Origin of the sequence: Mammaliicoccus sp. H-M34 (genome assembly GCF_022386495.1) — a bacterium.
Taxonomy (GTDB): Bacteria; Bacillota; Bacilli; order Staphylococcales; family Staphylococcaceae; genus Mammaliicoccus; species Mammaliicoccus fleurettii.
Genome location: NZ_JAJNIK010000004.1, coordinates 230,685 through 288,355, shown reverse-complemented (window position 1 = coordinate 288,355; position 57,671 = coordinate 230,685). Strand labels below are relative to the sequence as shown.

At 32.4% G+C, this 57,671-nt stretch carries 68 protein-coding genes and 1 riboswitch (2 of these 69 cut by a window edge); of the genes, 7 read left to right on the top strand and 61 right to left on the bottom strand.

The annotated features are described in order from the left end of the window. The 16 genes from LQ608_RS07855 to LQ608_RS07780 form a co-directional block, all read right to left on the bottom strand. Positions 1-829 carry the 5' portion of a Tex family protein gene (locus LQ608_RS07855; protein WP_239751106.1) on the bottom strand. The gene continues 1,325 nt to the left of window position 1, outside the view, so the window shows 829 of its 2,154 coding nt (coding positions 1-829); it begins with the start codon at positions 827-829; the stop codon falls past the left edge of the window. A 139-nt stretch (positions 830-968) separates the two neighbouring features. Further along, positions 969-1,739: an RNA polymerase sigma factor SigB gene (gene sigB, locus LQ608_RS07850; protein WP_078357979.1), complete on the bottom strand. Its 771-nt coding sequence runs from the start codon at positions 1,737-1,739 to the stop codon at positions 969-971. Further along, positions 1,714-2,190 (bottom strand): anti-sigma B factor RsbW, encoded by a 477-nt coding sequence (gene rsbW, locus LQ608_RS07845; protein ID WP_078358053.1) that lies wholly within the window; start codon positions 2,188-2,190, stop codon positions 1,714-1,716. Before rsbW ends, sigB begins: the two co-directional genes overlap by 26 nt. Positions 2,191-2,194: 4 nt before the next feature. After that, positions 2,195-2,518 (bottom strand): anti-sigma factor antagonist, encoded by a 324-nt coding sequence (locus LQ608_RS07840; RefSeq protein WP_078357980.1) that lies wholly within the window; start codon positions 2,516-2,518, stop codon positions 2,195-2,197. Positions 2,519-2,592: 74 nt separating this feature from the next. After that, positions 2,593-3,597 carry a SpoIIE family protein phosphatase gene (locus LQ608_RS07835; protein WP_239751104.1) on the bottom strand — a complete coding sequence of 335 codons (1,005 nt, stop codon included), beginning with the start codon at positions 3,595-3,597 and terminating at the stop codon, positions 2,593-2,595. Between the two features lie 71 nt (positions 3,598-3,668). Then, positions 3,669-4,040, bottom strand: coding sequence for a type II toxin-antitoxin system PemK/MazF family toxin (locus LQ608_RS07830; protein WP_078357982.1), 372 nt, complete (start codon positions 4,038-4,040; stop codon positions 3,669-3,671). Further along, positions 4,041-4,208 carry a type II toxin-antitoxin system antitoxin MazE gene (gene mazE, locus LQ608_RS07825; RefSeq protein WP_048540868.1) on the bottom strand — a complete coding sequence of 56 codons (168 nt, stop codon included), beginning with the start codon at positions 4,206-4,208 and terminating at the stop codon, positions 4,041-4,043. An 85-nt stretch (positions 4,209-4,293) separates the two neighbouring features. Continuing rightward, entirely contained in the window at positions 4,294-5,442 is a 1,149-nt protein-coding gene (alr, locus tag LQ608_RS07820) for an alanine racemase (RefSeq protein ID WP_239751102.1), read from the bottom strand. Positions 5,443-5,489: 47 nt separating this feature from the next. Beyond that, positions 5,490-5,858 carry a holo-ACP synthase gene (gene acpS, locus LQ608_RS07815; protein ID WP_239751099.1) on the bottom strand — a complete coding sequence of 123 codons (369 nt, stop codon included), beginning with the start codon at positions 5,856-5,858 and terminating at the stop codon, positions 5,490-5,492. 17 nt (positions 5,859-5,875) lie between these two features. Beyond that, entirely contained in the window at positions 5,876-6,352 is a 477-nt protein-coding gene (locus tag LQ608_RS07810) for a PH domain-containing protein (protein WP_239751098.1), read from the bottom strand. Then, positions 6,342-7,859 carry a PH domain-containing protein gene (locus LQ608_RS07805; RefSeq protein ID WP_239751096.1) on the bottom strand — a complete coding sequence of 506 codons (1,518 nt, stop codon included), beginning with the start codon at positions 7,857-7,859 and terminating at the stop codon, positions 6,342-6,344. The genes LQ608_RS07810 and LQ608_RS07805 overlap by 11 nt, the downstream gene beginning before the upstream one ends. Next, positions 7,849-8,328, bottom strand: a complete 480-nt coding sequence (locus tag LQ608_RS07800; RefSeq protein WP_239751095.1) for a PH domain-containing protein — start codon at positions 8,326-8,328, stop codon at positions 7,849-7,851. The genes LQ608_RS07805 and LQ608_RS07800 overlap by 11 nt, the downstream gene beginning before the upstream one ends. Positions 8,329-8,414: 86 nt before the next feature. Then, the gene (gene cshA / locus LQ608_RS07795; protein WP_078357988.1) at positions 8,415-9,938 is read right to left on the bottom strand and encodes a degradosome RNA helicase CshA; all 1,524 of its coding nucleotides are present in this window, start codon (positions 9,936-9,938) and stop codon (positions 8,415-8,417) included. A gap of 173 nt (positions 9,939-10,111) precedes the next feature. Then, the gene (locus LQ608_RS07790) at positions 10,112-10,792 is read right to left on the bottom strand and encodes an alpha/beta hydrolase (RefSeq protein ID WP_239751093.1); all 681 of its coding nucleotides are present in this window, start codon (positions 10,790-10,792) and stop codon (positions 10,112-10,114) included. Then, entirely contained in the window at positions 10,789-12,141 is a 1,353-nt protein-coding gene (locus LQ608_RS07785) for a UDP-N-acetylmuramoyl-tripeptide--D-alanyl-D-alanine ligase (RefSeq protein WP_239751117.1), read from the bottom strand. Before LQ608_RS07785 ends, LQ608_RS07790 begins: the two co-directional genes overlap by 4 nt. Before the next feature lie 8 nt (positions 12,142-12,149). Continuing rightward, complete coding sequence (locus LQ608_RS07780) at positions 12,150-13,223, bottom strand: D-alanine--D-alanine ligase (protein WP_239734699.1); 1,074 nt, start codon at positions 13,221-13,223, stop codon at positions 12,150-12,152. A gap of 180 nt (positions 13,224-13,403) precedes the next feature. Between LQ608_RS07780 and LQ608_RS07775 the strand changes: the two genes are divergently transcribed. Then, positions 13,404-14,606 (top strand): FtsW/RodA/SpoVE family cell cycle protein, encoded by a 1,203-nt coding sequence (locus tag LQ608_RS07775; RefSeq protein ID WP_239751091.1) that lies wholly within the window; start codon positions 13,404-13,406, stop codon positions 14,604-14,606. A gap of 53 nt (positions 14,607-14,659) precedes the next feature. Here LQ608_RS07775 and LQ608_RS07770 read toward each other — a convergent pair whose 3' ends face one another. Both LQ608_RS07770 and LQ608_RS07765 read right to left on the bottom strand, forming a co-directional pair. Beyond that, positions 14,660-14,794: an Lmo0850 family protein gene (locus LQ608_RS07770; protein ID WP_237687731.1), complete on the bottom strand. Its 135-nt coding sequence runs from the start codon at positions 14,792-14,794 to the stop codon at positions 14,660-14,662. Between the two features lie 139 nt (positions 14,795-14,933). Next, positions 14,934-15,137, bottom strand: a complete 204-nt coding sequence (locus LQ608_RS07765; RefSeq protein ID WP_078357993.1) for a copper ion binding protein — start codon at positions 15,135-15,137, stop codon at positions 14,934-14,936. A gap of 151 nt (positions 15,138-15,288) precedes the next feature. Between LQ608_RS07765 and cls the strand changes: the two genes are divergently transcribed. Beyond that, a complete protein-coding gene (gene cls / locus LQ608_RS07760) occupies positions 15,289-16,770 on the top strand; it encodes a cardiolipin synthase (RefSeq protein ID WP_239751090.1) in 1,482 nt (493 codons plus the stop codon). A gap of 61 nt (positions 16,771-16,831) precedes the next feature. After that, positions 16,832-17,494 (top strand): HD domain-containing protein, encoded by a 663-nt coding sequence (locus LQ608_RS07755; RefSeq protein WP_239751088.1) that lies wholly within the window; start codon positions 16,832-16,834, stop codon positions 17,492-17,494. Between the two features lie 61 nt (positions 17,495-17,555). Here LQ608_RS07755 and yidC read toward each other — a convergent pair whose 3' ends face one another. From yidC to LQ608_RS07725, 6 genes are all read right to left on the bottom strand, one after another. Then, the gene (gene yidC / locus LQ608_RS07750) at positions 17,556-18,425 is read right to left on the bottom strand and encodes a membrane protein insertase YidC (protein ID WP_078357996.1); all 870 of its coding nucleotides are present in this window, start codon (positions 18,423-18,425) and stop codon (positions 17,556-17,558) included. A gap of 81 nt (positions 18,426-18,506) precedes the next feature. Continuing rightward, positions 18,507-19,148, bottom strand: a complete 642-nt coding sequence (thiE, locus tag LQ608_RS07745) for a thiamine phosphate synthase (protein ID WP_239751085.1) — start codon at positions 19,146-19,148, stop codon at positions 18,507-18,509. Then, positions 19,149-19,940: a hydroxyethylthiazole kinase gene (gene thiM / locus LQ608_RS07740; protein WP_239751084.1), complete on the bottom strand. Its 792-nt coding sequence runs from the start codon at positions 19,938-19,940 to the stop codon at positions 19,149-19,151. Further along, positions 19,933-20,745 carry a bifunctional hydroxymethylpyrimidine kinase/phosphomethylpyrimidine kinase gene (thiD, locus tag LQ608_RS07735; protein ID WP_239751083.1) on the bottom strand — a complete coding sequence of 271 codons (813 nt, stop codon included), beginning with the start codon at positions 20,743-20,745 and terminating at the stop codon, positions 19,933-19,935. The genes thiM and thiD overlap by 8 nt, the downstream gene beginning before the upstream one ends. A 112-nt stretch (positions 20,746-20,857) precedes the next feature. Next, positions 20,858-20,955: riboswitch (TPP riboswitch) on the bottom strand. Between the two features lie 123 nt (positions 20,956-21,078). Beyond that, complete coding sequence (locus LQ608_RS07730; protein WP_239751082.1) at positions 21,079-21,975, bottom strand: LysM peptidoglycan-binding domain-containing protein; 897 nt, start codon at positions 21,973-21,975, stop codon at positions 21,079-21,081. Positions 21,976-22,351: 376 nt separating this feature from the next. Then, the gene (locus tag LQ608_RS07725; protein WP_239751080.1) at positions 22,352-22,930 is read right to left on the bottom strand and encodes a single-stranded DNA-binding protein; all 579 of its coding nucleotides are present in this window, start codon (positions 22,928-22,930) and stop codon (positions 22,352-22,354) included. 181 nt (positions 22,931-23,111) lie between these two features. Between LQ608_RS07725 and LQ608_RS07720 the strand changes: the two genes are divergently transcribed. Further along, positions 23,112-23,549 carry a YwpF-like family protein gene (locus tag LQ608_RS07720; RefSeq protein ID WP_078358002.1) on the top strand — a complete coding sequence of 146 codons (438 nt, stop codon included), beginning with the start codon at positions 23,112-23,114 and terminating at the stop codon, positions 23,547-23,549. Between the two features lie 38 nt (positions 23,550-23,587). Here the strand turns inward: LQ608_RS07720 and fabZ are convergent, their stop codons facing one another. From fabZ to LQ608_RS07570, 30 genes are all read right to left on the bottom strand, one after another. Further along, positions 23,588-24,025 (bottom strand): 3-hydroxyacyl-ACP dehydratase FabZ, encoded by a 438-nt coding sequence (gene fabZ / locus LQ608_RS07715; RefSeq protein ID WP_078358003.1) that lies wholly within the window; start codon positions 24,023-24,025, stop codon positions 23,588-23,590. After that, positions 24,025-24,309 (bottom strand): DNA-directed RNA polymerase subunit beta, encoded by a 285-nt coding sequence (locus LQ608_RS07710; RefSeq protein ID WP_239751078.1) that lies wholly within the window; start codon positions 24,307-24,309, stop codon positions 24,025-24,027. Before LQ608_RS07710 ends, fabZ begins: the two co-directional genes overlap by 1 nt. A gap of 1 nt (position 24,310) precedes the next feature. Beyond that, complete coding sequence (gene murA, locus LQ608_RS07705) at positions 24,311-25,606, bottom strand: UDP-N-acetylglucosamine 1-carboxyvinyltransferase (RefSeq protein WP_078358005.1); 1,296 nt, start codon at positions 25,604-25,606, stop codon at positions 24,311-24,313. A 151-nt stretch (positions 25,607-25,757) separates the two neighbouring features. Further along, positions 25,758-25,988 carry a DUF1146 family protein gene (locus LQ608_RS07700; RefSeq protein ID WP_078358006.1) on the bottom strand — a complete coding sequence of 77 codons (231 nt, stop codon included), beginning with the start codon at positions 25,986-25,988 and terminating at the stop codon, positions 25,758-25,760. Positions 25,989-26,053: 65 nt separating this feature from the next. Further along, positions 26,054-26,458, bottom strand: coding sequence for a F0F1 ATP synthase subunit epsilon (locus LQ608_RS07695; protein WP_078358007.1), 405 nt, complete (start codon positions 26,456-26,458; stop codon positions 26,054-26,056). A 22-nt stretch (positions 26,459-26,480) separates the two neighbouring features. Beyond that, the gene (atpD, locus tag LQ608_RS07690; RefSeq protein ID WP_078358008.1) at positions 26,481-27,896 is read right to left on the bottom strand and encodes a F0F1 ATP synthase subunit beta; all 1,416 of its coding nucleotides are present in this window, start codon (positions 27,894-27,896) and stop codon (positions 26,481-26,483) included. A gap of 18 nt (positions 27,897-27,914) precedes the next feature. Beyond that, on the bottom strand, positions 27,915-28,784 hold the full coding sequence (gene atpG, locus LQ608_RS07685) for an ATP synthase F1 subunit gamma (RefSeq protein ID WP_239751077.1): 870 nt from the start codon (positions 28,782-28,784) through the stop codon (positions 27,915-27,917). Positions 28,785-28,815: 31 nt separating this feature from the next. After that, complete coding sequence (gene atpA / locus LQ608_RS07680; RefSeq protein WP_239751075.1) at positions 28,816-30,330, bottom strand: F0F1 ATP synthase subunit alpha; 1,515 nt, start codon at positions 30,328-30,330, stop codon at positions 28,816-28,818. A gap of 18 nt (positions 30,331-30,348) precedes the next feature. Then, positions 30,349-30,888: a F0F1 ATP synthase subunit delta gene (locus LQ608_RS07675; RefSeq protein ID WP_239751073.1), complete on the bottom strand. Its 540-nt coding sequence runs from the start codon at positions 30,886-30,888 to the stop codon at positions 30,349-30,351. Next, entirely contained in the window at positions 30,888-31,412 is a 525-nt protein-coding gene (locus LQ608_RS07670) for a F0F1 ATP synthase subunit B (RefSeq protein WP_078358012.1), read from the bottom strand. Before LQ608_RS07670 ends, LQ608_RS07675 begins: the two co-directional genes overlap by 1 nt. Positions 31,413-31,511: 99 nt before the next feature. Next, on the bottom strand, positions 31,512-31,730 hold the full coding sequence (gene atpE, locus LQ608_RS07665; protein ID WP_078358013.1) for a F0F1 ATP synthase subunit C: 219 nt from the start codon (positions 31,728-31,730) through the stop codon (positions 31,512-31,514). Between the two features lie 53 nt (positions 31,731-31,783). Next, on the bottom strand, positions 31,784-32,506 hold the full coding sequence (atpB, locus tag LQ608_RS07660) for a F0F1 ATP synthase subunit A (protein ID WP_078358014.1): 723 nt from the start codon (positions 32,504-32,506) through the stop codon (positions 31,784-31,786). A gap of 30 nt (positions 32,507-32,536) precedes the next feature. Then, positions 32,537-32,887 (bottom strand): ATP synthase subunit I, encoded by a 351-nt coding sequence (locus LQ608_RS07655; RefSeq protein WP_078358015.1) that lies wholly within the window; start codon positions 32,885-32,887, stop codon positions 32,537-32,539. Between the two features lie 162 nt (positions 32,888-33,049). Beyond that, entirely contained in the window at positions 33,050-34,186 is a 1,137-nt protein-coding gene (gene wecB, locus LQ608_RS07650) for a non-hydrolyzing UDP-N-acetylglucosamine 2-epimerase (protein WP_239751071.1), read from the bottom strand. A gap of 21 nt (positions 34,187-34,207) precedes the next feature. Beyond that, on the bottom strand, positions 34,208-34,837 hold the full coding sequence (gene upp / locus LQ608_RS07645; protein ID WP_078358017.1) for a uracil phosphoribosyltransferase: 630 nt from the start codon (positions 34,835-34,837) through the stop codon (positions 34,208-34,210). Positions 34,838-34,859: 22 nt separating this feature from the next. Further along, positions 34,860-36,101, bottom strand: coding sequence for a serine hydroxymethyltransferase (locus LQ608_RS07640; protein ID WP_239751069.1), 1,242 nt, complete (start codon positions 36,099-36,101; stop codon positions 34,860-34,862). A gap of 24 nt (positions 36,102-36,125) precedes the next feature. Continuing rightward, the gene (locus LQ608_RS07635) at positions 36,126-36,647 is read right to left on the bottom strand and encodes a TIGR01440 family protein (protein ID WP_078358054.1); all 522 of its coding nucleotides are present in this window, start codon (positions 36,645-36,647) and stop codon (positions 36,126-36,128) included. Next, entirely contained in the window at positions 36,647-37,084 is a 438-nt protein-coding gene (gene rpiB / locus LQ608_RS07630; protein WP_078358019.1) for a ribose 5-phosphate isomerase B, read from the bottom strand. The genes LQ608_RS07635 and rpiB overlap by 1 nt, the downstream gene beginning before the upstream one ends. An 86-nt stretch (positions 37,085-37,170) precedes the next feature. Then, positions 37,171-37,587 carry a low molecular weight protein arginine phosphatase gene (locus LQ608_RS07625; RefSeq protein WP_078358020.1) on the bottom strand — a complete coding sequence of 139 codons (417 nt, stop codon included), beginning with the start codon at positions 37,585-37,587 and terminating at the stop codon, positions 37,171-37,173. Continuing rightward, positions 37,584-38,630, bottom strand: coding sequence for an L-threonylcarbamoyladenylate synthase (locus LQ608_RS07620; protein ID WP_078358021.1), 1,047 nt, complete (start codon positions 38,628-38,630; stop codon positions 37,584-37,586). Before LQ608_RS07620 ends, LQ608_RS07625 begins: the two co-directional genes overlap by 4 nt. 91 nt (positions 38,631-38,721) lie before the next feature. After that, on the bottom strand, positions 38,722-39,576 hold the full coding sequence (prmC, locus tag LQ608_RS07615; RefSeq protein ID WP_239751067.1) for a peptide chain release factor N(5)-glutamine methyltransferase: 855 nt from the start codon (positions 39,574-39,576) through the stop codon (positions 38,722-38,724). Continuing rightward, positions 39,563-40,639 carry a peptide chain release factor 1 gene (gene prfA, locus LQ608_RS07610; protein WP_239751066.1) on the bottom strand — a complete coding sequence of 359 codons (1,077 nt, stop codon included), beginning with the start codon at positions 40,637-40,639 and terminating at the stop codon, positions 39,563-39,565. The genes prmC and prfA overlap by 14 nt, the downstream gene beginning before the upstream one ends. Next, positions 40,632-41,231, bottom strand: a complete 600-nt coding sequence (locus LQ608_RS07605) for a thymidine kinase (protein WP_107509023.1) — start codon at positions 41,229-41,231, stop codon at positions 40,632-40,634. The genes prfA and LQ608_RS07605 overlap by 8 nt, the downstream gene beginning before the upstream one ends. A 118-nt stretch (positions 41,232-41,349) precedes the next feature. Next, positions 41,350-41,604, bottom strand: a complete 255-nt coding sequence (locus LQ608_RS07600) for a type B 50S ribosomal protein L31 (protein ID WP_078358025.1) — start codon at positions 41,602-41,604, stop codon at positions 41,350-41,352. Between the two features lie 109 nt (positions 41,605-41,713). Next, on the bottom strand, positions 41,714-43,030 hold the full coding sequence (gene rho, locus LQ608_RS07595; RefSeq protein WP_078358026.1) for a transcription termination factor Rho: 1,317 nt from the start codon (positions 43,028-43,030) through the stop codon (positions 41,714-41,716). Positions 43,031-43,296: 266 nt separating this feature from the next. After that, a complete protein-coding gene (locus LQ608_RS07590) occupies positions 43,297-44,724 on the bottom strand; it encodes an aldehyde dehydrogenase family protein (RefSeq protein ID WP_239751065.1) in 1,428 nt (475 codons plus the stop codon). A gap of 166 nt (positions 44,725-44,890) precedes the next feature. Then, positions 44,891-45,220, bottom strand: a complete 330-nt coding sequence (locus LQ608_RS07585) for a winged helix-turn-helix transcriptional regulator (protein WP_078358028.1) — start codon at positions 45,218-45,220, stop codon at positions 44,891-44,893. 72 nt (positions 45,221-45,292) lie between these two features. After that, positions 45,293-46,549: a UDP-N-acetylglucosamine 1-carboxyvinyltransferase gene (locus tag LQ608_RS07580; RefSeq protein WP_078358029.1), complete on the bottom strand. Its 1,257-nt coding sequence runs from the start codon at positions 46,547-46,549 to the stop codon at positions 45,293-45,295. A 295-nt stretch (positions 46,550-46,844) separates the two neighbouring features. Continuing rightward, positions 46,845-47,702 carry a class IIb fructose-bisphosphate aldolase FdaB gene (fdaB, locus tag LQ608_RS07575; RefSeq protein ID WP_078358030.1) on the bottom strand — a complete coding sequence of 286 codons (858 nt, stop codon included), beginning with the start codon at positions 47,700-47,702 and terminating at the stop codon, positions 46,845-46,847. 85 nt (positions 47,703-47,787) lie between these two features. Next, on the bottom strand, positions 47,788-48,141 hold the full coding sequence (locus tag LQ608_RS07570) for a response regulator (RefSeq protein ID WP_107509022.1): 354 nt from the start codon (positions 48,139-48,141) through the stop codon (positions 47,788-47,790). Between the two features lie 60 nt (positions 48,142-48,201). Between LQ608_RS07570 and LQ608_RS07565 the strand changes: the two genes are divergently transcribed. Beyond that, complete coding sequence (locus LQ608_RS07565; RefSeq protein WP_239751063.1) at positions 48,202-48,726, top strand: DUF2529 family protein; 525 nt, start codon at positions 48,202-48,204, stop codon at positions 48,724-48,726. 57 nt (positions 48,727-48,783) lie between these two features. On the opposite strand, the gene LQ608_RS07560 is transcribed toward LQ608_RS07565, so the two are convergent. The 3 genes from LQ608_RS07560 to LQ608_RS07550 all read right to left on the bottom strand — a co-directional run bounded on the left by LQ608_RS07560 (position 48,784) and on the right by LQ608_RS07550 (position 52,018). Beyond that, positions 48,784-50,385: a CTP synthase gene (locus LQ608_RS07560; RefSeq protein WP_078358033.1), complete on the bottom strand. Its 1,602-nt coding sequence runs from the start codon at positions 50,383-50,385 to the stop codon at positions 48,784-48,786. A 156-nt stretch (positions 50,386-50,541) separates the two neighbouring features. Further along, the gene (gene rpoE, locus LQ608_RS07555) at positions 50,542-51,054 is read right to left on the bottom strand and encodes a DNA-directed RNA polymerase subunit delta (RefSeq protein ID WP_239751061.1); all 513 of its coding nucleotides are present in this window, start codon (positions 51,052-51,054) and stop codon (positions 50,542-50,544) included. Positions 51,055-51,157: 103 nt separating this feature from the next. Then, on the bottom strand, positions 51,158-52,018 hold the full coding sequence (locus tag LQ608_RS07550; protein ID WP_481817131.1) for a GNAT family N-acetyltransferase: 861 nt from the start codon (positions 52,016-52,018) through the stop codon (positions 51,158-51,160). Between the two features lie 152 nt (positions 52,019-52,170). Here LQ608_RS07550 and LQ608_RS07545 point away from each other — a divergent pair, with 152 nt between their 5' ends. Then, on the top strand, positions 52,171-53,775 hold the full coding sequence (locus LQ608_RS07545) for a BCCT family transporter (protein ID WP_239751058.1): 1,605 nt from the start codon (positions 52,171-52,173) through the stop codon (positions 53,773-53,775). Between the two features lie 400 nt (positions 53,776-54,175). Here LQ608_RS07545 and LQ608_RS07540 read toward each other — a convergent pair whose 3' ends face one another. Genes LQ608_RS07540 through LQ608_RS07525 form a run of 4 tightly spaced genes read right to left on the bottom strand, consistent with a single transcriptional unit; the run spans position 54,176 to position 56,892 of the window. Beyond that, complete coding sequence (locus tag LQ608_RS07540) at positions 54,176-54,712, bottom strand: YqaA family protein (protein WP_239751056.1); 537 nt, start codon at positions 54,710-54,712, stop codon at positions 54,176-54,178. Further along, entirely contained in the window at positions 54,706-55,335 is a 630-nt protein-coding gene (locus LQ608_RS07535; RefSeq protein ID WP_239751054.1) for a lysophospholipid acyltransferase family protein, read from the bottom strand. The genes LQ608_RS07540 and LQ608_RS07535 overlap by 7 nt, the downstream gene beginning before the upstream one ends. Positions 55,336-55,348: 13 nt before the next feature. After that, entirely contained in the window at positions 55,349-56,287 is a 939-nt protein-coding gene (locus LQ608_RS07530; protein ID WP_078358039.1) for a phosphatidate cytidylyltransferase, read from the bottom strand. Continuing rightward, complete coding sequence (locus LQ608_RS07525) at positions 56,287-56,892, bottom strand: CDP-alcohol phosphatidyltransferase family protein (RefSeq protein WP_239751053.1); 606 nt, start codon at positions 56,890-56,892, stop codon at positions 56,287-56,289. Before LQ608_RS07525 ends, LQ608_RS07530 begins: the two co-directional genes overlap by 1 nt. Before the next feature lie 147 nt (positions 56,893-57,039). On the opposite strand from LQ608_RS07525, the gene coaW reads away from it, so the two are divergent. Continuing rightward, a protein-coding gene (gene coaW, locus LQ608_RS07520) for a type II pantothenate kinase (RefSeq protein WP_239751051.1) crosses the window boundary here: on the top strand, positions 57,040-57,671 show its 5' portion. Its footprint extends 166 nt past the window's final position; 632 of the gene's 798 nt are visible here — the first part of the coding sequence; its start codon is at positions 57,040-57,042; its stop codon lies off the right edge, out of view.

Sequence of the window (57,671 nt, the reverse complement as noted above, 5' to 3'; positions counted from 1 at the left end):
GAAGGATTAATCTTTTCAAACTATCTTCAATTGCTTCAGTAATAATTTCAACGTGTTTATGATTATTTTTAATGTATTGAGATACTAAATATCTTTTTAATGTTTCATGATCAATTTCAAAAGTTACTTTTAAAACACCTTCAGATTCACCACGATTTATAGCTAACACTCTATGCGGTACTATTTTTTTTAGTGGTTCTTCGTATGCATAATACATTTCAAAGACATTTTTTTCATCTTCAGCTTTCTTTTTCTTTTCAGTAACCAGTTTACCTTGTTTCTCTATATTATTTAAAATATATTTTCGATATTTAGGTTCATCTGATATGATTTCAGCAATAATATCTTGCGCACCTTTTATAGCATCTTCAGCAGTTTCAACTTCCTCAGTTAAATATTTAGATGCTTCATCTGATAAAAGTTCTTCTGAGTTACCTTCAATTATCCAATTCGCTAATGGTTCAAGACCTTTACGTTTAGCTTCTGTTGCCCTTGTTTTTTTCTTTTTCTTAAATGGGCGATATAAGTCTTCAATTCTTTGTAACTTAGTTTGATTAAGGATGTCATTTTTCAAATCATCAGTAAGTAAGCCTTGCTCATCTATTAATCGAATAACTTCTTCTTTTCTTTTATGTAAGTTAACTGCATAAGTATATTCATTTTCAATAAGTTTGATTTCTACTTCATCTAATCCACCAGTTAACTCTTTTCTATATCTTGCAATAAAAGGCACTGTATTTTTATCTTCTAGCAATTCTAGTACAGTTTTAATTTGTTTTTCTGTAAAAGAATGATTATTTTTTATAATGTCTATTAATTCTTGATTCATAATTGCCTCCTAAAAATGATTATATTCTATTTTAACATAAATCTAATAAATGCTTTATCTTGTGTAAATCTTCTTTCACAGCCTTTTAGTAAATAACAAAGAACACCTTAAATCGCATTATATCGATTAAGGTGCTCTCCTATTTCATTGCTGCTTCTTTTAATTTTTTTATTGCTGTTCTTTGTAGTCTAGAAACGTGCATCTGGCTGAGACCGATTTTTTCACCAGTTTCTTTTTGACTCAAGCCCGTAATAAAGGTGTATTGGATAATTTCTCTTTCTCTTTCAGTTAAGATTGGAAGGATTTTTTCTAATATCATCCTTTTTTCTGTTAAGTCATAACCATCTTCAGATTCGCCCATTATATCTAATAAAGTAACAGTCGAACCGTCTTTGTCCGCTTCAATTGAATGGTCAACACTTAACGCGTTATAGCTTTGTCCCATTTCCATTGCTTCTAATACATCTTCTTCTGTTACTTCTATCCTATTAGCAATTTCTATAATTTTAGGTGATCTTCCTAATTCATTCGTCAGTTCTTCATTAGCTTTTTTTATTTTAGGACCGATTTCTTTAATACGCCTCGGTACATGTACACTCCATGTTTTATCTCTTAAATACCTTTTGATTTCACCAATTACTGTTGGTACTAAAAAAGCTTCAAACTTTCTCTCGAAAGATACATCAAACCTTTTAATAGCTCCTAACAAGCCTACCATACCAACTTGTACTAAATCTTCATGGTGAGCTTGTCCTTTAGAATATTTATATGCTAGAGATTCTACTAATTTTTGATAATGTAACACAAGTTTTTCTTGCGCTTCACTATTATCGTTTTCTTGGTAATCAGCAATCCACGCGTTAATATCTTTTGGAGAAACGTCTTTATAAGCTTTGGACTCTTCCGTCATTTGTTTGCACCTGCTCTTTAGATAAATACTTTGTCATACTTATTGTAACACCAGCATCTTTTTGAACGCTTACTTCGTCCATCAATGATTCAATAAGAAATAGTCCTAAACCACCTTGTCTCAAGAAATTAATATTATCGCTTTCTTGATAAGGTCCAAGTACTTTTTTAGCTTCTTCATAATTAAAGCTTTTTCCTGAATCAGATACAATGATTTCTATTTTATCTTCGAACACAAGATATCCTATTAGTATTTCACCTTCAACTTTATCACTATACGCGTGTTTAACAGCATTTGTTACTGCTTCAGATACAGCGATTTTTGAATCTTCAATATCTTCGTATGAAGCGCCAGCTCGATTGAATACGCCTGACAAAGTTAATCTGACCAAACCTACGTATTCCGGAGCAGCAGGAAATCTCATCTCTATATAATCATAGTTAGATGTCATCATCTTATACCTCCGTTCCTTTGTTGACATGCATTAATTCTTTAAGACCCGTAATATCAAATAATCTCTCAATTCTTTCTGATACACCAAGCACATATAGTGACTTATCGTGTTCATTGAGTGATTTTAATGTGCCAACAAATAAACCTAAGCCAGTAGAATCCATATAACTTACGTTTTCCAAGTTAACATGTATATCGTGTGTTCCTTTTTGTCTAATTGGTTGTAAAACTTCTTGTAGTTCAGGCGCAGTATAAACATCTAGTTCTCCGCCAACCTTTATTTCATAGTAGTTTTCATGCTCAGTAGTTTCAATGTTAAGATTCATTCCTTGATACACCCCTAAATATATTAGACTTTCATCATTTATGTTTACCCGATTAAATATTTTTTAATCTTGCATTATTTAACACGCTTTACAATTAATATCGTTAAATCATCTCTCTTATTTGGATTTTGAAGTTTAACGAGTTCTTCATATAGAATTTGCACTATATCTTGTGGATGAAGTTGTTTATACTCATTGATCATTTTAAGTAAATCATTTGTTTTAACAAACTCATTTTGTTGATTTCTCAACTCTGTTACACCATCAGTAAATACGATAATCATATCTTGTAGTTCTATTTTTATTTCACTTTGTTTATATCTAGTATGTTTATGAACACCCAGTACGATACCACGTTCTGTCATTTCTTCAAATTCACCAGTTTGACTTCTATATATATAACCTGGTTCATGACCTGCTGAACTATAATAGAGCATATTATTTATTTCTTCATATAGACCATAGAACATCGTTACAAACATGTTTTGATTGACGTTCTTTTCCACAACACGGTTTAAACGTTTAAGTCCATCACTCGGAAGTTGAGAATGTCCATAAGAATCCATTCCAAATTTAATCATACTCATAGCTAATGCTGCAGGAATACCTTTACCGATTACATCGGCTACAGCAAAGCTCATCGTACCATCGTTATGATCAATTAAATTAAAATAATCTCCACTTACTTTTTGTGCAGGCACAGAAATAGCCCCTATTTGTATACTATCAAATTGAGGTATTTGTGGTTTAAGCATAGTTTGTTGCAAACTTGAAGCAACTTCCATTTCTTTGTCATGTATTTTTATTTTATTTAATAATTTTTTATAGTCACGATATGTAAAACCATAGCCTATCATTACTTCTAGAAGAACATCAAATGAACTCATGATTTGTGACTTACTTAAACTTTGTTCTTTTTCTATGATCTCAATATGTAGTTGTACAATTTCTTCTGGTGAAACATTATCTTCAATAGCTTCTGTCGAATAAGTTTGACAAGCGGATAAAATGTCATCATTACTAGTCTTAACATAATCGACTAATAATTTTTGATACTGTTGCTTCTTCTGTTCTGACACAAAGTCACCTCGTTTCAAATAGACTAAAAAAGCTTTAGGCTAATCCTAAAGCGGAGAATGTTTTAAATTCATTATGTATTACCTAATGCATCAAATCTTTGTTGCAAAGTAAGGTTGAGGCTGATGGCTATAGCTGTATCAACCTCTTTCATCTTTGCATCAGATAAATATGTTAGTTTTTCTTTTAATCGTTTCTTATCAATAGTTCTGATTTGTTCAAGCAAAATAACTGAATCTCTATCTAGTTTATATTTCGCTGCTTCAATTTCTACATGTGTAGGTATTTTAGCTTTATTTATCTTACCAGTAATTGCTGCTACAATGACAGTCGGACTATATCTGTTACCCGTATCATTCTGGATAATTACGACTGGTCTTGTTCCCCCTTGTTCAGAACCAGTAACTGGTGAAAGATCTGCGAGATATACATCTCCTCTTCTCATTTATTCACCTTGTTGAGATGCTAAGTGCGATTCATTTGAATCACAAGCTTCACATTCACTATAGTAAGCTTCAGATGCAAGGGAGAGATTTAAGTCAGCCATAGAACGATATCCTTCTTTCAGTGTTTGTTCTAAACTTTGAGTACGATTTTGAGTTAAAGATGTCATAACAAATACCTCCAGATAAATTAAGTATGAATTTATGTTGATTAAGTTATTAATATCATAACAAATGTAACTCTATTTGACTATGCTATTTCAGTAATTCATTTGTAACTTCTTCATTTTCACCATCATGATAAATACGTGGCAACCTCTTTTTTAAGTTACAAAGCACTTCATAATTAATCGTTTCTAAAGCATCAGCAATCCTTTCAGCAGATTGTTCTGAATCAACATGATTATCCATTAAAATAACTTTATCGCCTGTTTTTATGTCATCAGGAATTTTAATCATTGTTTGATCCATACATACTCTACCAATTACGGGGCAGTTTACACCATTTACATTAACATAAGTATTTTGCATTTTTCTTAAATATCCATCAGCATATCCAATTGGAAGTGTAGCTACTTTAATGCGTTCTTCAGCAGTATAAGTAGTGCCATAACTCACTGTATCTCCAGGTTCAAGATATTTAGTTTGAACAATTTCAGTTACTAATTGAGCTGCTGGTTTCAATTTTAAGTTTGAAATTTCTTGAATATATTTAGATGGATAATAACCATATAAAGATATGCCAAACCTTACTGCTGTACAGATAGATGCATCATACCTAAGAGCACCTGCCGAATTTTGTGAATGAATATATTCTGGTGTTTTTGAAGATTGTACAAATTCTTCAAATAAGTCATATTGATTTTTCGAAAAATCATTTGGCTCATCTGCTGAAGCAAAATGTGTATAAACACCTTCAAATATTAATCGTTCATGTTGTTCTATTTTGTTGATAACAGATTGATAACTTTCAATATCTCTCAATCCAATTCTGCCCATACCTGTGTCTACTTTTATGTGCATCCATAACGGTTTATCAGCGTTATCATCAAGTGATTCAATTGCTTTATCTAACCATTCTTCAGTTGGAACAGTTAAGGCAACTCTATGTTGTACTGCTTTATTAATATCTTTTGTATTAATCACACCTAGTACTAATATTTTCGCTTTTATACCGTGCATTCTTAACTCAATAGCTTCATCTAAAGTAGCAACTGCAAAAAAATCGACACCTTCATTCATTAAATAAGATGCAATCGGCACACTACCTAAACCGTAACCATTTGCTTTAACGACTGCCATAATTTTCTTGTTTGGATGTAATCTACCTACAGCTTGATAATTTTCTAGTATTGCCTTTAAATCAACATTGATATAAGTTGGCCTATAATATTTTTCGGACAACAGCAAGGCACCTCCTCTTATAATAAGTGTATTTTATCATATAGATATTATTCTTGCTTATTATTATCTTTTTCGATAATAACAATTGCCTCAGCATAATTCTCAGTATGTGTGATAGATGCATGGACATGAAAACCATCACAGGTTATTTCAGGTTTCCCATTCTCATCAGGTAAACAGTTGATAGAATGAAAGCCGTACTTTTTACCAATACCGGTACCCATTGCTTTAGTAAAAGCTTCCTTTACAGCAAATCTGCCAGAAATAAATTCAACTTTCCTATTATCCAGGTTTATTTTATTAAAAATTTCTAGTTCATTGTCTGTTAAAATTTTATTAACCATTGTTGGTCGTTTATCATACCATTCTTTAATGCGTTTAATTTCAACTAAATCAATACCAACACCATGAATCATAATTTACACCTTCATTCTCACTGGTTAATGTCATTTTCAATTCTATTTTGGATAGCATATTTAATTTTATTCGCTTTATCCTTATTTAAATATTGAATCATTTCATTACCACCTGCTGTAGATAAGGTGATATTGGCCAAATTGTATTTTCTCATAATAAATCCTTCATACAAGTCGACATTTTGAATTCTACCCATCGGAATTGTTGTTTCTTTTATCATAAATATTCCAGATTTAATGTTAATTTCATCATCATTAATTTCGTAACGAAAATTTCTATACATATAGTAAGGTTGAATTATTAAGCCATAAATACTTATGAAAAAAATAATTGCTATTGGTATAGTCAAAAACCATTTAGAAACGTCTGTCCACAACAATTCAAAAATCACAAACATAACTATTAAAATAATTATAAATATAGAAATTGTAATGGATGATCCAATTCTTTCCACTGTCATTCCTTTTTTATCCATTCTATATCTAGGAAGCATGATCATTACCTCCTTTATATTTGTACCAATTGTAAATGTTTAATGCATCTTCTTTATTTATAAACCTTAATCCTTTAGACATCATGGCACTTCCATATGCTAAATGTATATTGAAATGAGCTATATCTTTTCTTTTAATTATAAGATTTTCATGCAATTCAAATGTCAAAACTTTGTCTCTATTTGCCCAAATTGTTGAATATTGAAATGGAGATGCATTCAAAATCACAATTGAATCATCGTATATTTTGAAACCTGACTTCATTGTAATAACACTTGCAAATAACACCATTATTAAAAATATTACTACTCCAATTATCCATGTATAAGACCATAAATATATTTGTATAGGAATAATAGCTATTGCCAAAATTACTGTCGGAACAAATACTCTTCTGCGTATACCTTGAGCAGGCAACCCTTGATTTACAGAATTAAATTGAAATTGTGGAATAATTTCTTCTAATAATTTATAAGCTTCTTGTTTCTTCATAAATGGAAGTATTGTAACTGTACCTATATCAGATTCTTCATTATTTTCAAAATGACCATCTGAAGTAATAATAGCAGAAATTTTAGTATATCCTATAGCACGTCTAAAAAGTGATTCTTCTTCTTGTAATGCTTGTATTCTTTTGATAGGAACAGTTCTTTTCTGAACTGTTAATAATCCATACTTAACAGTAAGTAATTCTCCATCAAATGTTAATTGATATTTATAGTTCTTAATGAACACAATAAGCGATCCTATAATATAACTCATCATAATAAACACGACTACTATCGAAATGATGACAAATGTTAAGTTCATTACTTGATTTATTAATGGGCTAATATAATCTTCAATATCAATAACTTGCGTAATAACCCCTGATAATGATCCTAGTGCTGCAAAGACAATTAAAATACCACCACTCGTAAAACTCATTTTCAATAATTCTTTTACTGATAACTGGAAAAATACAGCCTCTTCTTTATCGCTACTTTCAGAAATATTGTGTTCATGATGTTCAATATCTTCTTCTACTTGTAAATCTTGACTTGTTTCATTATTTTTAAGCTTATTCTTTCGAACTTTCAGATACTCAGACAATTCATCACTTTGTTTTTTTGTGATTGTATCTAGTTCTATACCATCACTAGGCGTTTTCACACTTAAATTAACGCCTCCTAACAATTGATGGACAATATTTTGAGAAGTATCAACTGATTGAATTCTTTCTATATTTAACTCTTTTCTGTTTTTCGAAAAGACACCCCAAGTCATAATTAATTGATCTTTTTCAATCCAATAACGAGTTTTATAAATTTTAATACCTTTAAATATGCTAATAATTAAAGAAAAAGCTAAAATAACTATTGGAAACGTGAGATCCCAAATATTATCAAAGCCGCGTGTTATAACTAGAAATACTGCAATGATTAATGGAAATATATTTTCTTTTAAACTTTGTAAAAAGCCACTAACATATGAGATTGGATGCAACTTCTGCGGATTAAACATCATCTGTCACCTCTTTAACTTTTGTCATGATATTTAACCTCGTTTTGTCTGCAGTTTGTCGATTAACCATTGGTAAGAATACTGAACTACCAGCTGTTACAACAACTACAAAATATATATTTAACATTCTTGAAATTGGCCCATGCTTAATTTTCACAAATTGGACTCTTCTATATGGTTGTACAGACCTCTTTTGATAATACAGACCTTTCTGTACTTCTATATATTGTTCACCTATTTCAAATGAGGTTCTTTTTAATCTAATAATAGGATTAATGAATCCAATTACAATCATCATAATAGCTAAAGTTGGAATTACATAAATAAGAAATGTCCACCACTCAAATTTATTCCATAAATACAAAAATACGCTTAACAATATTAGTATAGCTATTACATTAAAAATATGATGAATATACTCGTATTTTATAGACTGTTTTGGCATTTTATTATCGAGTACTTGTTTATACATATAATCTCCTCTATTGATCAATTTACGTGTATTATATCATAAAAAAAGTGTGTGTAACCTTAGAGATTACACACACTTTCGTAATTTTATTTTGAATGCTCAGCGAATGTTCTACCTGAGAATTGTTTTTTTGAACGAGGTTTATTTGGTTTAGTATTTTTACCTTTATTACGGTCAAAATTACTATTTTTGTCGTTACTACGACGTTTGTTATTTTTACCTTCAAATCTAGTTCTAGATTTACCACGAGAATTACCTCCACCGCGGTTACCTCTTTGACCAGATTTTTTAGATAATGGTTTTTCAAATGTTAATTGAACATCTGATTCGTTATTTGAAGTAATTAATTCTTGCAATAATGCAGCAACTAATTTTTGATCTCCATATACATTGATTAGCTCTTCAGCTATTTTTTCAATGCGTCCTTCGATTGGACTTTCAACCCAACCTTTAACTTTATCTTTAACATCTGATTCTTTAGCTTGCATTACTTCACCAGGTGTTGGTGGACGTAAAGAAGTCATTTGGCGTTTATTTGCTTTTTCAATTTGACGGATATAATCCATTTCAACTGGGTTAACAAATGTTATTGCAGCGCCTTTTTTACCTGCTCTACCTGTACGGCCAATACGGTGAGTATAGCTTTCAGTATCTTGAGGAATATCAAAGTTATAAACATGACTTACGCCTGAAATATCCAAACCACGTGCAGCAACATCAGTTGCAACTAAAATGTCAATTTTGTCATTTTTGAATTTCTTCAATACTTCTAAACGTTTAGCTTGTGTAATATCACCATGTAAACCTTCAGCACGATAGCCTTTAGAAATTAAAGCGCTAGTTAATTCATCAACACGGCGCTTAGTACGTCCAAACACGATTGCTAATTCTGGATTTTGAACATCTAATAAATTAGTAAATGTCTCGAATTTTTCTAATTCTTTTACGATAGTATAGTACTCATCGATTTGAGGATCTGATAATTCGTTAGACATTGTTTTAACGATTTTTGGACTCTTCATGAATTTTTGAACTAATTCTTGAATAGCTTTAGGCATTGTAGCTGAGAATAGTAATGTTTGACGGTTTTCAGATGGAAGTTTAGACATTATAAATCTCATATCATCTATAAAGCCCATGTTCATCATTTCGTCTGCTTCGTCTAATATTAACGTTGAAATAGATTCTGTTTTTAACGTCTTTCTATTTAAGTGGTCAATAACACGACCAGGTGTACCTACTACGATTTGAGGACCTTTTTTAAGTGATTTAATCTGTCTGTCTATTGGCATACCACCAAATACAGTAACAACACTTACATTTTGTCCTTTACTAAAACTACGTAATTGCTCCGCTACTTGGTTTGCTAATTCACGTGTTGGTGCAAGTATTAATGCTTGAACACCTTGTTTTTCTGCTACTTTATCTATTAATGGGATACCGAATGCACCAGTTTTTCCTGTTCCAGTTTGTGCTTGTCCTAGCACGTCCGTACCTTGTAATGTATGAGGAATACTTTCAATTTGTATTGGTGTTGGCTCAGTAAAGCCCATTCCGTCCAAAGCGTTTAAGGTAGCTTCAGAAATACCTAATTCTTTAAATTTTTGCAAAATAATTCTCCTTTTAGATAGTTAATTCTTCTCTTCTTTTTTATTCAACTTCTATATACTACCACCCTTTTAGCAATAGCGCAATGCAGTTAAATCGTCGTTTACATTTTATTTTCATAGTTTAAAACATAAAAAAACTGCACTAAAAAGGGATTTAGTACAGTTTTACATCATTATTTATTTTTAAATATAAATTTTTCAACTTCATAAAAAACTTTATAATTCACTTTTGATAAACAAATTTCATGTGGTCCTCTATCAATTTCAACTAATCTAGCATTTTTAATTCTTGATACAAGATCTCTAGATTTATCTATTGGAACTAACCCATCAACCGTTCCGTGTATAATGAGAGTCATAGCATCAATTTGTTCTGGTATATATAATGCACTTTGCTGTAATTTTTTAAATGCTAGAAAAGATTTATAATTTATTTTAATCGTTCTTAACAACATAAACTCTAATATTTTCAAATCAGCATGACGCATATTATTAATAAAGCGATAAGGTGATTTTACTAAATGTTGAATATTAATATTTTCATATGCAGGAGCGATTAAAATCAATTTATCTGGTTGTTCAATTTTAGCAAGCAGTCCTGCAATAACACCACCCATAGAAAAACCAATAACGATGACGACATCTGATTTCTCTCTAAGTATTTCATATGACTTTTGCGCTCTTTCATACCACATATCTTCATTTGTATCTTTTATTAATAAATTAAGACCATGCCCAGGATATTCAGGCGCTTCAAGTATAAATTCATAACGACTACTTAAGTATTCAATCAAAGGTAATAATTCGTATCTTCCCCCTGTATATCCATGTAAAAATAAAATACCTATTTTCATGTTAGTGAATTGATAATCGTTTCTAGTGACATACCTCTTGATCCTTTAAATAAAGTAACACTTTCTCCATTTAAATGTTCTTTTAAGTAGTCTGTAATTTTTTCTTTAGATTCAAAATGGTAATGATTTTGAATATACTCACTTGCAATATTGGATATATGAGCCGCTTCTTCTCCATAAGTAATTAATGTTTGAATATTCTTACCTTCTAAGTAATAGCCAACTTGTTGATGCATTTCTTTACTCATATCACCTAATTCTAGTACATCAGCTAATATTAATATTTTGTCATCTCGCTCCATATTGTGCAGTGTATCAATCGCTGCTTTCATACTTGTTGGACTTGCATTATAAGCATCATTAATTAGTAAACCATATTTTTCTGTTTCGATACGCTGCATTCTCATATCTGTCAAAACTAAATCATCTAAAGTACTTTGAATAATATCTTCGGTTACACCAAATTGTTTTGCAACTTGAATCGCATACGTAGCATTTTTAACATTATGCTCACCTAATATGCTTAAGTGGTACACCATATTGCTATTGTTCAATTGAAAGTTTATACCATTACTAGTTGATTGGTTAGTTTGTATAATCAGGTTATTATCGTCATTTGTCCCTACTGATACTTTAGTATTGTTAATTGAAGTAACGATTGATTTAAGTAATGGCTCATCTCCATCATAAATAAATAAACCATCATCTTTAAGTCCTTCAGTAATTTCAAATTTCGCTTTTGCAATACCTTCTCTTGATCCAAGATCTTGCATATGAGATTCGCCAATATTTGTCACAATTGCAACATCTGGTTCAGCTAAAAGTGTTAATTCTCTTATTTCACCAAAGCCACTCATACCCATTTCTAATATAGAAACTTCAGTATCTTCATCTAAATCCAAAATTGTAAGTGGGCATCCTATTTCATTATTGTAATTGCCTTGCGTTTTCTTTACTTTAAAAGATTTGTTTAGAACGCACTCGACCATATCTTTAGTTGTTGTTTTACCATTTGATCCTGTAATTGCAACAACTTTTGGATTAACATATCTTAAATATGACTTAGCCAAATCTTGTAATGCTACCAATGTATCCTCAACGAATATAATCGGTCCTTTAGGAGGATTAGGTATGTCTTTTTGCCAAAATGAAGCACCAGCACCATTTTCTAACGTTTGACTAACAAATCGATGGCCATCAACATTTTCACCTTTAAAGGGAATAAACAAATTTGATTTTTCAATTTTTCTAGAGTCAATACAAGTTCCTTGTACAACTTCATCTAAATAATCTTCTTGAATTTCACAATCTATCCATTCTTTTATTTTACGTAATTTAATATTCATTATGATTACCCTCAGTCAATTTTGTATTTAATATTTTTCTTGTTATCGTAACGTTCAATAGCAAGTTCAATTAACTTCGTTATAAGTTCTGTATAACTCAAATTCATATTTTCCCATAATAATGGATACATACTATATTGAGTAAATCCTGGCATTGCGTTCGTTTCATTAATATAAATTGTATTATCCTCAGTCAAGAAGAAATCTGCTCTCACTAGACCAGAACAATCTGTTGCTTTGAATGCTTCTACAGCCATATTTCTTAATGTAGTAGCTGTTTCTTCATCTATATCAGCTGGAATTTGAAGTTGTACCTTACCATCTTTATATTTTGATTTATAATCATAAAATTGTACATCTTTAATAACTTCTCCCGGTAAAGTCGTTTCTGGATAATCATTTCCTAATACAGCGACCTCTATTTCTCTTGCATCGACACCTTGTTCAATTACAAGCTTACGGTCAAATTGAAATGCTTCATCAATACCAGAAATGAGTTCTTCTTTATTTGTACATTTACTTATACCTACACTTGAACCTAAATTAGCAGGCTTTACAAAAACTGGATATTCAAGTTTATTTTGAATTAATTCAATTATATTATGTTCATACTTTTCATACTCACTTTTTAAGAAACTTACATATGGTAATTGTGGTAACCCTCTATGAGCAAATAAATGTTTCATTACTAATTTGTCCATTGAACTTGAAGCTGCAAGAACTCCATTTCCAACATAAGGTATATCTAGCACTTCAAATAGTCCTTGAATCGTACCATCTTCTCCGTTAGGACCATGTAATAGTGGAAATACAGCACTATACGCTTCACCATTATTACTTACTTCAAGTAATTTAGAAATTGGTGTTAGTTCAACGCATGTTAATTTTAATTGATCGATGTCAGTGATCTTTTCATTAATAGATTGTTCACTTTTAATCCAGTCACCATCATTCGTTATGTATATAATATCGATAATGTATTTAGATAAATCAACTGAATTAATAACATTTTGTGCTGTTAATATCGATACATCATGTTCAGCACTTTTCCCACCATATATAATACAAATATTTTTTTTAGACATAAAGACGCCTCCAAGTAGATTGTTAGCCTATATTTTATCATGTTTACTACCTTTGATGCACCTATCAACATTACTATTTTAAAAATAACCATTTTGAGAATAGCAAAATTGTACCACTTTATGTACAATCAAGTTATAATGATAATTATGAAATTTAGCGTTAATTAAAGGAGTCTTTTAATGGAAACTTCTACTCGAACATTAAATAAATCGTTCCTAGAGAGAATTGATTGGCGATTAATTACAATCATTCTTATACTTTTTGGGACAAGTTGTTTAATCATCAACTCAGCAATGTCTGGCGGACAATATGAAACAAACTTCCTACTTAAACAAATCTTATACTATGTACTTGGGTTTCTTTTAGCAATTGGCTTAATGTTTATTTCACCAAAGACTTTACGAAAGTATGTATGGATTATTTACATAATTGGAAACCTATCCTTAGTTGGTTTGTTAATATTACCAGAATCTAGTTTCACGCCTATCATAAATGGTGCAAAAAGTTGGTATAGACTTGGACCAATAAGTGTACAACCATCAGAATTTATGAAAATTATATTAATAATGGCACTGGCGAATGTCATTTATCAACATAATAGATTTACTTACAATAAATCTTTGACTAGAGATTTAAACTTATTAATGAAAATCGGTTTAACATCATTAATACCAATGGCGTTAATTCTATTTCAAAATGATTTAGGTACAACGCTCGTATTAATTGCAATTATTCTCGGTATCGTGATTGTTTCAGGTGTTACTTGGAGAATTCTTGCACCAGTATTTGTCGGTTTATTTGCTATTGGATCTAGTCTGATTTTGCTTATGATTTTTAAACCAAGTATTATCGAAAAAGTATCTGGTATAAAGACTTACCAACTGGGACGAATAAATTCTTGGTTAGACCCATATGCATATAGCTCAGGAGATGGTTATCATTTAACCGAGTCTTTAAAAGCTATAGGATCTGGACAAATATTTGGTAAAGGGCTAAATAACGGAGAAGTTTATATACCTGAAAATCATACTGACTTTATTTTTTCAGTTATTGGTGAAGAATTTGGATTTTTAGGAACAATGGTCGTCCTTATTATCTTTTTAGCATTATTTATTCACTTAATAAGACTGGCGACAATAACGAGCCATCCATTCAATGTAGTCTTTATAATTGGATATATATCATATGTATTGTTCCACGTTGTACAAAATATTGGTATGACTATTCAGTTATTACCAATTACAGGTATACCACTTCCATTTATTAGTTATGGTGGATCTGCTCTATGGTCTCTCATGGCGGGTGTAGGTATATTATTATCAATTTTTTATCACGAAAAAGATAAATATACAGTATCACAAGAAAATATTGAATCAGAATAAAACATTAAAAAAGCATCCTCAGCTGAGGATGCTTTTTTAAATTCACCATTATATTATTTTAGTTTGTTTGCAGCTACGTTAGGCAAACTACGCATTATTTCTATTCGTGACTTAGTTTCTGTTATGTTTACGCCTAATGATGATAAAAGTTTGACCACATTCTTTACCTTTGACTTAGGTTGATTCATGGGTACCACCTCTTATTCAATTTAATTACCTTAACTACATTCTACTCTAAAATAATCAATTTGACTATAGTTCATTCGGACTATATTGTTATATTTTCGTTTGAATTGTTATGTTTTTATAATAATTATGAAAATTTTATTAAACTACTTCGTAACCTGCATCAAAAATTGCATTTTCAATATTATCTATACTTGCTGGATCTTGATAAACTACTCTTACTTGATTATCATCTGGACTTGCAACGACTTCACTAACACCGACTAATTGTCCTACTGACTCTTCTACTGCTTGTTTGCAATGCGCACATGACATACCTTCAACGTTTATAATTTGTTCTTTCATGTTAACACTCCTATTTATATAAATTTTATTTAATTTTCTACCTTATTCTTTCAATTATATGCATATGTTTAATGACGGTCAAATACAACCTTTTCAATTTTATTTTAAATGTATTATACTAGGTTAAAGATAAAGAAACGGAGGCATTGGTATGGACTTTTTCTCGTATTTTTCATTTGATTTCTCCATCGTAGTATCAGTGCTACTTATTACGGCTTTTATTTTAAATGTCGTATTTGGATTTATTATTATCTTTTTAGAGCCAAGAGAAGCTGGCGCAATATGGGCTTGGCTATTAGTACTGCTATTCGTCCCTATACTCGGGTTTATACTTTACCTATTATTTGGAAGACAAATTCAGAAAAAAAGTATCTTCAATTTAGACGAAGAAGACAAAATTGGCCTCGAACACATTATTAACGAGCAAATTAAAGCAATAGATGAAAATAATTTCGAAATTGACAAACCTGAAATTTACAACTATAAACATCTTATTCATATGCTTTTATATAATAATTCAGCATTCTTAACAACTGATAATAAAGTTGAAATGTTCACTGATGGTCATGATAAGTTTGATTCTCTTATTGAAGACATTAAAAATGCTAAAGAATATATCCATATTCAATATTACATTTTCAAAAAAGATAATTTAGGTAAAAAAATCTTAAAAGAACTTGAAAAGAAATTACAAGAAGGTATAGAAGTTAAAATGTTATATGATGATATGGGCTCTCGTAAGTTAAACTTATCATCCTTTAAAAAGTTTAGAGAACTAGGTGGCGAAGTTGCTAGTTTCTTTCCATCAAAGTTACCTCTAATCAACTTCAGAATGAATAATCGTAACCATAGAAAAATTGTCGTAATCGATGGAAAAATTGGTTATGTTGGTGGATTTAATGTTGGTGATGAGTACTTAGGTCTAGATAAAAAGTTTGGATATTGGAGAGATACACATTTAAAACTTGAAGGCGACTCAGTTAATGCATTGCAATTAAGATTTATGATGGATTGGAACTCTCAATCTACTCGTGATAAAATGCTTTACGAATCTAGATACTTTCCTGATGTTGATTCTGGTGGAAAAGTTGGTATTCAGATTGCTTCAAGTGGTCCTGATGAAGAATGGGAACAAATTAAATACGGTTATTTAAAAATGATTTCAGAAGCTAAAAAACATATTTATATTCAAACACCTTATTTTATTCCAGACTTGTCATTTTTAGATGCCATTAAAATAGCATCTTTATCTGGAGTAGATGTAAATGTGATGATTCCAAATAAACCTGATCATCCTTTCGTATATTGGGCAACATACGCAAATGTAGGAGAACTTGTTAAAGCTGGAGTAAATGTTCATATTTATGAAAAAGGCTTTATACACACTAAAATGGTAGTTATAGACGATGAAGTCGTAAGCATTGGTACAGCAAATATGGATAATAGAAGTTTTGTCCTTAATTTTGAAGTAAATGCATTTATTTATGATCATGAAATTGCAAAAAATTCACGCATTGCTTATAAAAACGATATGAAACATTCATCATTACTTACTGTAGAAAAATATGACAACAGAAGTACTTGGATTAAGTTAAAAGAAGGTATCGCTAGACTACTGTCACCAATATTATAAAAATTATGCAGATAGAATCGATTATACATCCGTTTCTATCTGCTTTTTTAAGGAGAAAACGATGAATAAAGAAAAGATTATCTTAAATGCTGAAGCATATGTAAGACAACTACATCAACAAGATACTACTGGGCATGACTTCGAACATATTTTAAGAGTAAGATTTCACGCATTAGATATTGCACACTATGAAGATGCAGATACATTTGTTGTAGAGTTAGCTAGCCTATTACATGACTCTGTGGATAAAAAATTATTTAAAGATACTGATACAGCTTGGGAACAATTATACAAATGGATGAATGAAATGCAATTAAGTTCAGACATCCAAGACGAAATTGTTCATATACTTAAATTCATGAGTTTTAATGGTGGTAAAAACAATGGCAAATTAAAAAGTTTAGCTGGTAAAATTGTACAAGATGCAGATAGAATTGATGCTATTGGTGCAATTGGAATAGCGAGAACATTTCAATATGCAGGTCATTTTAAAGAACCAATGCATATCTCAACACAGAAACCTAGAAACTTAAATACTTTAAATTCAAGCCAGTACCATGATGAGCCAAATACGGCAATTAACCATTTCTATGAAAAATTATTATTATTGAAAGATATGATGAATACTGAAAGAGGAAAAGAAATTGCACAAGAACGACATTCGTATATGGAGAGCTTCTTAGAACAATTCTATAAAGAATGGGATGTTACAAAATCGTGGTAAATATCCATTCTATACAAAAAAGAGCCTAGGATATTTATGTCCTAAGCTCTTTTTTTAAAATTTATTTCTTTTTCTTTTTGTTAGAAACTAGTTTAGCTGGTTTCTTTTCTTTGTTTGCTTCTTGTTGATTTTTTTCATGTGCTTCGATAATAGGTTTCATTTCTTCTTCAACTTTATTGTTGTAGAACACGTTACCTAACCATGTTTGAACTACTAAGAATGCACCACCGACAGCCCAATATAAACCTAATGCTGAAGCTGAAATGTATGACATCCAGATAATCATAATTGGAGAAATGAACATCATCATTCTCATCATGTTTTTCTGTTCATCAGGAACATTGGCATATTTCATTGAAACAAATGCTTGTAGTGCATATATAATACCTGCAATAATTGTAATGAAAAGATCTGGTTGAGTTAAATTAAACCATAAGAAATGAGGATATTCTGTAATCCCGCCTTCTGTAGGGTATTTCAATACATAGAACAGACCCATAACAATTGGCATTTGAATGACAATTGGTAAACAACCCATATTCATTGGATTAATTCCGTGCTTTTTGTATAAAGCCATCATTTCTTGATTGGCTTCCATTTTTTCTTCTTGTGTACGAGCACGTTTAACTTTTTCTTGAATTGCTGTCATTTCAGGTTTTGCAAGTTTCATTTTTTCACGCATTAATTTTTGGTTTTTATACGTCTTCATCATAAATGGGAATAACGCAAAACGAACAATTAATGTAATAACGATAATAGCTAGACCATAGTTGTGATCCAAATTAGCACCAAGCCAATGAATAACGCTATCCATTGGTTTAACGAATGTATTATAAAAGAATCCATCCCTATTCTCAGGTTTAGAATAATCACAGCCAGCTAGCACAACCATTATACCGAATAATAATGGCCACAAAGCTTTTTTCTTCATTTTTCCACCTCTATTGATATACTCACATAAAGGTTATTCTATCATAGAATGATGACAACATAAATCAATATATTAATTTTATTAAAGAATTTTATATTGATTATGAAAGCCCTTCACAGTTTGTTCAATATTTTCACTTTTTGCAATTGCTGATATAACACTTACACCATTTGCTCCTGCATCTATTAAAGGTAAGACATCTGCCTCTGTAATACCACCTATTGCAACGATTGGAATTTCATTATCGATTTTTCTAATATTTTTTATAAGGTCATATCCACCTTCTTTACCTGCATCATCTTTAGAAACAGTAGAATGTATTGGACCTGTACCGATATAATCTACTTCAGAAATATCCGATTTCTCATATTCGTTGCTATTTGCGACACTTAATCCGATGATTTTCTCTTTAAACTTATCTATAAATTCTGATACATTGCGATCATCTTGACCAACGTGTATACCATCAGCGTTTAATTTCAAAGCTAAATCTACATCATCATTAATAATAAAAGGCACATTATATTTTTTACAAAGTTCAAATATATCTTTAGCTAATGTTTCTTTTTCAATTCCTTTTTTACTATTTGTTCCTTTTTCGCGAAACTGAAACATTGTGATGCCACCTATTAAAGCTTCTTCAACTACTTTATATAAATCTCTATCTGGTGTATCTTGACTGCCAGCGATAAAATATACTTTTAATTTATTTATATCAAACATTTATTTCACTACTTTCACTTTCTTTTTTTCTGCTACTATTTCTTCAGTTATGGCATTTAATTGGTCTATAAAAGCAATTTGAAATGTTCCTGGCAAATGAGCACCTGGTTGTTGGCTAGCTATTTCGCTTGCAACATTATAAGTAGATAGTGCTTCTTCTAGATGATCAATTTTTATAGTTTTTTCGTTTGATAAAAATGCAGCTACAACACCACCTAATAAACAACCTCCACCAGTAACTTTAGTTAACATTTCACTTCCATTATTCAATGCTATGATTTTATTATCACAAGCTATAACATCCACTTTTCCAGTTAATATAATAGGTAAATTTAATTGTTGATGAGCTTTTTTAGCAATTTTAATAGCATCTAATGAAGCATCACTATCTGTTCCTTTCATCCTTGTATCGTCTTCGATTAGTGCTAATATTTCTGAAGCATTACCTCTAATTACATCAACTACTTCATCATTTAATAAAGTATTACAAAAAGTTTTTCTTAGTTGTGATGCACCAACCGCTACTGGATCTAGAATGACTGGCACACCGTTTTCATGCATGATTTCTGCATATTCTTTCATATCATAAGCTTTATCTGTTGTGATTGTACCTATATTAATTAAGAATGCACCTGCAGCTTTTGAAAATTCTTGAGCTTCTTCTGGTTCTTCGCTCATTGCTGGACTAACACCTAGAGATATTAACCCATTCGCTGTAAAGTTCTTTACTACATCGTTTGTATAACACACAATTAGTGGACTGTTTTCTCTTATATTATTTAGTTTACTCATAATCTAATCCCTCTATTTTTTGATATGCAAAATGATTTACTGGTCCTCTTCCCTTACCTATTTCTGGTGTATATTGAATTGCTAAAGTTATAAATCTTTTAGCTACTTCGACTGCTTGTTCTATTGAATGACCTTTTGCTAACTCAGAAGTTATAACAGCACTGAATGTACATCCTGTGCCGTGTGTATGCTGTGTACTGAATCTTTCACTCTTCCAACTTCTCATTCCATCTTTCGTATATAAGTAATCAATCGCATCACCTTCAAGATGGCCACCTTTTATGACAACACCATTAGTCCCAATTTCATTTAAGAAAAAAGCACCAGCTTTCTTAATTTCATCTTCTGTTTGAATTTTATAGCCAGTTATATCTTCCGCTTCTGGAATATTTGGTGTAACAACTGTAGCAAGTGGCAATAATATTTCTTTAAGTTTATTTTTCCCTTTGTCATCCATCAAGGCATCACCACTTTTGGCAACCATTACTGGGTCAATAACATAAGGCTTACCTGACTGTTCAATAAATGGTTTAATGACATTCATCATCTCTTGAGAAGCTATCATACCTGTTTTAATTGCATGTGGCTGCTCATCATCGAAGACACTCTTCAACTGACTTTCAATTACTTCTACGGGCAAATGATAAACATCTTGAACGCCTAAAGTATTTTGAGAAACTATACTTGTTGCTACAGCCATACCATAAACCCCTGAAGCTTGAAAAGATTTCAAATCAGCCATTATACCCGCCCCACCCGTTGGATCAGTTCCAGCTATTGTTAATGCTATATTTGGTTTTTTCATAATACGCCACCTCAAATTTAATTTTCATATTTATAAAATTTATACTATTTGATTATTACTTAATAAAAAAAGACTTCTTTCGTTAAAAAGAAGTCAATTAAGTGTAGTATAATACGCTAATTGACCACTTCCCTACGTTGGCATTATCCAAATCAGGTGTTAAGGGACTGATAAAATCATCTCAGCCAACAGGCGCCCCTAGTAGTCATTCATCTATTCAGTTAATTAAAGATTATCAAATTGAAGAGATACGGTCAAATTAAAAAATCGCCTAGGATATTTCCTAGACGATTGGATTAATATATTAATTCACTTTTAATTAAAGTGTATGGCTTACCACCAGTTATTTTGAGAACGGAATGATAATGCAGCGTCAACAGAACCGTAACGTTGTTTCGCATAATTTAACATACCTTTAGTTTGTTGTTCAACTGAACCTGTTCCCCATGATTCTTTAGTTTGACCAAGACCTCTATATCCAGCTGGGTTAACAGCATTTGGATTACCGCTTGATTCTGGTAATACAATTGTATTCCACATAGCTTCAGTACCACCTGCAGCTAAGAATTGAGCTTTAGTTGATCCACCAGTGCTAGCTGTTGATGTTTGAGTAGTTCTTACTCTTTGAGCTGGCGCTTGGTAACTTTGTTGAGCTGGTGCTTTATATGCTTGTTGAGCTGGCGCTTTGTAAGATTGTACTGGCGCTTGGTAGCTTTGTTGTTGAGCTGGAGCTGCAACTTGTTCTTTAGTTTGTTGAACTGGCGCTTGTTGAGCTGCTGGAGCTTGTTGAGCTGCTGGAGCTTGAGCTGGCGCTTGTTGAGCTACTGGAGCTTGAGCTGGCACAGCTGATTGAGCTGGTGCTTGTAATGATAAAGTTTGTCCAACAATGATTAAGTCTGAAGATAAGTTGTTCCATGCTTTTAATTGAGATACAGTTACATCATATTTAGATGCAATTTTACCTAAAGTATCTCCTGAAACTACAGTATATTCTGTAGTTGATTCTGTAGCTGCTTTAGCTTCGTTAACTTTAATTACTTGATTAGGTAAGATTAAGTTAGATTTTAAACCGTTTTCTGCTTTAATAGCACTTACTGATGTACCATATTGTTGTGAAATACTATGTAAAGTATCACCAGATTTAACTGTATGAGTTGCTGCATCAGCTGTAGCTGTTACCCCTGTAGTAACTGCAATTGCCGCTGTTGAAACTGCTAATAATTTTTTCATGATTGAATGTTTCCTCCTGTAAGGTTTTCACTTTTTATATGATTTTTACTGTCTAAACTATACCATTATTTTTTATGTCATAGGTTACAGGTATATGAAAAAACAACACCTTATATTACAGTTAGATTACACGTATTTTTAAGTGGAATCTAGCACTATTTAAGTATAAAAGCTTTTGTTAAAGCGTTTATAAAGATTGAGTAAAATTAATTATCAGACAATTTGTCATCTATATGTAATTTATTAAACAATTAATGTAACATATGTATACTTGCTGCCCTACAGCAAGACAGCAAGTTCTGGAATTTAGAATCAAGAATTATATAAAATAAACAGAAAGGATTTTTGAATTCGAAAGCATAATTGAAGCATATTTCTATGAAGATGGAACTTTTGATTTAGATGATGTATTTTCATTGTTTTCGCTTTCTTCTACTTTTTTAATGACATTTACAACGCTACTATATTGATTGTATAATTCGTCATCTATATTACTGTCACTATATTCTTTTGCAGTATTTTCTGCTCTTAACTTTTCTTTGTTTACTTTAGAAGAAAGATCTTTAGAATAACTTTCAGCACTTTCACTTATTAAGTCACTTATCTCCTCTTTAGACTGTGGAATCACTGACTTACTTGATGCAGGCATGTTTAAAAATTTAATTGTCTCGCATATTATTTCTGTTATATATTGTTTCTTATCTTCTTTAATATATGCTCGAGACTGAATTTGGCCAGTTAAAGCAACAAGTTGCCCTTTCTTAGTATATTCGTGAATATTATAAGCAAGCTTACCGAAAGCCTTACAAACAATGAAATCAACCGCAATAGTACCTTCTTTTGTTTTATAGCCACGTTCAACAGCTAAACAGAAAGTAGATATCATGATATCTCCCTTTTTGAAATATGCAGGATCTTTTGTTAAACGCCCTACTAATACAGATTTATTTAACATATGCTCACCTCCTTATATTTATAATATAATGAGATGGATATTTTTCGTCAAAGTCCATAAGTATAAAAATTGAAAACTCTTTTTTCACTTTATTTATAGATTATTGTTATTTCACTTAAAAGTCCTTTATAATAGAAAGCAAAGTTAAACATTCGTAGATTTAACTATAAGGGGGATGTTTATGAAAACATTTAAAGCTGTACGCTTTCAAATTGTAAACGATGAACAAATTACGGAGTTTGAATTATTAGATGGTATTATCATTAATAAAGAAAACAGTGGAACTGGTTGGCTACTAGAAATATTAATATCAGATATCCATTATGATCAAATGAAAGATTATCACGATAATCAAACATTACTTGATACGCGAGTTGTAATTACAAGACCTTCTAATGATCCAGCATTATTTGATGCAACTATTAAATATATCGAACCTCTTGAAGAAAATATTTCAGTTGTATTTGAATGCCATATCTATACTTTAAGACAAGTCTATGCAGAAAGATTGCTAGAGCAACTTATTGACGAAGGGCTATCAGGTGATGAGCTTAAAACATCATTTAACAGATTAATGCAATCTAAGCCAAAATTAAAAGACGAAAAAAGCAATATATAAAAAAAAGAAAGAACAGATATCTGTTCTTTCTTTTTTTATTATTGATCTACAATAGCAAAGCTAATTTCACAGCTACATGCAATTTCTCCATCTACTGTAGCTTTAGCAGTACCTTTTCCTATTGGACCTTTAATTTTATTTATCTCTACTTCTAGTCTTAAAGTATCACCAGGTGTAACTTGTTTTTTAAAACGACATTTATCAATGCCTGCAAACATAGCTAATTTACCTTCATTTTCTTCTAAACGTAGCATTGCTACTGCTCCAGTTTGTGCTAGTGCTTCAACAATCAAAACACCTGGCATTACAGCATAATCAGGAAAATGTCCTTGGAAAAATGGTTCATTTCCTGCTACCTGTTTAATACCTACACAACGTTTACCATCTTCTAATTCTACTATTCTATCTAATAATAAAAATGGATAACGATGTGGAATTATTTTTTTAATTTCGTTAAAGTCATATATTGTCTCCATTATGAGCTCCTTCCAGTTAAATCAAAGATGTGTTGCCAAGTTTCAGGATTAAATACCCCAAATGGATTATGAAGTATACCATACCCAATCATAGTTCCAACAATAAATAACAAAATCATTAATACCAATAATATAAGTAATTTAATCCATAGTGGAATAACTCTATGCTCAACTTCCACTCCTTGAATTGTTTCTACTCTATTTTTTTGAAGTTTTTCTTTAAAATTTTTATATGGTGACTTTCTTTTTTTATCGTCAGACCTTGATGATTGTGTTTCAGCCATACTAAACCCTCGCTTTATCGTTTAACTTCCCTTGATCATTAATACGTTCTACGTCCGCACCTAATGCTTTAAGTTTACCATGAAAGTCAACATAACCTCTATCTAAATGTTTAAGTTCTGTAACATTTGTATAACCATCAGATACTAATCCTGCAAGTATTAAAGATGCTCCAGCTCTTAAATCAGTGGCTTTAACTTCAGCCCCTTGTAATTTGCTGTTTCCAGTAACCATTGCACTTCTACCATTTATGAATATATCAGCATTCATGCGTTTAAATTCTTCAACATGCATAAATCTATTTTCAAATACTGTTTCAGTTACTTTACTCGTTCCATTAGCAGTTAATAATAATGCCATTATTTGTGACTGCATATCTGTAGGAAAACCTGGATGAGGCATCGTTTTAATATCAATCGCTTTAATTTCTCCTGGAACTTGGATATTTAATCCATCTTCAATGTCTGTAATTTGAACACCAGCTTCTTCTAATTTAGAAACTAAACTTGTCATATGTTCTCTAATTGCACCAATTACGTTCACATTACCTCTAGTAATTGCACTAGCTATCATAAACGTACCTGCTTCAATTCTATCTGGAATAATTGAATGTTCTGCCCCGTGTAATTGTTGTACTCCAGTGATTCTTATTGTATCAGTGCCTGCACCATGTACTTGTGCACCCATTTCATTTAAATAATTGGCTAAGTCTACAATTTCAGGCTCTCTAGCAACATTTTGAATTTCTGTTTTACCTTCCGCTAATACAGCTGCCATCATAATATTTTGAGTAGCACCAACACTAGGGAAGTCTAAATAGATTTTCGTACCTTTAAGTCCGTTAGGTGTCGTTGCTTCAATAAATCCATTATGAAGCTCAATTTCTGCACCTAATGCTTCGAAACCTTTTAAATGTTGTTCGATTGGTCTAGATCCAATTGCACAACCACCTGGTAATGCGACTCTAGCATGACCTTCTCTTGCTAACAATGGTCCCATTACTAATATACTTGCTCTCATTTTGCTTACATATTCATACGGTGCTTCAATTTTTAAAGTATTTGATGCATCAACTTTAACAGTATTTTTATCTGCTTCATATTCTACATCTGCATTTAAATGTGTTAAAACAGTATTTATTGTATCAACATCACTTAGCTTAGGTACATTAGTTAATACACTTTGACCAGTACTTGGTAAAAGTGTAGCTGTTAATATTGGTAGTACTGCGTTTTTTGCCCCTTCGACTACAACTGTGCCATTAAGACTCGCTCCGCCCTTTACGACGATTTTATCCATATATTTATCCTCCAAAAAAACTTTACTATAATTTATTTTACAAACGTATATATATATTAAATACACATTTTCCTTGATTCATAAACATCACCAAAACATTATACTACTTTTTTGTTCTTTTTTCATTTATTTATGTATTTTCTAGTAGTTATTAGAATAGTAATTTTAATTGTAGCGAATATTGGAGTATATCTAAAATAAAACGACTTACAGATGTGCCTAATAAAATCGATAAAATAATAATAAATGTTTGAGCTTGCGCAATATGATTTTTCTTAAAAATAAATTCTAGTCGAATGCCCTGTAGTGCCCAAAACGCAAGACAAACACAGATAACATGTAAAACGAGTCCTATTATACCTAATTGACCATAATATTCCATAACAAAATATCCCTTCTATAGTATAAAAAGGGCTGAGACATTAATTGTCTCAGCCTCTTAAAATATTATCTAAATTTAGCCACTTCAATTCGATTAATCGCACGATGAAGTGCACGTTCAGCACGTCTAAAGTCAACTTCGTCTCGATTACTATTCAATCGTTCTTCAGCACGTTCTTTAGAATTAATCGCACGGTCTTTATCTATTTCTTCGGCAGTTTCAGCCGATTGAACTAGAACTGTAACTTTATTGGTTCTTACTTCAACAAATCCTTCGGAAACAGCTAAATACTCTGTACCACTTGTTTTGTTTACTTTAACGTATCCAGTTTTTAATGCTGCAACAGTTGGAATATGTCCAGCCATTACACCCATCTCACCAGTTTCAGTATGTAAAACAACAAGTTCTACTTCTTTTGCTGAGTAAACAGATCCATTAGGAGTGACAACATCTAAGGTAAATGTATTCATTTTCCATTCCTCCTAATTATTATTAGACCTCTACACCCATGTTTTTAGCATTTTCAAGAACTGCTTCAATACCACCGACTAATCGGAAAGCATCTTCTGGGATATGGTCATATTGTCCCTCTAGTATTGCTTTGAAATCTTGTACAGTTTGGCTAACTGGTACATAAGATCCTTTTTGACCAGTAAATTGTTCAGCTACGTGGAAGTTTTGAGATAAGAAGAACTGAATTCGACGTGCACGTTCTACTGTTTTCTTATCATCATCAGATAACTCATCCATACCAAGGATAGCAATGATATCTTGTAATTCTCTATATTTTTGTAAAGTTTGTTGTACTCGACGCGCAACATCATAATGCTCATCTCCAACAATTTCAGGAGTTAATGCACGTGATGTTGATGCTAATGGGTCAACTGCAGGGTAGATACCCATTTCAGTTAATTTACGTTCTAAGTTCGTTGTTGCATCTAAGTGAGCGAAAGCAGTTGCTGGCGCTGGGTCAGTATAGTCATCGGCTGGTACGAATACCGCTTGGATAGATGTAACTGATCCTTTATTTGTAGATGTAATACGTTCTTGTAATTGTCCCATTTCAGTAGCTAATGTTGGCTGGTAACCAACTGCAGAAGGCATACGACCTAATAGCGCTGACACCTCTGAACCTGCTTGTGTAAAACGGAAGATATTATCGATGAATAACAATACGTCTTGTCCTTGTTCATCACGGAAATATTCTGCCATTGTTAAACCAGAAAGCGCAACTCTTGCACGGGCACCAGGTGGCTCGTTCATTTGACCGAATACCATTGCCGTTTTCTTAATAACGCCTGAATCACTCATTTCATAGTATAAATCGTTACCTTCACGAGTACGTTCACCAACACCCGCGAATACTGAAATACCACCATGTTCTTGAGCGATGTTATTGATTAATTCTTGAATAAGTACTGTTTTACCAACACCGGCACCACCGAATAAACCGATTTTACCACCTTTAATATAAGGTGCTAATAAGTCTACTACTTTAATACCTGTTTCAAGAATTTCTACTTTAGTAGATAAATCTTCAAATTTAGGAGCTAAACGATGAATTGGGTCACGACGCACACTTTCATCAATTTCTTCACCTAAATCAATTTTTTCACCTAATACATTGAAAACGCGACCTAACGTAGCATCACCAACAGGTACCGATATAGCTCTGCCTGTATCAGTAACTTCTTGTCCACGTTTAACACCGTCAGTTGACGCCATTGCTATAGAACGTACAACATCATCACCAAGGTGTAAAGCAACTTCTAATGCTAAATCAAAGCTTTTGCCATCAGGGCGGTCTACTTTAACTGTTAATGCATTATTAAGTTCTGGCAATTCACCATGTGGAAATCGAACGTCAATAACTGGCCCTGTAATTTGCGTTACTCGGCCTAATCCCATGTAAATTCCTCCTAATCATTATTCGAGTGCTGCTGCTCCACCGACAATTTCAGTAATTTGCTGAGTAATTGCAGCTTGTCGAGCTCTGTTATATTGTAATGATAAATCATCTATTAATTCTGAAGCGTTATCTGTTGCATTCTTCATAGCTGTCATTCTAGAGGCATGTTCACTAGCTTTTCCATCTAATAATGCACCATAGATTAAACTAATTGTATATTGCGGTAAGATAACTTTTAATATTGTCTCTTTATCTGGTTCAAATTCATAACCAGCCATCATACTTGAACCTTTTCCAGTATCTTCATCAGATAAAGGAAGGATTCTTTTCGATTTCACTTGTTGTTCAAGAACACTTACAAAATGACTATAGTAAACTGTTAACTCGTCATAGTATTCTTCTGTAAATAAATCTACAGCTTTTTCAGTTAATGCTTGAACATTTTTAAACGTTGGTTGGTCTGATAAGCCTACATATTCTTCAACTACGTTATATCCTCTAGCTTTAAAGAAATCTCGACCTACTCGACCTACAACAATAATTGCATATTCATCTTCATTATTGTTGTGTTTTTCTTTTATATCATTTACTACATTTTTTAAAATATTAGCGCTATATGGTCCTGCAAGTCCTTTATCACAAGTAATAACTAAGTAACCAGAACGTTTAACAGTTCTTGTCTTTAGCATTGGATGTGAAACATCTGAACTTTTAGAAGCTATTGCCGTTACTGCATCTTGAATCTTATCCATATAAGGTTGGAATGCATGAGTATTCTCTTCTGCTTTACGCAATTTAGAATTCGACACCATATTCATCGCTTTAGTAATTTGACTCGTTTTTTGCGTAGAAGTGATTCTTCCTTTGATTTCTCTTAGTGAAGCCACAATTTCACCACCTTTTATTTAAAGCTTAATATTACTCTATGTGAGATTTATTAAATACTTTTTTGAATGCATCGATTGCAGAAACAAATTTATCATCTGATGGTAATTGTTTTGTTTCACGAATTTCTTTAAATAGATCGCTTGCGTTAGCATCAATCCAATTTAAGAATTCATCTTCAAATCGTGTAATATCTCCAACTGGAATATCATCTAAGTGACCTTTAGTTAAAGCATATAAAATAACGACTTGACGATCTACAGTCAATGGCTTGTTTTGATCTTGTTTAAGTACTTCAACAGTACGTTTACCACGCTCTAATTTAGATTTAGTAGCTTGGTCTAAATCAGATCCAAATTGAGCAAATGATTCCAACTCACGATAAGATGCTAAATCAAGACGTAATGTACCTGCAACTTTTTTCATAGCTTTGATTTGAGCAGAACCACCAACACGTGATACTGATAAACCAGCGTTGATAGCAGGTCTTACACCTGAGAAGAATAAATCAGACTGTAAGAAAATTTGTCCGTCTGTAATTGAAATAACGTTTGTAGGAACATAAGATGAAATATCTCCAGCTTGTGTCTCAACAAATGGTAACGCTGTAATTGAACCACCGCCTAAATCATCATTCAATTTAGCAGCACGTTCTAATAAACGACTGTGTAAGTAGAATACATCACCTGGGTATGCTTCACGACCTGGCGGACGACGAAGTAATAGAGATAACTCACGATAAGCTGCTGCTTGTTTAGTTAAATCATCATATACGATTAATACATGTTTACCATTAAACATGAACTCTTCACCCATACTAACACCAGCATAAGGTGCGATATAAAGTAATGGTGCTGGTTGTGCTGCTGATGCAGAAACAACTATTGTATAATCTAAAGCACCGTGTCTACGTAATGTTTCAACCGCAGTACGTACAGTAGATTCTTTTTGACCAATAGCAACGTAAATACAAATCATATCTTCGTCTTTTTGGTTAAGAATCGTATCAATTGCAACTGTTGTTTTACCTGTTTGACGGTCTCCAATGATTAACTCACGTTGTCCACGTCCAATTGGTACTAATGCGTCAATTGCTTTAATACCAGTTTGTAGAGGTTCGTCAACTGATTTACGATCCATTACACCAGTAGCTGGTGATTCTACAGGACGTGTTTTTGACGTATTGATTGGACCTTGTCCATCAAGTGGTTGTCCTAATGGGTCTACAACTCGTCCAATTAATTCTTCCCCTACAGGTACTTCCATAATACGACCAGTACGTTTAACCTCGTCGCCTTCTTTAATACCTTCAGCAGGTCCTAAAATAACGATACCTACATTATTTTCTTCTAAGTTTTGTGCTAAACCTAAAACGCCAGTATGGAATTCTAATAGTTCGCCTGCCATAACGTCGTTTAAGCCATGAGCTAATGCAATACCATCTCCGACTTGGATTACTGTACCAACGTCGGTAACTGACATTTCTGACTCATAGTTTTCTATTTGAGAGCGTAATAAAGCACTGATTTCTTCAGCTTTAATGGCCATCTATGTCACTCCTTAATATTATTTCATTTGTTGAAATGATTTTGTTAATTGAGTTAAATCATTCTGAATTGAGCCATCGTAAACTTTTGTACCAATGGATACTCGAATGCCACCAATTAATGAATCATTAACTTGATTTTCTAATATGAGTTTTTTCAAACCCGTTCTTTTAATAAATGCTTTACCAATTTCATCTAACTCTTCATTTGATAATGGATAGACAGATTCCACTTTCATTAAATCTTGACTATGTACCTGATTGTAAATTTTTCTGTAATCTCCATCAATTTCAGGAATTAAAGATAATTTACTATTATTAGCTAGTAAGAATAATGTATTTAATAATGGTTTGGAAACACCTTTAAATACGTTCTCTACAAATTGTTGTCGTTCATTTTTTGCTAATTTAGGATTATTATCAATTGCTCTTACTTCACTTAATAGACCTTTAACGCTTATTGTTATTTGATCAAGTTCATTTAAAATGTCATCTGTTAAGTTTTGTTCTTCTGCTACATCATATAGTGCTTGGGCATATTTTTGACTTATGTTCGCCATTATTTATCCCCTGCCTCTTTAATGTATTTTTCAACAAGGTCTTTTTGGTCTTGTTCAGAAATTTCTTTATTAATTACTTTAGAAGCAATTAGTACAGAAAGTTCAGAAACTCTGTTGTTTATTTCAGAAATAGCTCTTTGTTTTTCTTGTTGAATTTCTGCTTGAGCTGATTGTACTAAGCCATTTGCTTTAACATTTGCATCATTAATAATTTGTTCTTGTTGTGTTTTTGCTTGATGTTTAGCATCGTCAAGAATCGTTTGTACTTCTTCTTGAGTCTTTCTAAGTAAATCTTTATTTTCTTCTTCTAATTTTTTAGCTTTTACTTTTGCATCGTGAGCATCATCAATATCTTTGTTGATAGAGTTTTCACGCTCATCCATGATTGATTTCAACGGACCCCAAGCAAACTTTTTTAATAAAGCTAACAGGACGATAAATGTGATTAATGTGAATAGTGCTGTTCCCCATTCGACACCACCACTTGCTGCACCTAAAACTAATACGTTTTGATCCACTGCCAATTACACTCCTTTCATTGCAAATAAAGATGTAAAACATCTCATAAATGAATGGCGAAATCCTTTTTAGATAGACTTCGCCTGTTCTAAAAATATGTTAATTTATCGATTCATTACCATGAATGCTACTACTACTGCAATGATAGGAAGGGCTTCAACTAAACCAACACCGATAAACATTATTGTCATTAATGGACCACGTGCTTCTGGTTGACGTGCTACACCTTCTACTGTTCTTGATACGATAAGACCGTTACCAATACCTGCTCCTAATGCTGCTAAACCAATCGCGATTGCTGCTGCTATTACACCTAAACTCATTATAAATTTCCTCCTAAGAATTAAAAATATTAATTGTTTTTTTAAATTATATATTAATGATCGTCTGCCACTTTATGGGACATATAAACCATTGATAACATTACGAATATGTACGCTTGAATTGATCCAATGAAAATTGAGAATCCTTGCCATACTATCGCTGGTAAAATTGCACCGAAAAGACCAAGTGCGCCTCCTGCTGCTAATGTTGCTAATAAACCTAGTAATACTTCACCTGCAAATATATTACCGTATAAACGTAGACCAAGCGTTAATGTTGAAGCAAATTCTTCAACAATTTTGAAAGGTACCATAAAAGCAACAGGTTGTACGAACGATTTCAAGTATGCTCCTGTTCCACGCATTTTAACACCATAATAATGTGTCAGTAGAACCATCAATGTCGCTAAAGTTAAAGTAACCGTTGGATCCGCAGTAGGTGATTTCCACCATAATGTATGCCCAACAACAATTGAGAACGGTAACCCTAGCATATTTGATACAAATATGAAGAATATTAACGTAACTGCTAAGAAATGAAATTTTCCTCCGTCTTTCCAAGCCATATTACTTTGGATAATACCTTTAACAAAGTCAAATACCCATTCAATAAAGTTTTGTGCACCACTAGGTCTAACTTTTAGGTTTCTAGTACAAAAAACGGCTATTCCAAAAACGATTACAGCAGAAACTACTAACATTAACATACTCGAAAGATTGAATAATAAATCAAATCCTCCCAAATTGATGGACCACATAGGTGATTCGTGTTCCATATCTTCACCTCTTTTCACAATTTTAATTATTTAATCGAGACTTTTAAGAGACCTAAACATAATTAAGACATATGCAATCATAAGTCCAAATAAAATCCCAATAATATCAACAATTAGTGGATATTTAAGCCAAAAACAGCATGCAACGATTGTCACAAGATATCTGACCCAGTTTCCTGTTGATAATTGTAATGATTCAGCATTTTTTGCTCGATTGAGGTAAACTTCCCATGAAAACAAGTTAACAGCTGATGCTATTGTTCCAATAATGAGTCCTAAAATAAACTCATGTTTCAAGAAGAAATACACTACAACTAGAATAATAATGAAAAAAATAAAATACTGTAAATAAGACTTAAAAAAGCCCTTTATATCAAACATTCAGCTGAAACTCCTTAAATAAGTGGTATATCTTTGAAAACCGTTTCATCACACAATTTTCATGATAATATAGTGGCCCTATAGTGTCAATGCTATGACAAAAATAGAAAATATTTTTTTGTCATTTATTTGTCACAGAATTGACACAAACCACCACTTTTATTATTTTGTTTTAAATGGTTCTGGTGCTTCTGTCAAAATATCAAAATAATATTTAATATTTTCACAAATTCTCTTAGAAGCTTTTCCATCACCATATGGATTTTGAGCAATGCTCATTCTTTCGTATAATGCTTGATCAGTTAACAATGTTTTCGTTTCTTTATAAACATTGTCTTGCTCTATTCCTACAAGTTTTAATGTACCCGCTTCAACGCCTTCAGGTCTCTCAGTTGTGTCTCTTAAAACAAGTACTGGTTTACCTAATGATGGCGCTTCTTCTTGTACACCACCTGAATCTGTAAGGATTAAGTGTGAGTTTGCAGCAAAGTTATGGAAATCTATAACTTCTAAAGGCTCTATCAATTCTATACGTTCATGATCACTCAAAATTTGATTGGCAATATTTCTAACTTTTGGATTTTTGTGCATTGGATAAACTACTACAACATCTTCATGCTCTTCAACGATTTGTCTAACAGCTTTAAAAATGTTCTCCATAGGTTTACCAATGTTCTCACGTCTATGTGCAGTTAATAGTACGATACGTTTACCTTCATGACGATTAATGATATCACTTTCGTAATCATCACTTACAGTAGTAGATAACGCATCAATAGCTGTATTACCTGTAACAACAATAGATTCGTCTTTTTTATTTTCCTGAAGTAAATTATGTTTAGACTGATCAGTTGGTGAGAAGTGTAAATCAGCAAGGACCCCCGTCATTTGTCGATTCATTTCTTCTGGGAATGGAGAGTATTTATTCCAAGTTCTTAACCCTGCTTCTACATGGCCAATTGCAACTTCATTATAAAAAGCTGCTAAACTGCCTGCAAAAGTAGTTGTTGTATCTCCATGTACCAATATCATATCTGGTTTCGCTTCTTGAATAACACTTTCAAGTCCACCTAACACTCTAGATGTTACCTCTGATAGTGTTTGACCTTGTTTCATAATGTTTAAATCATAATCTGGAGTAATGTCGAATGTTTCTAGAACTGAATCTAGCATTTCTCTATGTTGAGCAGTTACAACTACAATTGGTTGTAACTCCGGATCATTTTTTAACTCTAATACTAAAGGTGCCATTTTGATGGCTTCAGGTCGCGTACCAAATATTGTCATAATTTTCTTCATTGTAATAAAATCCTCCTAATATTATTTAGTGCCAAATAATCGATCACCAGCATCACCTAAACCAGGTGTTATATAAGCATGGTCATCTAATTTTTCATCTAATGCAGCAATGTAAATATCTACGTCATCATGTGCTTCTTGTAATGCTTTAACCCCTTCAGGTGCAGCAATTAAGCCCATAAAACGTATTTTATTTGCTCCACGATTCTTTAATGACTGAATCGCTTCGATTGCTGATGCACCAGTAGCAAGCATAGGATCTACTACAATTATTTCTCTTTCTTCTATATCTTGTGGTAATTTCACAAAATATTCTACAGCTTCTAATGTTTCAGGATCACGGTATAAACCGACATGTCCAACTCTTGCAGCTGGAACAAGCTTCATTATACCGTCAGTCATACCTAATCCTGCACGTAAAATAGGAATAAGTGCTAATTTCTTACCAGATAATCTTTGAGCTTTCATCTTAGTTACCGGTGTCTCAATTTCGACTTCTTTCGTTTCGAAATCTCTTGTAACTTCATATGCCATAAGCATACCTACTTCGTCGACAAGCTCTCTAAACTCCTTAGTGCCAGTTTTTTGATCACGAATATAACTCAATTTATGCTGAATTAATGGATGATCAAAAACATGTACTTTACCCATAAGTCTAGCCTCCAATAAATATTTATTTGTTGTAAAGTGGGAACTTAGAAGTTAATGATAATACACGTTCATGTGCATCTTTTAGTGTTTGTTCATCTTCTGGGTTTTTTAGCACTAATGCTATAATGCGACCCACTTCTTCAACTGCTTCTTCATCGAATCCACGTGAAGTAACAGCTGGTGTTCCAAGACGAACGCCACTTGTTACGAAAGGTTTCTCTTGGTCAAAAGGTATTGTATTTTTATTACATGTAATACCTATTTCATCTAATGTATTTTCAGCTAACTTACCTGTTATACCAAGTGAACCTTTAACATCTACACAGATTAAATGATTATCAGTACCTCCAGATACAATTCGTAAACCTTCTTCTTCTAATGTTGCAGCTAATTTTTGAGCATTCTTAATTACTTGTTTTTGGTATTCCTTAAATTCTGGTTCTAATGCTTCTCCAAATGAAACAGCTTTCCCTGCGATAACATGCATTAATGGACCACCTTGTATTCCAGGGAAAATTGTTTTATCAATTTCTTTAGCATATTCTTCTTTACAGAAAATCATGCCCCCTCTTGGTCCTCTTAATGTTTTATGCGTAGTAGTAGTAACAAAGTCAGCAAATTCTACAGGGTTTTGGTGTAAACCAGCTGCTACTAAACCAGCGATATGTGCCATATCTACCATTAATTTAGCGCCAACTTCATCTGCAATTTCTTTAAATCGTTTAAAATCAATTTGTCTTGGGTAAGCAGATGCACCAGCGACAATTAATTTTGGTTTTGCTTCTTTTGCTACTTTCAAAATTTCATCATAGTCGATTTGTTCATCTTCTTTAGAAACACCATACTCTACAAAGTTATATAACTTCCCACTAAAGTTAACTTTAGATCCATGAGTTAAGTGTCCTCCATGACTTAAGTTCATTCCAAGCACAGTATCACCAGGCTCTAAAGCTACAAAGTACACAGCCATATTCGCTTGTGATCCTGAATGAGGTTGTACATTAACATGGTCTCCACCGAAAAGTGCTTTAGCTCTATCACGCGCTAAATTTTCCACGATATCAACATAGTCACAGCCACCATAATAACGACGACCAGGATAACCTTCTGCATATTTGTTTGTTAACACAGAACCTTGTGCTTCCATTACTGCTTCAGAAACAAAATTCTCAGATGCTATTAGTTCAATATTATTATTCTGTCTATCAAACTCTTTTTCCATTGCTTTGAAAAGTTCTTCGTCTTGCTTTTTAATTAATGACATGTACAATCCCTCACTTTTAAGAATTTAATACTTAGCTCTTGCGCCACCAATTAGCTTGGGGCGACTTTTAGCTACTGTAACAATAGCTTCTCCGATATTTTTAGTATCAATAGATATCGGTACTGCGACGTGCTTTAAATGCATACCAATTAATGTCTGACCAATATCAATGCCTTTATCGCATTGAATGTGTTCAACAACAACTGGGTCTTTCATGTGTTGATAAGCATAGGTTGATAAACTTCCTCCAGCGTTCACTTGAGGTATAACAGAAACTTCGGCCATTGAATAAGCATCGAATACTTCACGTTCTATAGTAATAGCACGATTAATATGCTCACAACCTTGAAAAGCAAAACGAACACCTGTCTCTTTATGTATCAATTCAAGACTATCAAACAGTTCTTTAGCTATTTCGATTGATCCATCTGATCCAATTTTAGAACCTCTTACCTCTGAAGTGGAACAACCGATGATGCATAGTTCATTCTTATTAAAGAATCCAATTGAATTAAGCTCATCCAATAATTGTTTTAAATGCTTAATCATGAACAACCGCCTTCAATCTTATCTATACGTCGTTGGTGTCTTCCGCCTTCGAATTCACTTGTTAACCAAGTTTTGACGATGAGAAGTGCCAAACCTTCGCCTATAACACGTTGGCCCATTGCTAATACATTAGAATCATTATGTTGTCTCGTAACTTCTGCGGTAAAAACATCATGCACAAGTGCACAACGAATCCCCTTTACCTTGTTCGAAGCAATAGACATACCAATTCCAGTTCCACAAATCAAAATTCCTTTATCAAATGTTCCATCTGCAACACTTTCTGATACCGGTCTTGCATAATCAGGATAATCTACTGATTCTCCTTCATGTGTACCAAAGTCTTTATATTCAATGTTCATTTCATCAAGTAATCTTTTTATTGCTTCTTTGTATTCAAAGCCACCATGGTCTGCTGCAATAGCTACTTTCATCTTCCCACCTCCCAATTTGTTTATACATTAATATTATAACGTATTTTCTATGTGTGTTATAGCGATTCTGCAAATTATTTGAATTCTTAACTACTCTGTAATAATTCTTTTATGAGAATACTCAGTTCTTCATAAGTATTTTGATAAATATTTTGTGGTCGCCCATAAGGATCAGAAATATCTCCTTTTTCACCTTTTACATACTCTTTTAGTGTATGAATATTTCCATGATTAAATTGTGACTCTAAAATCAGTTTATGTGATTCAGTCATAGTTAGTATTAGATCTGCATCTAAATCACTTGCTGAAAACTGTTGGGCTGTTCCAGGAACCGGTAAATTATTATTCATAATTATTTCCATAGATTGTATCGAAATAGGTGTACCCTCAAATGCAGAAATCCCCCTTGACTGAATGTCATAGTTTGGTTTTATGTCTTTAGCAATGGCTTCAGCTAAAGGACTTCTACATGTATTTCCAGTACAAATAAAAACTATTTTCACAATTCATCTTCTCCTTTTATATTATGGCCACTTGCTTTATCTATTCTGTTCATTAATGCAACGGTAGATTCATTTCGAATATATCCACTTATTAATATTTTATCTATATCTATAAGTTGGTCAGCTATTCTTAAAGCATCATATAAATCGTGATGCGCACCTTTAATATCTTTTGCATTTTTTCCTAATGGTATAAAAATCATTTCTTCTGAAATAAGTGATTCTATACTTTTAGGTCCAATAACAGCTATTCTTTCATCTTTATATACTGAACTTTTAATCGGTTTAGTTATACCTCCTTCAACCAATGTAACTGGTTGTGAAGGTGCATAATGTTTATATTTCATTCCAGGTGCTATTGGTTTCTCTATATCCATTTTTTCATTAACGACACTATTAGGTAATACATCATTAATCATCTCAGTCGTTATTGATCCTGGTCTAGCTATTTTAAAAGGGAAACTTGTACAATCTATTACTGTACTTTCAATACCTTCATCTACGTCTTCCGCTTGAATAATCCCAAAAATTCTACCTTCTAAATCATGCTTCACATGTTCAAATTTAGTAGGAGATGGTCTGCCACTAACATTTGCACTTGGTGCTGCGATAGGTAAATTAGTCAATTGCAGTATTTCTCTACCAATAATATGACTCGGCATACGTACCGCTACTGAATTTAAACCACCTGTTACTCGATCACTTAAAAATCCCTTTTTATACGGAACTATAAATGATATCGGTCCTGGCCAAAAAGCATCCATTAATATTTCTGCTTCTTTTGATATATTTTGAGTGAAATCATTTAACTGTGATTTATCATGAATATGAATAATTAGTGGATTATCTGAAGGTCTCCCTTTTGCTATATATATTTTTTTTACTGCTTGTTCATCTTTAGCATTTGCGCCTAAACCATATACAGTTTCAGTAGGTAATGCGATAAGCTCATTTTGTTGATATCCTTCAACGATTTGATTGATTTGTGGATAACTTTGTAAGTTGTGAACATACTTACGCACATCCCAAACGTATGTTTCCAAGGCATTTCTTCCCTTCTTTAAAGCATTTATTCTATAAAAATAAAAGTTATACACATAATGTGGATAACTCCAGTCATTTCGTGTATAACTTTTATTGATTTATCCAGTTAAATTGTATCATACGATTGTTTTGATTTATATCTTTGATAATTTCTAAGTTTTCTATATTATAATTTTCTTGAATGTAAGTTTTTAATATATCACCTTGCAAATAACCTATTTCAAATATAACAAGTCCACCTTGTGTTATTACTTTATCAAGATTCGATAGAATGTCTTTATATATAGCTAAACCATCATCATGAGCAAACAAAGCTAAGTGCGGTTCGTAATCTAATACAGTCTCAGACATTTGCTTTTGCTCGTCATATGAAATATAAGGAGGGTTAGATACTAAAATATCCACTTGAATATTTCTATCAATAAGTGGCTTTAGGGATTCTCCTAATAAAAATTCAACTTCAGTTTCTAAAAGTTTCGCATTTTCTTTTGCTATTGCAATTGCATTAGGACTAATATCAGTTGCTATAACTGACAAATCCGGTCGCTCTTTTTTTAATGAAATAGCTATCGCTCCAGATCCAGTACCAATATCGCACAAGACTAAATGCTTCTTATGAATCTTCTGTAGAGTTTGATATACAAGTTCTTCAGTTTCTGGTCTTGGTATCAACACATCTTGGTTTACTTTAAATTTCCTACCATAGAACTCCGCAAATCCAGCAATATATTGTACAGGTTCTCCTTTATACATACGTTCTCTATAAGACAAATATTCACTCAGTATGTTTTCAGGTACTTTTTCTTGAAAATTTAAAGCTATTTCTGTTCTCGACATCCCAGTAATATCTTCTAATAGCCAATCAGCACGAGAGGTTTCAAACCCTCGTGCTGATAATTCATCATAAGTTTCTTTTAATAACAATTGAAAATTATAATTGTCCATTATTAAGTTCTTCCAATTTCTCTGTTTGTTCATGCATTGTTAATGCATCTATTATTTCGTCAACTTTACCTTCCATTATTTGATCTAATTTTTGTAAAGTTAGACCTATACGATGATCTGTTACTCTATTTTGTGGATAATTATATGTTCTTATTCTTTCAGAGCGGTCCCCTGTACCTACTGCTGATTTTCTCTTTTCAGCATATTTCGCATTTTCTTCTCGAACCATCATATCGTAAACTCTAGCTTTCAATACTTTAAAAGCTTTTTCACGGTTTTTAATTTGTGATTTTTCTGATGATGTAGCAACTATTCCAGTTGGTACATGTGTAATACGTACTGCTGAATCTGTTGTGTTAACGTGCTGTCCACCAGAACCACTTGAACGATAAGTTTCTATTTTCAAATCTTCAGTTCTAATATCTATTTCAACGTCTTCTGCTTCTGGTAATACAGCAACAGTTGCAGTCGATGTATGAATTCTGCCACCTGATTCAGTTTCTGGAACACGTTGTACACGATGAGCACCATTCTCATATTTAAGTTTACTGAATGCACCATTACCTTGAATTGAGAAACTCACTTCTTTGTATCCACCATGATCGCTTATATTTTCTTCGACAACATCAATTTTATATCCATTAGCTTCTGCAAATCTAGAATACATTCTAAATAAATCACCTGCAAAGATTGCTGCTTCATCCCCACCAGCTGCACCGCGAATTTCCATAATTACGTTTTTATCGTCATTAGGGTCTTTAGGAATCAATAATAATTTTAATTCTGATTCTAATTCTGGAATACGTTTAGTTAGACTATTAATTTCTTCTTTCAACATTTCTTGGTCTTCTTTGTCTGAAGTTTCATCTAACATTAATTTAGCATCTTCAATGTCACCATTTACAGATTTATAAGTTCTATATACATCGACAGTTTTTTGTAAATCAGATTGTTCTTTAGAGTATTTTCTCAATTTGTCAGTATCTGATACTACGTCTGGATCGCTTAACAATTCATTTAACTGTTCGTATCTATTTTCAACAATTTCTAATTGATCAAACATTTATATCACTCCTTGTTTCGGTTCTTATTATATGATGATCTCTACATCTCGGTTCATAACTTTCGTCTGCTCCTACTAATATAATGGGATCATCAATATGAGCTGGTTCACCGTTTATTAATCTTTGTGTTCTACTTGATGGTGCGCCACATACTGCGCAAACAGCTTGCAATTTTGTAACGATTTCAGCAACTGCCATCATTTCAGGCATAGGTTCAAAAGGTACACCTTTAAAGTCCATGTCTAAACCTGCTACAACTACACGATAGCCCTCTTCTGCTAATTTTTGAGCTACTTCCACAACTTCATTGTCGAAAAATTGAACTTCATCTATTCCAATTATATCAATACCTTGTAAATCACGATGTAAAATTTCACTTGAGTGCTCTATACTTATTGCATCTAGTTGGTTGCCATTGTGAGATACTACAGCTTCTTCACTATAGCGATTATCGATAGATGGCTTAAATACTATTACATTTTGTTTAGCATATAAACCTCTTCTCAGACGTCTTATAAGCTCTTCTGACTTACCACTAAACATGCTTCCGCAAATACATTCTATCCATCCGGAATGGTAATTTTCGTACATATTACTTATCCACCTTTTTCAACATAATCGCTTAATTATATCATATTATTTTTACATATTTATTAATAATTACAAAAAAAAGCATCCTTTAAAAAAGGATGCTTGATTCGCTTCATAATTAGTTGTTTGATTTGAAACCAAATTTTTTGTTGAAGCGTTCCACACGACCATCCGCAGATGCGAATTTTTGACGTCCTGTATAGAATGGATGTGAATCTGAAGAGATATCTAAACGGATAACTGGGTATTCGTTACCATCTTCCCATTCCATAGTTTCGTTAGAACTACGTGTTGAACCACTTAAGAATTTGAAGTCTGTAGTTGTATCTAAAAAGATAACTTTATTATACTCTGGATGAATTCCTTGTTTCATTTTTTTCAGCTCCTTTGCCCTGAACCATCTGGAACAGAGTTTATTTGTGACTAATTCACTCAATACTTACATATTATATATGTTGAAGAATTAAATTGCAACCTTAAATTTATATAATCGGTTTACCTGTTTTGGCACTTTCAACCATTGATTTTCTTAAAACTTCAAAGAATTCAGCATTAGACTTAGTACGTTTTAATTTTCTTATAAATCTTTCAGAGAAATCATTCTGATCCGTAAATAAATTACGTAATTGCCAAATCATTTCAAGTTCATTAGTTTCTAACAACAATTCTTCTTTACGAGTAGAACTTCTTCTAATGTCAATAGCAGGAAACACTCTTTTTTCTGATAGTTTACGGTCTAAATGAAGTTCCATGTTACCTGTACCTTTAAATTCCTCATAAATCATATCATCCATACGTGAACCTGTTTCAACTAAAGCAGTAGCTAGAATTGTTAAACTACCTCCAGCTTCGATATTTCTTGCCGCTCCAAAGAAATGTTTTGGTCTATGAAGTGAAGCCGGATCTAAACCACCAGATAGTGTTCTACCACTTGGCGGTACGACTAAATTATAAGCTCTAGCAAGTCTTGTGAGTGAATCCATTAAAATAATAACATCTTCACCAATCTCAACTAAACGCTTAGCTCTTTCCAATAACAATTCTGCAACTTTTACATGGTGTTCAGGTGGCTCATCAAAAGTAGAGTTAACAACTTCTGCTTGTTCAACTGAACGTTCTATATCTGTTACTTCCTCTGGGCGTTCTCCAATTAATAATATAAATAATTTTGCTTTAGGTTGGTTAATTGCAATTGCATTTGCAATTTCTTTAAGCAATGAAGTTTTACCAGCTTTTGGAGGTGCAACAATCATGCCGCGTTGACCAAGACCTATTGGAGTAATTAAGTCCATAATTCTTGTTGAGTGCTTTTTATCTGTTGTTTCTAATCGGATACGTTCTTGTGGGTATAGAGGAGTTAACGCTTGAAAGTGCGGTCTTTTCTTTACTTCTTCTGCATTTTGGTCATTTACAAAATCAACTTGCAGTAATCCATAATATTTTTCATTTTCTTTAGGCTTTCTAACTTTACCCGTTACTTTGTCACCTTTTTTAATTTCGAAACGTCTAATTTGACTAGCAGATATATAAATATCTTTCTCGCCTTTGGAATAATTTACAGTTCGAAGAAAACCATAACCATCTGGTTGAATATCATCTAGGATACCTTCCATATAGTAATTACCGTCTTTCTCCATTTGAGCTTCCATAATAGCTAAGACAAGTTCTTTTTTATTTAATTTACTATAATTTGTTATTCTAAATTCTTTTGCCTTAGTTGTTAATTCTTTAGTTGTATAATTCTTGTATAATTCGTGAAACGATTCATACTGTGGACTTGTTCTAACTCTTTCAGCCATTTTTATGACACCCATTTCTTAAAATCTAATTCTTTTATTGTAATACCAGATTTATAATCTGCCTTTAAACTATAGCATTTTTTTAGGATGATGACAAAATAAGTTATAGATATAAATAAGAAAAATAACTGCCTTTGTGAACACTTCTTGCACGTTTCAATTATATAATATTACTTATAAGCACACTTTCAATCCAGTCATCTATTGTCAATATAATGATTAGAGGCTGAGACAATTAATTGTCTCAGCCTCTTCCAATTTAAACTTTATTTATAATAACCAGGGATTGCTTTTACTTCTAGGAATTCTTCAATTCCGTAGTCTCCCCATTCTCTACCAATTCCTGATTGTTTGTAACCACCGAATGGTAAGTTTGGTTGTCTGCCTGCATCATTAATTTCAACAGTACCTGCTTCTAATAATTTAGAAACTTCTCTTACTTTATCTTTATCGTTTCCGTATACGTATGCTGCTAAACCATAAATTGTATCGTTTGCAATTTCAATTGCTTCATCAAGGTCTTTATAAGTAATGATTGTACCTACTGGACCAAATATTTCTTCTTGAGCAATTGTCATATCATTTGTAACGTCTGTGAATAATGTTGGTTTAACAAAATATCCTTTTTCTAGTCCATCAGGTTTACCTACACCACCGTGAAGTAATGTTGCACCTTCATCGATACCTTTTTGGATATAGCTTTGTACAGTATCAAATTGTTTTTTAGATACTACAGGACCTGTATCTTGACCTTCTTCTCTTGGGTTACCAACTTTAACATTTTCAATTGCTTTTTTAGCTGCAGCAATAAATTCATCTTTAATGCTTTCTGGAACTAATGTACGAGTTGCTGCTGTACATACTTGACCTGTATTTTGTACAAATTTAGCAACTGCGCCTTTAGCAGCTTTTTCAATATCCACATCATCTAAAACTACTAATGGAGATTTGCCACCTAGTTCTAATGATACTTTTTTGAAGTCTTTAGCTGAGTTTTCCATAATTTTTCTACCTGTTGGTCCTGAACCTGTAAATGACATCATACGAATATCAGGATGACTACTTAATGGATCACCGACACTTTGTCCATCACCATTCACTAAGTTAAATACACCTTTTGGCACGCCAGCTTTTTCAAATATTTCAGCTAAAATAATTGCCGCAAATGGTGTTTCTTCGGATGGTTTCAATACTACTGGTGAACCTGCAGCAAAAGCACCTGCTAATTTCAATGAAGTTTGATTAGTTGGGAAATTCCAAGGTGTAACTAAACCTGCAACACCAATTGCTTCTTTGACTACAAGGTCATCTCCACGACGTTCTTCAAATTGTATTGAATCGATTGCTTTACTTGCTTCTCTAAAGTGATTCAATCCCATTTGATAATGAACTGATTCAGATTTCTCAATTGGTGAACCTAATTCATCTGTCATAACATCTATTAAATCTTCTTTTCTATTTTCATATTCGTCTGCGATTCTTTCTAATAAAGCTTTTCTTTCTTCTAAAGAAGTATTTCTAAATTTCACATAGACTTTTTTAGCAGCTGCAACTGCATCATCAACATCTTGTTTGTTTCCTGCTGCTATTTGACCCATTACTTCTTCAGTAGCTGGGTTAATTACATCAAGAGTTTTTCCACTGTGGCTACTTACCCATTCGCCATTTATAAATTGTTTGATATCTTGTCTCATCAATTATCTACTCCTTTATATTTGTTACAGCTATTATTATAGTACGAAACATACATATAATTAAAATGATGTGTTTATAGATTGTAAAGTGTGTACTAAAACAAAAAATAAGAGCCCCACCAGCTAAAAGTAATCTATACTTTGCTGATGGGACTCTTATTTTCCCTTACGAATGGTTTTCTTCTAACTCAACATTTCGCTGTGCCCACTCTTCTAATGGTACAAGAGCTTGAGCTAGCTCATAACCTTTATTAGTTATTTGATATTCAACAGATAGAGGCGTTGTTGTAACAACTTTCTTTTCAACTAATCCCCAGTCACTTAACTCGGTTAATTTAAGAGATAACGCTCTAGGTGTAATACGTTTAAGGTCTCTTTTCATATCAGAAAAATGAGCAGATCGTTCATCACAACGTGATAAATAATTGAGTATCAAACCATTCCAACTGCGTCCTATAACTTTAAATGTTTCTTCTAAATAAGGACATACTTCCATGTTACTCACCTCTTTAACTTCTATATTACAATTATACTACACTTTATATACAAAGTATACATTTTATACTCGTTATACTGTTTCTGTCCAAATATCAGCGCCTAATGCTTTTAGTTTATCCACTATTCCACTATATCCTCTGTGAATATGATTAACATTATAAACAGTTGTGACGCCATCAGAGATCAAACCGGCAATTAAAAGTGAAGCGCCAGCTCGTAAATCACTTGCAGCTACACTTGCTCCAGTTAATTTTGAAGGATAATAAATAGCTGTTCCATTTTCTAAACTAACTTTAGCACCCATTCTAATAAGTTCATCGACATGTTTAAATCTAGCTGGGTAAATTGTTTCTGTTATTTTACTTTGACCATTAGCTTTTAATAATAACGGAGTGAAAGGTTGTTGTAAGTCAGTAGCAAAACCAGGATAAACAGAAGTTTGAATATCTACCGGCTTATACTCGTCTTTCCCTTTAATTAAAATAGAGTCTTCACCAAGTTCTATTTCAGTACCCATTTCTTTTAATTTAGCAATCAATGGTTCTAAATGTAATGGAATTATATTCTCTATATATACTTCTTCACCCATAGCAGCTGCCGCACACATATACGTTCCAGCTTCAATTCTATCAGGTATTATTGCATGCTTTGTGCCGTGTAATGATTCTACACCTTCAATTTTCAATGTATCTGTACCAGCACCTCTAATTTTTGCACCCATATTATTTAATAGAGTAGCAACATCAACAATTTCAGGTTCTTTTGCAGCGTTTTCAATTACTGTTTTCCCTTTAGCTAATGAAGCAGCTAACATAATATTAATCGTTGCACCAACACTTACAACATCCATAAATATTTTTGCACCAACTAATTCTTCAGCAATTAAATACATAGCACCTTGCTCATTAGTCACTTTTGCACCTAATGCTTCAAAACCTTTTATATGTTGATCAATTGGTCTAGGTCCTAATGGGCATCCACCAGGTAATCCAATAACACATTTTTTAAATCGTCCAAGCATAGCGCCCATCATATAATATGATGCTCTTAATGACTGAACTTTATTATTTGGCAATGGTAAATTAACTGCGTCACTAGAGTCTACTACAAGTTGGTCACCATCTAAATCTGTCTTTATATTTAAATCGCCTAATAAGCTCATTAACGTTTTTACATCTGAAATATCTGGTAGACCATCTAAAGTTACAACATCATTTGCCATCAAACTAGCAGGTATTAATGCTACTGCACTATTTTTAGCCCCGCTTATTTGTACTTTGCCGTTTAACTTGTTTCCACCTTTTATTTTTATAACTTCTTGAGACATATGTTTACTCCTTTACTTCATCGTCTTAGAGAATGCATACTCTCTCAACATGAATAGATAATTATTTCCATTATATACTATTCAATAACATAAACGCAAAAACATAAAAAGTAAATACTAATAACTTAATTTATTTAAAAACTGGATTAATTAGCGAAGAGTTCACCTAAGACATAAATTAAGTCAGGAGTTAATCTATGACAACCTCAAAATCATACTAAAACAATGAAAGGCTGGGACAAATTAAATTGTCCCAGCCTCATATTTTATTCTTAGTATTAAGAATTTAATTTAATTATGCTTGGTTAGAAGTACCAAATTCTTGGATTTTACCTTTAACTGTAGCTTTAATTGCTTCACGAGCAGGTCCTAAATATTTACGTGGATCGTAAACTTCACTGTCGTTATTTAACACTTCACGAACTGCTTTTACAGATGCAATTTGGTTTTCAGTGTTAACGTTGATTTTAGCTGTACCGAATGGAATAGCTTTTTTGATATCGTGAGTTGGGATACCAGTACCACCGTGTAATACTAATGGTAATCCAGTAGAAGCTCCGATTTCTTCCATTTCTTTAAATCCTAATTTTGGTTCACCTTTGTAAGGTCCGTGTACTGAACCTAATGCAGGTGCTAAAGTATCAATACCAGTTCTTTCAACAAGTTCTTGACATTCTTTAGGATCAGCATAGATTACGCCTTCTGCAACAACGTCATCTTCTTGTCCACCAACAGTTCCTAATTCTGCTTCTACAGAAACACCGTTAGCATGAGCGTATTCAACTACTTTAGAAGTAATTTCAATGTTTTCTTCGAATGAGTGATGAGAAGCATCAATCATTACTGAAGTAAATCCAGCATCAATCGCTTCTTTACATTTTTCGAAACTTGAACCGTGGTCAAGGTGAATTGCAACTGGAATTGTAATGTTGTAATCTTCCATTAAACCTTCAACGATTTTAACAACAGTTTTGAAACCACCGATGTAACGTCCAGCTCCTTCAGATACACCAAGAATAACTGGTGCATTTTCTTCTTGTGAAGCTTGAAGAATAGCTTGTGTGAATTCTAAGTTATTGATGTTGTATTGTCCAACAGCATAACCGTTTTCTTTCGCTTTAATTAACATTTCTTTCATTGAAACTAAAGGCATTGAGTTTCCTCCTATTGTGCAACGCACGTATTATTTACAAGATAATTATATCAAACTTTATTAACATATGCACCTTTTGAAAGCCCTATCCTAAATGTTTTCTTACAATTTTCATAACTTCTTGAATTGTAAACGGCTTCATTAGCACTCCAGTAATATTTCCTTTATTTAAGATTTCTATCTCTGTTGATGATTGAAATGCTGAAATAATATAAACAGGTATTATTTTGTTCGTTTTTCTAATTTCTGTAAAAACTTCTTCACCAGAAATGCCAGGCATTCTTTTATCTATAAAGATAAGTTTATAAGAATTTTTATTAAATAATTCAATACCATCGCGACCATTTTTAGCAGTATCAACTTTAAAATGATTTAATTCCAATATTTCCTTTAATAATTGTCTAATATTCTTTTCATCATCTATAATAAGTACATCCATTGAAGATACCTCGCTTTTTCTATAAAATAAATTTAATTACGTTTATAAGGAGAATACACATTGCTTAAAATTTTTAATACCCAACTAAATGGTATATTCACTAAAATAGATGCTCAATTAGAAGAAATTGAAATTGCATCACAGTTACTCATGCAAGCGGCAAACGGCGAAGGTAAAATATTTATTAAAACTTTTGATGAAATCAACTATTTCAGTGAATTTATGACAAAAAGTACTGAAAGCCTACCGCATTCAATAACATTAGATTCATTAGAAGAAATCAATACGATTGATACAACAGATCGCGTCTTATTGGTTGGTTCATTTTTTACACCCGAACTGAATCAATGGATTAAAAAATTAATTGATGAAGATATCGATTTCGTAGTTATTTCAAATAAAGATAAAGAGCATAACACACATGAATCACTAATGCATTATATAGATTTATCTACACCTAGAGCGATTGTCCCAACTGCAGATTACAGCAAAATCATTACACCACATCTTATGGCTTTAAATTATATATATTATATCATGTTTGCTGAAATGTATGAGATGAAGCAAGATTTAAATGAAGAATAATTTTCATCCATTATAAAAGCTCATCACGTAAAATTACGTGATGAGCTTTGTTATTATTTATTTATTTTTGATACTCGCTTCTACAAATCCTCTAAATAATTTTTGTGGACGTGTAGGTCTTGATAGAAATTCTGGATGGAATTGACAAGCTACAAACCATGGATGATTTTCTAGTTCTACTATTTCAACTAAACGACCATCTGGACTTGTTCCTGAGAATCTCATGCCTTCAGATTCTAATCTTTCGCGATATTCATTATTAAATTCATAACGGTGACGGTGTCTTTCATCAACTTCTACTTCACCGTAAACGTCATGGGCAATTGTACCTTCTTCAATTTTACATGGGTATACACCTAATCTTAAAGTACCACCTAAATCTTCAATATCTTTTTGTTCTGGTAATAAGTCAATAATTGGATAAGGTGTATTTGGATTTAATTCTGCTGAATGAGCATCATGTAACCCAACTACATTTCTAGCAAATTCAACTGTTGCTAATTGCATACCTAAACAAATTCCTAAATAAGGAATATTGTTTTCACGGGCATATTGTATAGCTAAAATTTTACCTTCAACACCTCTATCACCAAAACCACCAGGTACTAAAATACCATTAACATCTGATAATTCTTGTTGATAGTTCTTGTCATTTAAGTGTTCAGAATTTATCCATTTTATTTCTATATCTGATTTAAAGTCATAACCAGCATGTTTCAATGCTTCTACTACTGATAGATAAGCATCTTGTAAGCTCACATATTTACCTACTAAACCAATTTTCACTGTTCCTTCTAAATTACGAACAGTATCTAATAATTGGTTCCATTCAGTTAATTCCGCTTCTGCTGCAGCATCTAAAGATAATCTTTCAATAACAATATCATCCATATGCTGTTCTTGTAGTGCTAATGGTATTTGATACAATGTATCTGCATCACGACACTCGATAACAGCACGTTTGTTGATGTCACAGAATAATGCAATTTTATCTCTTAAGTCTTGCGTCATTTCATATTCTGTACGTACAACAATTAAATCAGGTTGAATACCTAAACCTCTTAACTCTTTAACACTATGTTGAGTTGGTTTAGTCTTCATCTCACCTGCTGCTTTAATATAAGGAAGAAGCGTACAATGGATGTACATAACATTTTCACGACCAAGATCACTCTTGATTTGTCTGATTGCTTCAATAAATGGAAGTGATTCAATATCACCAGTAGTACCACCAATTTCAGTAATAACTACATCAGCGTTCGTGCTTTCACCCGCCATCAATAATCTTGATTTAATTTCATTTGTAATATGTGGAATAACTTGAACTGTTCCACCTAAGAAATCTCCACGTCTTTCTTTCTTTAAAACGTGTGAATAAACTTTACCTGCTGTTACGTTAGAATATTTATTTAAATTTATATCAATAAATCTTTCATAATGACCTAAATCTAAATCTGTTTCAGCACCATCTTCAGTTACGAATACTTCGCCATGTTGATATGGACTCATAGTACCTGGATCCACATTCAAGTATGGGTCAAATTTTTGAATTGTTACATTTAATCCTCTATTTTTAAGTAATCTTCCTAGTGATGCTGCAGTGATACCTTTACCAAGAGACGAAACTACGCCACCTGTTACGAAAATGAACTTTGTCATGATTGTACCTCCATTTGATAATTAAAAAATAAAAAACGCTCCCACTTACATTATTTAAAATGTAAGGAGGGAGCGTTATATTTATACGTTGTCCTATTTAAAGGAGCCCAAATAAAATATTACCATCTTTTAAAGAAAAGTCAATTAAAATTCTTTTTATTCTTCTTCCTCTTCTTCATCGTCTTCTTCCTCTTCATCGACAACAAGACCTGCTTCGTCTAATTCATCCTCAACCTCTTCATCTTCTGGGTCTTCAGGATCATTTAGTCCTTCTTCATCATCTTGTACGATCGTAATGTCAAGGTCCTTAGTTTTGTCTTCTTCGCCTAATAATGAAATTTCTGAATCTGCTTCATCTTCTTCATCAAGTACGTTGAATTTTTGGATAGTAGGTGCGATTTTTTCTTCAATATCATCTACTGAATACCAATCACGTAAACCCCAAATATTCTCTCCAACACTTAAAAATCGTCCATCAGTATTTAAATCAGTATAAAATTGTAAAATACGATTTTCAATTTGTGAATCTTTATAATTACCTAATCTTTTGAATTCGTCTACCATGTCATATAGGTTTGTTTCTTTGCCGTTCTCTGTTAATAAAATATAAGCCATTTCGATAAATGAATGCTCATCTACCATCTCTTTAGTGAAATCTTTTAATTTCATCTTTACTCTTCCTTTCAACAATCGAACTATTGTCGCACATTAATATTTATAATCATAACAGTTTACGATTATAATTGACAAGCTGATTTTTAGCAAATGTTTGTTAATACTTAATATATTTCATAAGTTTGATATAGTCTTCTGATTTTTGTATTTCTACAAACCTTGCTTTCTCACATAAAGGCTTTAATTTGTTGTTTGAACCAAATAAAGTAATATGTATTTCTTTCTTATCTTCAAATCTTCTACGTACGAAGGTACTCAACTGTCTTAAAGCACTTTCTGCTATACCTTCTTTTCTTTCATTTTCTTCTACTTCTATACTTCGAATATCAAAGATTTGTCCTTTATCTTCCAATACAATAATGCCCACTTTTTGCTTATCTTTCATTAAATGAATATCTACAAACTCGTTATCTAAATTATCTTCATTTAATACTAACTTTAATGATGATACATATTTAGAATCTAAATCTAAATAATATAAACGTTCTTTACCTAGAGGACCTTCTTCTTTAGTTGCGGTATGCATAAAGCCTGCTCTTTCATATAAATTCCATGCAGCCTCATTTTCAGCATCTACTACTAAATATAAATGATCAAAATCAGGGAACACAAATTGTACATATTCCGGTAAATTCATCATTATCGTTGTTCCATATCCATTACCTTGATACTTTTCATTAATTGATAAAGAACGAATATATACTACATTATCTGGTGTATCATAACCTTCATGTTGATAATATTTATGAAGGACAAAAAAACCAATAATTTCATTTTTCTCATTCACAACGATATTTGGCCTTCTATCAGGATCATTAATAGCCCCATCTAACACTTCTTTTGGCAATGAAGAATAAATTTGTTGACGCTCATTTAAACGAAAGTCATATAGCGCCGTTCTCATACTTTCTTCAAAAGGTTTAATTTCAATATCACCGAATTGTTTTGCTTTCATTATTTAAATCCCCCCGTGTATTTATACATATCATACCGAACTTTATGTTCAATGCGCAATTAAGAACCTTATTATCTATTTATAAATTCTATGTTAATATCAATTTTGTAAGGGTACTAAAATAAAGACTGCATTATTTATGAAGGGGGAAAATTATGAATCAGTCTGAAGAGCATCACGACAATAAGAATAATAAAACAACATTAGTTTTCTGGGTATCTATGTCTATTATAATATTGGTTACGCTAACTGCAGGAATATTTCCTAAAGGGTTTGGCAAATATGCCAATATATTATACACATTTATATCAAATAGTACGGGATGGTTATTCTTAATAATTGTTTTTGTATTAGATATTTTCTTAATCGGCTTAGCAATTACAAGGTTTGGTCGTTTTAAACTCGGAAGAGATGACGAAGAACCAGAATTTTCATTTATTTCTTGGATTGGTATGCTATTTTCAGCTGGCTTAGGTGTCGGTATCGTTTTCTGGGGTGTGGCAGAACCAATGACACACTACTTAAAATCACCTTTGCCAAATGAAGTAGATGGTAGCACTTTAGAATCTGCACGATTAGCTATGGGATATACTTTCTTCCATTGGGGAATTTCACAATGGTCTATCTTTGCGATGGCTGGATTAATCGTAGCTTATTTTCAATTTAGAAAACGTAGAGATGGATTAATTTCCACAGCTATGGAACCCGTATTTGGTGAAGCTTACAAGAAACCTTACAGAAATATCATCGATGTACTTGCTATTGTAGCTACAGTAATGGGTATAGCGACATCAATTGGTCTCGGTATTTTACAAATCGGTGGCGGTCTTCATCATGTCTTTAATATTCCTAATAATAATTGGACTAAAATCATCATTACAGTAATTATGACTGTATTATTCCTTGGATCAGCTGCATCAGGTTTAAATAAAGGGGTTAAATGGCTAAGTAACGCAAATATCTTTATTTGTTTTGCATTACTATTATTTATTTTAGTATTAGGTCCAACACAGTTTATATTTGAAACATTCACACTCGCGATTGGTGATTACATTTCTAATTTCGTACAATATAGTTTACGATTAAACCCTTATGAAGGTGACAATTCATGGCTTCAACAATGGACAGTATTCTATTGGGCTTGGGTTATTGCTTGGTCACCATTTATTGGTGGTTTCGTAGCACGTGTTTCCCGTGGTAGAACAATTCGTGAATTTGTTATTGGTGTACTAATTATTCCACCACTTATTTCATTTGCTTGGATTGCTACATTTGGTGGAACAGCAATATACTTAGTAATCAATAAAGGTGCAAGTATTGCCGAAGACGTTAAAGGAGATTATACAGTAGCCTTATTCTCCTTATTATCACACTTCCCGTTTTACGAAGCGACTAGTGTATTAGCAATAATATTAATCTTCTTATTCTTAGTTACAAGTGCAGACTCAACTACATTCATTCTATCAAGTATGTCTGATAGAGGATCAGTCACACCACCCTTTAAATATAAAATCGTTTGGGGTACACTGATTGGGGCAATCTCAGTATCAATGACATTAGCCGGTGGATTAGAAAGTTTACAAACCGCCTCCATAGTTGCTGGGTTACCATTTGCATTTATACTATTTCTCATGATGTTCTCAATTATGAAAGCATTAAGAAGAGAACCATCCGAACACTTTAAAATGACTTATATCAAAGATGACACAGATTTCTCTAAATCCTTAGAAGAACGTGAAGAAGAAGAAAATAAGAAATAGAACACAAAAGCACTTCCCAGGGTGGGAAGTACTCAGACTTTGGATAAACTGAACTTAAATTTATAAGTTCAGTTTATTTTTTTGTTTTAATAAGTATTTTTACTGTGTCCATTAATATTTTTTTAATTCCTCTATAACTAGTCCATTTCATAATGGACAGGTTTATCAGTAGATTTATTTAACATAGAATCAACTCCTAATTAAAATTTCATCTATTTTATAAAATAATTTGTTAATATTTGGTGTTTTTTTTGCGCTGACTCCTGCGGGAAAAGCATGATTCGAAGACTACAGGCTGAGAACATGCCCGCGGAAAGCATGCGCATAAAAAAATGTCAGCAAAGTCTAAGACTTTGTCGACACTCTGAGCACTTCCCACCGTGGGAAGTGCTTTTTATTTTTAAATTGAATGAATTGAAAAATAAATAATATATACAATGATCCACACGATTAACCACATTGAAACTTTCAAATATTGATTTAAATTTTTAAAAATAATATGACTTAAAAAATAAGCAATGTAACTCGTTAAAATAAATCTCAATAATCTCGCAAAGAAACTAATGACCACGAATGTAAAAAACGAAATCCCTTGTTGATAACTTAACATTGCATAAAGTTTATAGGGCACACCAAATAAGGGTGCTTCTATCAATCCTAGAACGCCTTTGTCTTCTAAAGAAGTCATAACATGTTCAAACATATACTCGTGAATTCCTGGTATTTTAAGCATTACTGATTCCAAAAACGTTAAATGTTGAATAGAAATGATATAGACGATTACACCACCTATTACTGCTCCAGTAATCGCAATTATGTTTGCTAGTAATATTTTGAATTTACTTTTTTGTTTCATTGCATAATATGTTAATGCAACATCTGGAATGATAAAAAATATGATTGCTTCTAAAAATGCCCATACAAAGATGATTACCATTCTTTAAAATCACCTTCATTTCTCAAATCATTCATACTACTATTCAGTTCATCCATAAATTCTTTTCTATTTTTATTAAAAAGAAATGACTGACCTACAAAAATATCTACGAAGAATGGTACAAATAATTTTGATCCTTTAGGTAATGATTTTCCTAAACCATGTAAAAATAATGGCTGAATGGGTATATCAGGTCTTTCTCTCATTAAGTAATAAATACCAGACTTATACTTTGAAAGTTTTTCTGGTTCTCCTCTACTACCTTCAGGATATAAAATAATAATACTTCCTTCATCCAATGCTGTAACAATTGGTTCAAATAGCCCTTTTATATCCCGAGTCATTTTTCTTTCTATTGGAATAATCTGCATAATATTAATTGAAAACCATTTTAAAAGTTTATTCTTAAAAAAATAATCACCCGCTGCAACAGGTCGAGCTTTTTTAAATCCTTTTCCTTGGAATAACGACAGCAATACAAGTGTATCTAAATGTGAATTATGATTAGCGATAATCACTATTGGTCCTTCTTTAGGTAACCATTCTCTTCTGCGTATATTTAAACCTAAAACAATTAGGATGATTGGTTTAATTATCATTGTAAATATAATGAGTCTTAACATATTAGTTCACTCCTTAAAAGTAGAAGAACCTTACAAAGTGGAAGAATAATGGCGCTGTGTAAGTCAGGGAATCAACTCTATCTAAAATACCACCATGACCTGGAATAGCTTGTGAAGTATCTTTAATATTTAAATCTCTTTTCAATGCTGATATATTCACGTCTCCAATAAATCCCATAATACTAATGTAAATTCCCGCTATAATCATTCCTAAAAGCGTAAATGGTGTTAAAAATGGTGCAATACATAATGATAAAATGGTAGTTGCTAAAATGCCGCCAACAAAACCTTCCCAAGTTTTATTCGGACTCACTTTAGGTACAATTTTGTGTTTACCAAATGCTTTACCAAATAAAAATTGGAACACATCATTAGCTTGCGTTAATATCACTAGAAATAGTACAAGACTCGCGCCAGGAACAGTACTTTTTTCACCTGGTAAGACAATTAAATAAGCTAGATGACTTAGGCTAAATACCATAAGCATTAATCCCCACTGAACGGATCCCATCGATTGTAGAAAACCTTTTGTCTCACCGATAAATATGGCTTGTATAGGGATAAATAAGAACATATATACTGGTATAAAAATAATGAACATGCCGTAAAAACCGAAATAAATAAATGTAAACTGAATTGGTATGGATAAATATGCCCAGAACAAGACAGCTCTATGACTACGATTTGTTGGAATAAGTGAAAAATATTCTTTCAAAGCTAGGAAACACAATAAAGCTAGAAATATCAAAGAAACTGTAGAATGAATGACAAGTGCTATCGTAAAAATGATGCACATGCCCCACCATGATTTAATACGCAATTTAATTTCAGTAAAATCTTTATCGGGATAACGTTTCGTTAAATAAGCACAAATCAAACTAGATAAGACTAATACAATAAATACGCCAATCATAACGACAATCATTTCGTTTGATATCTTTCCTAAATTCATTATTTTGCCTCCTCTAACCCCTTATTTATTCTATTGTAAATATTTACAATCATAAGTATTGAACAAATATAAAATACAAAATGTAAATACGGTATAACATTCAATTGAACAAATATTAAGAAGCTAATTAAACCGACTATAAATGCTCTATCACTTTTCCCCATCGGTCCATCATACCTTCTTGAACTACCTATTACTTGAACGGTTACACCAGCCATTTCACTTATAATAGATAAAGCAATAAATAAAATAATCCCTACACCAAAATCATGAGCTATAAATAAGAATGGAATAAATAAACAAACATCACTTATTACATCCCCTAGTTCATTCAATAATAACCCTAACTTAGATTTCATATTATATTTTTTTGCCATAACACCATCAATTGCATTTAATGCCATCCTTACAAACATAACAATTGGCATTAAGATATACACCCATTTATTATCATGAAACACACTTAATACAGCTCCAGTAACAATTGATAATAACAACGCCAAGATTGTAACTTGATTTGGTGTCATACCGATGTTCCTCATCCATTTTACTATTGGCATTAGTAATTTTTGAAATTTTGGTTTTATTTCGTATATGCTAATCAATAAAGAACACCCCATTATCTTTTGTTTCCATCTTATCATGTAACGATACATTTTCTACTAATTATTTTTTGTTTCGTTAATTTATCAATTACATTAATTTATAGTATAATAGCAATAATTTATTTCTTAATTTGAAGAGGTGTTTTTGTGAAGATTGGAATTGATGCGGGAGGTACACTTATTAAAGTTGTCACTGAAACGAACAATAAAAGAACATTTAAAAAATGGTTAACAACTCAAATAGACCAAGTAGCCGAATGGTTAAATCATATTGATAAGGCTGATATTTCTATCACTGGAGGAAAGGCTCAATATTTAGATTCGATAATTAAGCATAATGTAAAGCGTAGCATTGAATTTGAAGCTACTTATACAGGTATCCAAATTTTATTAAAAGAACATGATATTCATTTAGATACATATATATTTTCAAACGTAGGAACAGGAACTTCTATCCACTACGCAACAGCACAAAATCAAGAGCGAGCTGGCGGTACAGGAGCTGGTGGAGGCATGATACAAGGTTTAGGCTATTTACTTACCCAAATCAGTGATTATGAAGAATTAGTCCAAACTGCAATAAACGGAGATAGAGATAAAATAGATTTGAAAGTTAAACATATCTATAAAGGCGACAAAACACCTATTTCTGGAGATTTAACAGCAGCCAACTTCGGCCATGTATTACAAAACATCCATGATGATTTCCCAAATGCAGATCGATTAGCTGCCGTTATGGGAATTGTGGGTGAAACTGTTACAACAGTCTCGATTCATGC

Coding starts and splice junctions, on each gene's coding strand:
- sigB (WP_078357979.1), bottom strand. CDS start 1,739: ATGACGGAAGAGTCCAAAGCTTATAAAGACGTTTCTCCAAAAGATATT.
- rsbW (WP_078358053.1), bottom strand. CDS start 2,190: ATGACATCTAACTATGATTATATAGAGATGAGATTTCCTGCTGCTCCG.
- LQ608_RS07840 (WP_078357980.1), bottom strand. CDS start 2,518: ATGAATCTTAACATTGAAACTACTGAGCATGAAAACTACTATGAAATA.
- LQ608_RS07830 (WP_078357982.1), bottom strand. CDS start 4,040: ATGAGAAGAGGAGATGTATATCTCGCAGATCTTTCACCAGTTACTGGT.
- mazE (WP_048540868.1), bottom strand. CDS start 4,208: ATGACATCTTTAACTCAAAATCGTACTCAAAGTTTAGAACAAACACTG.
- acpS (WP_239751099.1), bottom strand. CDS start 5,858: ATGATTCATGGTGTTGGTATTGATTTAGTTGAAATTAAACGCATTAAA.
- LQ608_RS07810 (WP_239751098.1), bottom strand. CDS start 6,352: ATGCTTCCTAGATATAGAATGGATAAAAAAGGAATGACAGTGGAAAGA.
- LQ608_RS07805 (WP_239751096.1), bottom strand. CDS start 7,859: ATGATGTTTAATCCGCAGAAGTTGCATCCAATCTCATATGTTAGTGGC.
- LQ608_RS07800 (WP_239751095.1), bottom strand. CDS start 8,328: ATGTATAAACAAGTACTCGATAATAAAATGCCAAAACAGTCTATAAAA.
- LQ608_RS07790 (WP_239751093.1), bottom strand. CDS start 10,792: ATGAAAATAGGTATTTTATTTTTACATGGATATACAGGGGGAAGATAC.
- LQ608_RS07780 (WP_239734699.1), bottom strand. CDS start 13,223: ATGTCTAAAAAAAATATTTGTATTATATATGGTGGGAAAAGTGCTGAA.
- LQ608_RS07775 (WP_239751091.1), top strand. CDS start 13,404: ATGGAAACTTCTACTCGAACATTAAATAAATCGTTCCTAGAGAGAATT.
- LQ608_RS07770 (WP_237687731.1), bottom strand. CDS start 14,794: ATGAATCAACCTAAGTCAAAGGTAAAGAATGTGGTCAAACTTTTATCA.
- LQ608_RS07765 (WP_078357993.1), bottom strand. CDS start 15,137: ATGAAAGAACAAATTATAAACGTTGAAGGTATGTCATGTGCGCATTGC.
- cls (WP_239751090.1), top strand. CDS start 15,289: ATGGACTTTTTCTCGTATTTTTCATTTGATTTCTCCATCGTAGTATCA.
- LQ608_RS07755 (WP_239751088.1), top strand. CDS start 16,832: ATGAATAAAGAAAAGATTATCTTAAATGCTGAAGCATATGTAAGACAA.
- yidC (WP_078357996.1), bottom strand. CDS start 18,425: ATGAAGAAAAAAGCTTTGTGGCCATTATTATTCGGTATAATGGTTGTG.
- thiE (WP_239751085.1), bottom strand. CDS start 19,148: ATGTTTGATATAAATAAATTAAAAGTATATTTTATCGCTGGCAGTCAA.
- thiM (WP_239751084.1), bottom strand. CDS start 19,940: ATGAGTAAACTAAATAATATAAGAGAAAACAGTCCACTAATTGTGTGT.
- thiD (WP_239751083.1), bottom strand. CDS start 20,745: ATGAAAAAACCAAATATAGCATTAACAATAGCTGGAACTGATCCAACG.
- LQ608_RS07730 (WP_239751082.1), bottom strand. CDS start 21,975: ATGAAAAAATTATTAGCAGTTTCAACAGCGGCAATTGCAGTTACTACA.
- LQ608_RS07725 (WP_239751080.1), bottom strand. CDS start 22,930: ATGTTAAATAAATCTGTATTAGTAGGGCGTTTAACAAAAGATCCTGCA.
- LQ608_RS07720 (WP_078358002.1), top strand. CDS start 23,112: ATGAAAACATTTAAAGCTGTACGCTTTCAAATTGTAAACGATGAACAA.
- fabZ (WP_078358003.1), bottom strand. CDS start 24,025: ATGGAGACAATATATGACTTTAACGAAATTAAAAAAATAATTCCACAT.
- LQ608_RS07710 (WP_239751078.1), bottom strand. CDS start 24,309: ATGGCTGAAACACAATCATCAAGGTCTGACGATAAAAAAAGAAAGTCA.
- murA (WP_078358005.1), bottom strand. CDS start 25,606: ATGGATAAAATCGTCGTAAAGGGCGGAGCGAGTCTTAATGGCACAGTT.
- LQ608_RS07700 (WP_078358006.1), bottom strand. CDS start 25,988: ATGGAATATTATGGTCAATTAGGTATAATAGGACTCGTTTTACATGTT.
- LQ608_RS07695 (WP_078358007.1), bottom strand. CDS start 26,458: ATGAATACATTTACCTTAGATGTTGTCACTCCTAATGGATCTGTTTAC.
- atpD (WP_078358008.1), bottom strand. CDS start 27,896: ATGGGATTAGGCCGAGTAACGCAAATTACAGGGCCAGTTATTGACGTT.
- atpA (WP_239751075.1), bottom strand. CDS start 30,330: ATGGCCATTAAAGCTGAAGAAATCAGTGCTTTATTACGCTCTCAAATA.
- LQ608_RS07675 (WP_239751073.1), bottom strand. CDS start 30,888: ATGGCGAACATAAGTCAAAAATATGCCCAAGCACTATATGATGTAGCA.
- atpE (WP_078358013.1), bottom strand. CDS start 31,730: ATGAGTTTAGGTGTAATAGCAGCAGCAATCGCGATTGGTTTAGCAGCA.
- atpB (WP_078358014.1), bottom strand. CDS start 32,506: ATGGAACACGAATCACCTATGTGGTCCATCAATTTGGGAGGATTTGAT.
- LQ608_RS07655 (WP_078358015.1), bottom strand. CDS start 32,887: ATGTTTGATATAAAGGGCTTTTTTAAGTCTTATTTACAGTATTTTATT.
- wecB (WP_239751071.1), bottom strand. CDS start 34,186: ATGAAGAAAATTATGACAATATTTGGTACGCGACCTGAAGCCATCAAA.
- upp (WP_078358017.1), bottom strand. CDS start 34,837: ATGGGTAAAGTACATGTTTTTGATCATCCATTAATTCAGCATAAATTG.
- LQ608_RS07640 (WP_239751069.1), bottom strand. CDS start 36,101: ATGTCATTAATTAAAAAGCAAGACGAAGAACTTTTCAAAGCAATGGAA.
- rpiB (WP_078358019.1), bottom strand. CDS start 37,084: ATGAAAGTAGCTATTGCAGCAGACCATGGTGGCTTTGAATACAAAGAA.
- prmC (WP_239751067.1), bottom strand. CDS start 39,576: ATGGACAATTATAATTTTCAATTGTTATTAAAAGAAACTTATGATGAA.
- prfA (WP_239751066.1), bottom strand. CDS start 40,639: ATGTTTGATCAATTAGAAATTGTTGAAAATAGATACGAACAGTTAAAT.
- LQ608_RS07605 (WP_107509023.1), bottom strand. CDS start 41,231: ATGTACGAAAATTACCATTCCGGATGGATAGAATGTATTTGCGGAAGC.
- LQ608_RS07600 (WP_078358025.1), bottom strand. CDS start 41,604: ATGAAACAAGGAATTCATCCAGAGTATAATAAAGTTATCTTTTTAGAT.
- rho (WP_078358026.1), bottom strand. CDS start 43,030: ATGGCTGAAAGAGTTAGAACAAGTCCACAGTATGAATCGTTTCACGAA.
- LQ608_RS07590 (WP_239751065.1), bottom strand. CDS start 44,724: ATGAGACAAGATATCAAACAATTTATAAATGGCGAATGGGTAAGTAGC.
- LQ608_RS07585 (WP_078358028.1), bottom strand. CDS start 45,220: ATGGAAGTATGTCCTTATTTAGAAGAAACATTTAAAGTTATAGGACGC.
- LQ608_RS07580 (WP_078358029.1), bottom strand. CDS start 46,549: ATGTCTCAAGAAGTTATAAAAATAAAAGGTGGAAACAAGTTAAACGGC.
- fdaB (WP_078358030.1), bottom strand. CDS start 47,702: ATGCCTTTAGTTTCAATGAAAGAAATGTTAATTAAAGCGAAAGAAAAC.
- LQ608_RS07570 (WP_107509022.1), bottom strand. CDS start 48,141: ATGGATGTACTTATTATAGATGATGAAAAGAATATTAGACAATTATTA.
- LQ608_RS07560 (WP_078358033.1), bottom strand. CDS start 50,385: ATGACAAAGTTCATTTTCGTAACAGGTGGCGTAGTTTCGTCTCTTGGT.
- rpoE (WP_239751061.1), bottom strand. CDS start 51,054: ATGAAATTAAAAGATTTCACTAAAGAGATGGTAGATGAGCATTCATTT.
- LQ608_RS07545 (WP_239751058.1), top strand. CDS start 52,171: ATGAATCAGTCTGAAGAGCATCACGACAATAAGAATAATAAAACAACA.
- LQ608_RS07540 (WP_239751056.1), bottom strand. CDS start 54,712: ATGGTAATCATCTTTGTATGGGCATTTTTAGAAGCAATCATATTTTTT.
- LQ608_RS07535 (WP_239751054.1), bottom strand. CDS start 55,335: ATGTTAAGACTCATTATATTTACAATGATAATTAAACCAATCATCCTA.
- LQ608_RS07530 (WP_078358039.1), bottom strand. CDS start 56,287: ATGAATTTAGGAAAGATATCAAACGAAATGATTGTCGTTATGATTGGC.